At 28.8% G+C, this 44,580-nt stretch carries 33 protein-coding genes and 1 pseudogene; all 34 read left to right on the top strand.

Features of this window, described 5'->3' with window-relative positions; genetic code table 11:
- Window positions 1-12 precede the first annotated feature (12 nt).
- Window positions 13-165, top strand: a complete 153-nt coding sequence (locus EII29_RS09645) for an adhesion protein FadA (RefSeq protein WP_233573307.1) — start codon at window positions 13-15, stop codon at window positions 163-165.
- A 226-nt stretch (window positions 166-391) separates the two neighbouring features.
- Window positions 392-814 (top strand): hypothetical protein, encoded by a 423-nt coding sequence (locus EII29_RS09640; RefSeq protein WP_125237321.1) that lies wholly within the window; start codon window positions 392-394, stop codon window positions 812-814.
- Window positions 815-924: 110 nt separating this feature from the next.
- A complete protein-coding gene (locus EII29_RS09635) occupies window positions 925-1,398 on the top strand; it encodes a hypothetical protein (RefSeq protein ID WP_125237320.1) in 474 nt (157 codons plus the stop codon).
- Between the two features lie 110 nt (window positions 1,399-1,508).
- Window positions 1,509-1,757: a hypothetical protein gene (locus EII29_RS09630; protein ID WP_125237319.1), complete on the top strand. Its 249-nt coding sequence runs from the start codon at window positions 1,509-1,511 to the stop codon at window positions 1,755-1,757.
- On the top strand, window positions 1,727-2,269 hold the full coding sequence (locus EII29_RS09625) for an OmpA family protein (protein ID WP_125237318.1): 543 nt from the start codon (window positions 1,727-1,729) through the stop codon (window positions 2,267-2,269). Before EII29_RS09630 ends, EII29_RS09625 begins: the two co-directional genes overlap by 31 nt.
- Before the next feature lie 23 nt (window positions 2,270-2,292).
- Window positions 2,293-8,682: an autotransporter-associated N-terminal domain-containing protein gene (locus EII29_RS09620; protein WP_125237317.1), complete on the top strand. Its 6,390-nt coding sequence runs from the start codon at window positions 2,293-2,295 to the stop codon at window positions 8,680-8,682.
- A 421-nt stretch (window positions 8,683-9,103) separates the two neighbouring features.
- Window positions 9,104-10,192, top strand: a complete 1,089-nt coding sequence (locus EII29_RS09615) for a sugar diacid recognition domain-containing protein (RefSeq protein ID WP_125237316.1) — start codon at window positions 9,104-9,106, stop codon at window positions 10,190-10,192.
- Between the two features lie 242 nt (window positions 10,193-10,434).
- A complete protein-coding gene (locus EII29_RS09610; RefSeq protein ID WP_125237315.1) occupies window positions 10,435-11,289 on the top strand; it encodes an aldo/keto reductase in 855 nt (284 codons plus the stop codon).
- Window positions 11,290-11,322: 33 nt separating this feature from the next.
- Window positions 11,323-11,661, top strand: coding sequence for a DUF1622 domain-containing protein (locus tag EII29_RS09605; RefSeq protein WP_125237314.1), 339 nt, complete (start codon window positions 11,323-11,325; stop codon window positions 11,659-11,661).
- A gap of 460 nt (window positions 11,662-12,121) precedes the next feature.
- The gene (locus tag EII29_RS09600) at window positions 12,122-13,219 is read left to right on the top strand and encodes a mannose-1-phosphate guanylyltransferase (protein ID WP_125237313.1); all 1,098 of its coding nucleotides are present in this window, start codon (window positions 12,122-12,124) and stop codon (window positions 13,217-13,219) included.
- A 22-nt stretch (window positions 13,220-13,241) separates the two neighbouring features.
- The gene (locus EII29_RS09595; protein WP_125237312.1) at window positions 13,242-14,213 is read left to right on the top strand and encodes an SIS domain-containing protein; all 972 of its coding nucleotides are present in this window, start codon (window positions 13,242-13,244) and stop codon (window positions 14,211-14,213) included.
- A 101-nt stretch (window positions 14,214-14,314) separates the two neighbouring features.
- Complete coding sequence (locus tag EII29_RS09590) at window positions 14,315-15,808, top strand: lipopolysaccharide biosynthesis protein (RefSeq protein ID WP_368665483.1); 1,494 nt, start codon at window positions 14,315-14,317, stop codon at window positions 15,806-15,808.
- An 18-nt stretch (window positions 15,809-15,826) separates the two neighbouring features.
- The gene (locus EII29_RS09585; RefSeq protein ID WP_233573306.1) at window positions 15,827-16,711 is read left to right on the top strand and encodes a glycosyltransferase family 2 protein; all 885 of its coding nucleotides are present in this window, start codon (window positions 15,827-15,829) and stop codon (window positions 16,709-16,711) included.
- A 55-nt stretch (window positions 16,712-16,766) separates the two neighbouring features.
- Complete coding sequence (wzy, locus tag EII29_RS09580; RefSeq protein WP_125237310.1) at window positions 16,767-18,203, top strand: O-antigen polysaccharide polymerase Wzy; 1,437 nt, start codon at window positions 16,767-16,769, stop codon at window positions 18,201-18,203.
- Entirely contained in the window at window positions 18,151-18,906 is a 756-nt protein-coding gene (locus EII29_RS09575) for a glycosyltransferase (protein ID WP_125237309.1), read from the top strand. The genes wzy and EII29_RS09575 overlap by 53 nt, the downstream gene beginning before the upstream one ends.
- Window positions 18,907-18,929: 23 nt before the next feature.
- A complete protein-coding gene (locus EII29_RS09570; protein WP_233573305.1) occupies window positions 18,930-19,703 on the top strand; it encodes an endonuclease/exonuclease/phosphatase family protein in 774 nt (257 codons plus the stop codon).
- A gap of 355 nt (window positions 19,704-20,058) precedes the next feature.
- Window positions 20,059-20,781, top strand: a complete 723-nt coding sequence (locus EII29_RS09565; RefSeq protein ID WP_125237308.1) for a vWA domain-containing protein — start codon at window positions 20,059-20,061, stop codon at window positions 20,779-20,781.
- A 696-nt stretch (window positions 20,782-21,477) separates the two neighbouring features.
- On the top strand, window positions 21,478-22,317 hold the full coding sequence (locus tag EII29_RS09560) for a glycosyltransferase family 2 protein (protein WP_125237307.1): 840 nt from the start codon (window positions 21,478-21,480) through the stop codon (window positions 22,315-22,317).
- A gap of 118 nt (window positions 22,318-22,435) precedes the next feature.
- Window positions 22,436-23,638, top strand: coding sequence for a CDP-glycerol glycerophosphotransferase family protein (locus tag EII29_RS09555; protein WP_125237306.1), 1,203 nt, complete (start codon window positions 22,436-22,438; stop codon window positions 23,636-23,638).
- A complete protein-coding gene (locus EII29_RS09550; protein WP_125237305.1) occupies window positions 23,625-24,374 on the top strand; it encodes a glycosyltransferase family 2 protein in 750 nt (249 codons plus the stop codon). The genes EII29_RS09555 and EII29_RS09550 overlap by 14 nt, the downstream gene beginning before the upstream one ends.
- 33 nt (window positions 24,375-24,407) lie before the next feature.
- Window positions 24,408-25,487: an acyltransferase gene (locus tag EII29_RS09545; protein ID WP_125237304.1), complete on the top strand. Its 1,080-nt coding sequence runs from the start codon at window positions 24,408-24,410 to the stop codon at window positions 25,485-25,487.
- 39 nt (window positions 25,488-25,526) lie between these two features.
- The gene (locus EII29_RS09540; protein WP_125237303.1) at window positions 25,527-26,807 is read left to right on the top strand and encodes an exopolysaccharide biosynthesis polyprenyl glycosylphosphotransferase; all 1,281 of its coding nucleotides are present in this window, start codon (window positions 25,527-25,529) and stop codon (window positions 26,805-26,807) included.
- Between the two features lie 8 nt (window positions 26,808-26,815).
- Window positions 26,816-27,748, top strand: a complete 933-nt coding sequence (locus EII29_RS09535; protein WP_125237302.1) for an SDR family NAD(P)-dependent oxidoreductase — start codon at window positions 26,816-26,818, stop codon at window positions 27,746-27,748.
- 296 nt (window positions 27,749-28,044) lie between these two features.
- Window positions 28,045-31,575, top strand: a complete 3,531-nt coding sequence (smc, locus tag EII29_RS09530; RefSeq protein ID WP_125237301.1) for a chromosome segregation protein SMC — start codon at window positions 28,045-28,047, stop codon at window positions 31,573-31,575.
- A gap of 26 nt (window positions 31,576-31,601) precedes the next feature.
- Window positions 31,602-32,900, top strand: a complete 1,299-nt coding sequence (locus EII29_RS09525) for an alpha/beta hydrolase (protein ID WP_125237300.1) — start codon at window positions 31,602-31,604, stop codon at window positions 32,898-32,900.
- 2 nt (window positions 32,901-32,902) lie between these two features.
- Complete coding sequence (locus tag EII29_RS09520; RefSeq protein ID WP_125237299.1) at window positions 32,903-33,901, top strand: VacJ family lipoprotein; 999 nt, start codon at window positions 32,903-32,905, stop codon at window positions 33,899-33,901.
- A 516-nt stretch (window positions 33,902-34,417) separates the two neighbouring features.
- A complete protein-coding gene (locus EII29_RS09515; protein ID WP_125237298.1) occupies window positions 34,418-34,831 on the top strand; it encodes a nuclear transport factor 2 family protein in 414 nt (137 codons plus the stop codon).
- A 151-nt stretch (window positions 34,832-34,982) separates the two neighbouring features.
- Window positions 34,983-37,808, top strand: a complete 2,826-nt coding sequence (gene uvrA, locus EII29_RS09510) for an excinuclease ABC subunit UvrA (protein WP_125237297.1) — start codon at window positions 34,983-34,985, stop codon at window positions 37,806-37,808.
- Window positions 37,809-37,992: 184 nt separating this feature from the next.
- Window positions 37,993-38,532: a DUF1439 domain-containing protein gene (locus EII29_RS09505; protein ID WP_125237296.1), complete on the top strand. Its 540-nt coding sequence runs from the start codon at window positions 37,993-37,995 to the stop codon at window positions 38,530-38,532.
- 499 nt (window positions 38,533-39,031) lie between these two features.
- On the top strand, window positions 39,032-40,078 hold the full coding sequence (gene adhP / locus EII29_RS09500) for an alcohol dehydrogenase AdhP (protein WP_125237295.1): 1,047 nt from the start codon (window positions 39,032-39,034) through the stop codon (window positions 40,076-40,078).
- 250 nt (window positions 40,079-40,328) lie between these two features.
- Complete coding sequence (locus EII29_RS09495; RefSeq protein WP_125237294.1) at window positions 40,329-41,366, top strand: AraC family transcriptional regulator; 1,038 nt, start codon at window positions 40,329-40,331, stop codon at window positions 41,364-41,366.
- Between the two features lie 184 nt (window positions 41,367-41,550).
- On the top strand, window positions 41,551-42,549 hold the full coding sequence (locus EII29_RS09490; protein ID WP_125237293.1) for an AraC family transcriptional regulator: 999 nt from the start codon (window positions 41,551-41,553) through the stop codon (window positions 42,547-42,549).
- Window positions 42,550-42,623: 74 nt separating this feature from the next.
- A complete protein-coding gene (locus EII29_RS09485) occupies window positions 42,624-43,598 on the top strand; it encodes an AraC family transcriptional regulator (RefSeq protein WP_125237292.1) in 975 nt (324 codons plus the stop codon).
- Between the two features lie 739 nt (window positions 43,599-44,337).
- Window positions 44,338-44,580, top strand: a pseudogene (locus EII29_RS09480) (hypothetical protein); the annotation flags it as partial.

Genomic DNA, 44,580 nt, shown 5'->3' with positions numbered 1-44,580 from the left:
GTATTTGAGAAACTGAAAAAAGATTCGGAAGTAAGATGGCATAGAGATAAATACAAAAAAGTACTTAATAATTATGACACATATTATAAAAATATAGCGAAACTTATAAAAGAAAAAGAGCATAAGATAAATGAGCTTGAAGCAATGCTGTCAGTGATGAATTAGTTTTTATGAGGGCTCATTGCAGCCCTCATACTCAAGTTATCCGTGAACTCCGAAACTTGGTTGACTGTGACAATGTGGAGAAAGGATTTACTTGGATATTAATTTATAAATAAAAATATTAAATATGTCAAAAGAAATAAAAAATATTTAATATCAAATATAATCAAATTGTGAAGAAATTTAAAGAAATTGTATGTTGTAAAATATTTATTTAAAGGAGGAAAAAATGAAAAAAACAGTATTAGCCGGATTGGTTGTATTAAGTATATCTCTTATGGCGGATAGTGCAAAAGAAATACTGAAAAGAGCCAGAGAAGATTATTACAGACAGCAGAAAGAAACGGTCAAACCTGTACAAAGAAAAAAGATGAAAGTAGTTTCATCAGAAATAACTGAAGAAAATGCAATAATAGAAGGCGAAACCGTAAAAGAAATAAAACCTAAGACACCAATGGAAAAATTGGAGTATAATACAATAAAAGCTAAAGATAGAGTGGATTTTTATGAGAGAGTTGTAAGAAGTGTGGAAAGGGAAGAAAAAGAGCTTGGAGGATATAATGAAGTATTAGGAAAAAATAAAAAATCCAAAAAATCTGCAATGAAAAAAACACATAAAGAAACAGTTAAAAAAGGTCAAAAGAAAAAATAAATTTGAGTGAGAGATTTAAAGTATTAAAAAAATAAGTGAAAATAAATCAAGAAGCAGGAGATTTAATGAAGAAATAAGGAAAATATAAATAAATTTTAGGAGGAAAACAGATGAAAATAAAAAATATGATGGGAATATTGGGGTTGGTGTTTTTTTCCATCACTCAGCTAAGTTATTCCGATCCGGCAGTAGAAAGATTACTGAGAGAAGCAAGAAAAAAACAGACTCATGAGGTAAAGGAAATAAAACAGGAAGAAATGATGTCTGAAGAAATTCCTGTAAATGTAAATACACCTACAGGCATACAAAAAAGAGCAAATGAGTTGAAAAAACAGTCTCAAAGAGGAAAAGCAGAGGAACTTAAAATGAAAAAAGAAGCTCAAATGAAGAAAAAATCTGAAATAAAAGCAATGAAAGCAAAACAGAAAAATATGACGGAAAGTGAAAAAATGGATGTGGAAGTACAAAGAATCAAGAGAAGAGTAGAAGAAATAAATGCTAACATAGAAACATTCCACAAAACAAATGAAGCATTGGAAAAAATGGAAGAAAGATTGGAAGGAATTAAAGATAAAATAAAATAAGAAACAGTAAGACAGTATTAAAGTAAAAATTATAAATATAATATCAAAATATCAAAAAATGAAAGGAGAATACGGTAAAAAAATTAAAAGCCGTATTTATAGTGAAAAAAATGAAGAAAATTTTAGTAATATCTGCATTGGGAATATTGATGATATCATGTACAAATACAAAATTGATAAATTATAACACAGACAGACTTGATAATATAGAAGTGTATTTAAAAGAACATAAATTTGTAAAACCGTCCGACAATCTTGAAAAATTAAGAAATGAGGGGCAGATAGAATACAGTTCACAATATAAATCTCTTGAAAGAGAGGCAGAAGCATGGAAAGAAAATCAAGAAATGTCACAATAGTGAAGATACTGTCTTTATTAGTGATCTCTTTATCCATATTTGCTGAAAAAAAACCTTCAGCAAGACAGATAAGAGAAGAAACTTTAAGAATAAATGCATTGGAATTGGAAGAAATAGATATAAATGCAATAAAGGATTCTAAAGGAAATCTTCCCAGGGAGATGACGGTGGTTTTAAGCGATGAGACACTAAAATTCGGATTTAATAAAGATAAGGTTTCTCCAAGATATCACGGTGTTTTGAAAAATCTGATAGATTATGTTACAGTTAATGACTATGATGTAATAGTGGTGGGGCATACAGACTCCAAAGGAAAAGACATTTACAATATGAAGCTTGGATTGAGAAGGGCAGAAAATGCGAAGAAAAAATTACTCGAACTTGGACTGACTCCTGATAGAATAGTGGGAACTGAATCAAAAGGAGAGATGGAGCCGGTTGCATCAAATAACACTGAAGCAGGAAGAGCTTTAAATAGAAGGATAGAATTTAAACTGATAAAGAGAAATTAAAAATTATAAGGGGTTGAATAAAAGTGAATAACAATCTGAAAAATATAGAAAAAAGTTTAAGAGCTTTTGCCAAAAGGACAAAAGATGTAAGATATACAAAAGGTCTGCTTTTTAGTTTTCTTTTAATGGGTATGTTTTCATTTTCAAATATATTGACATCACCTGAAGTAAAAAATACGGAGAATGAGATAAAGTTGACAAGAAAAGAACTGAATACATCGATAAAGGATTTACATATAGCATTTAAACAGGCAAAAAGAGAAAATAACAGACTACTGAAAAATGCAAATCTTGAATTAATACAACTAATGGAGCAGGGAGAGCAGGTAATAAAATCTCCATGGAAATCGTGGCAATTTGGAGCAGGATATTATTATAACGAATGGAGAGGAACATATAAGGGAAAAGGAGATAAAAAAGAAAAGTATCCTTTTGAAGGGGTTTTAGAAAGAGATACTAATGAAATAAACAGATATGTTCCATTGGATAGTGAGAATTATAATTTATTAGGAACAGGTACAAACTTAAGATCCTCCTCTACAAATTATAGAAGAGGATTGACATCGGGATATGGATTGGCCAGTGTAAAACTGGTTACCGAACCTCCCATATCAATAAAAGTGAATGCAGGGATAACTCCAAGATTTGTAAGTAAAAATTCTCCTGTTACTGTACCAAGTGCTCCTGCAATAATATTGCCTGCATTTGAACCTAAACTTGTAGCTCCTCCTAAAGCACCCGATCTTCCTCCTAAGCCGGCAATAGAATTATTTGATCCCGTAAATATTACATTCAACGGAGCGGGATTTGGACAACCTGGGGGAGCAAGTTTACCAAGAACCAATATAATTGCTCAAAACTGGAGTACTTACAGTACTACAGCAGATTTAAATATACAGATAAATAATAATAACACTTCGTGGACAGGAGGAGAACTGAATGTAAGTTATAGCGGAGGAAATAGTGTTCTTTCACCGGGAGCTTCAGGTGTAGCTTTAAATGCTTTTATAAATCATGTTGATGATAGGGATGTAGATGTGCAGGGAGTGTACAACGTAGTTTCAAGTAAAAGTAATTTTCCGCTATTCATAAGTTTAAATCCATATGAATATGGAGCAGTATCAGCCCCTGATAAAACATTTACATTAAGCGGAACTTTAAATATGAGTACAACAGGCGGAGGAACAATTGTAGGAATTGAACATCAACTTCTGGCGGGACATGGAGGAGGAACTTCGGCCGTTCCCAATGTAAATAACGGTATTACTACTTCAATATTAAGAAATACAGGTAGCATAAATATGAACAGTGGAGAAAATATGATTGGAATAATGATAGATACAGAGTATTTTCAAAATGATATAAATTCATATTTTAAAAAGAAACCTGAAACTATAAATGATGGAAGTATTTCAATAGGAAGAAATGCAAGTCTCAGTATCGGAGTAGATTACGGTTATTTTCATTATCATTCAAACAGTGCGGATGTTAATTTAAAAGGTCCGAATACAAATGTGAAACTGGGGAATATAACAATAGACGGTACTAAAAGTTACGGTTATAGACAGAAAGATTATACTACAACATCAGCTTTTGGACATGGAAATTCTCCTGCATATTATGATGCAATGGGAACAGTTTCAGGAGAAAACGGAGTTATTACTCTGAATGGAAGTCAAAATGTCGGATTAGCAATAGCTCAAGGAAGATCTACAGGAGATCCTATTTCAAATCTGGAAAAAATTCAAGTTCTTGTTAATGGGGAAAGTAATATAGGGTTTTTAAGAAGTTCCGATACAGCTACTGTAAATACGGACGCTATTACTCTGGACAGTGTAAAAATAGGAGATACATTTAACTTCGGAGGTGATGCTTCAAAGGGAGTTTTAATAAGAAGTGATAAAAATGAAATAATAGTAGATAAAGATTTTACTTTAACAAGTGCAAAGAAAAACAATACTTTCATGCAAGCGGGAAAAACAGGAACGGTAACTTTTAATACAGGAAAAACAATGACATCCACAATGGATGAATTTTACGGACTTACTGCAGGAAATTTTTTGTCAGTGGGAGCAACTTCAGGAGCAACGGCAGAAAATAAAGGAACATTGATAATTAATGGAAATAAAAGCATCGGAATAGCTATAGATAAAAATAATACCGGAAAAAGCTCAGGAACAATAAACTACAAAGGGAGTCAGGGTGCAGCAATATATAATTTGGGAACTTTTACATTAGAAGGAGCTTTATCTTTAGACGGAAAAAGTAATACGGGAATATATAATAATGAAGGAACTTTGAGTATTAATGGAGGTGCAGATACAACAATAAATGCCAAAAACGGCTCTACGGGAATATACAGTAACGGAGGAACCGTTAAAATAGATCCTGTTCTTGGAGCCGGGAAGGCAATGAAGATAACAATTGATGATACTGCAAGTACTGATAAAGGAACAGGCGTATATATCGAAGGAGGAGCTACGGCTAATCTTAACGGAGCTGAAATAGAAGTCAAAAAAGGGGCTTCAGGTGTTGTTTCTACAGGACAGAACGGTTTAGGAACAGGAAGTATTCTTAATCTTGAAAATGCCAAATTAAAATATGACGGTAGCGGTTATGCTGTATTTACAAGTGGAGGAGGTTCAGTTAATATAAAAGGAGCTGAAATAGAACTTAGAGGTGACGGAGTAGGATTTGAACAGGGAACAGCAGGTTCACTTGTTACTGACAGTAATACAAAAGCCCATATTTATTCAAATGATGTAACAGTATTTAATCTAAGAGATGTAACAGGAGGATTAAGTGCAACAAATCTGTTTAACAACGTAAAAGGTAAAGTCGCAAATATGCAGATAATAGATACTTACGGATTTACAGATTACAGGTTAGCTGCAATAAATGGTTTAGATGATTACAGAATAGATAAAAATATTGATAAAAGCATAGCTGCAGATCCGACACAGAATCGTACTGATGACTATGTATTTACAAAGTATCTGGCAGTACAAAAAGCAAAAGTAAACCTTATTAGTGGAAATAAAGTAACGGCTCATCTGAATGGAACACAGTTAAATTCTATAGGCATATTTACTCCTGTAGGTATTGATATGAACTCAAGTGCCACTGCGACAAATAAAAATCAAACAGGAATAACTTTACAAAATAATACTGAAGTAAGTGTAGACAGAACGGATGCAGGATCAGGAGCAGTAGGATTATTTATAAACTATGGGCAAGTAGATATAAATAACGGTGCAGTTGTAAATGTTGAAAGATCAGGAATTAATGCTGCAAATGACGGAGCAGTCGGAGTTTATGCCGTAAATGATTCTGATGTTGTAAATGGAGGAACAATTAATGTAGGAGGAAAAAATTCTATAGGAATTTTGGGATTATCCTACAGAAGTGATACTTTAGGACTTAAAATAAATGAATTTAACCAGACAACGGGAACAGACGGAAATATAAATGCAACAAATAATAATCTCATAAATCTTGATGGTGAAAGTGCCGTAGGAATTTATGTAGAAAATAATGACAGTAGAGGAAATATTCATAATATAGCAGCACAAAATACAGGAACAATAACAATGTCAGGACAGAAAGCTGTAGGAATGGCAGGTAAAAAGTTTACCTCTTTAACAAATAGTGGAATAATCAAATTAGAAGCAGATTTATCAGCAGGAATGTTTGGTTCTGAAATGGGGACACTTATAAATACAGGAAAAATAGATATAGGAGATTCTTCAAATGAAAGTGTATTAAGAATAGGAATGTTTACAAAAGATCAAAATGTAAAAATTGTAAATAACGGAATAATAGAAGCAGGAAAAAATTCATACGGAATATACGGAAAAGACGTAGAAACAGGAGGGGCTTCAGTATTCAATGTTGGAGAAAACGGAGTAGGAATATTCAGTGTAGCAGAGCAGAATTTACCGGTAGCAACTGACAATATTAAAATAAATGCAGGAACTACATTTAATATAGGAGATAACAATGCTGTAGGAGTATTTACGGAAAATTCTTCTAACGGAATTCAGATAACCGATAACGGAAGTAAAATGAATATAGGTAATAATTCTTATGGATATGTATTTAAAGGACGAAATACGAAATTTACAAATGTAATAGGTTCAAATGTATCTTTAAAAGAAAAATCGGTATACCTTTATTCAAATGACAGCACGGCAAGTATTATAAATAATGCTAAATTGGTATCTACTGCTGGAGAAACATATGGACTATACTCAGCCGGAACAGTAGTGAATAATGCAGATATGGATTTTGTAACAGGTATAGGGAATGTCGGGATGTACAGCATAAATGGAGGAACGGCTACAAATAATGCTACAATAAGTGTAGGTAGTTCAAATCCCGGAACAAGTAAATTCGGGATAGGAATGGCAGCAGGGTACAAAAATCTCGATTATGCAAAAGTTGTAAACGGTCCTACAGGAGTTATAAATGTAAACGGCATATCAAGTATAGGAATGTATGCAACCGGAAGTACAGGTTCTAATAAATCAATAGCTGAAAATCATGGAAAGATATATCTGTCAGCGGAAGGAACTATAGGAATGTATCTTGATGAAGGTGCTGAAGGACATAACTATGGAGAAATAAGAACAACAGGGACAGTTAATGGAGCAGTTGGAATAGTGTTAAGCAATAATTCCAAGTTTGTAAATCATGCCGGTGCTAAAGTTCATATAGATTCTCCGGGGGGATTCGGAATTTACAGAGTAAATTCTCCTTTAAGTAATGTTACAATAGTAAACTACGGTGACATAACAGTAGGAAGTGGAGCGAAAGAAGATGGAGAATATGATCCGACGGGAGGAAAACCTCTTGATAAAAGTGCAGGAGGAGTAAGAATATTTGCTCCGGCGGGTTCAACTACTGCTGAAATTACTTTAAACGGAATACTTGTACCTAATATTGATTCAGTAAATAAAACATATGGAACAATTGAAAAACCGCTTATCAGTAAAATTGGAATGTATGTAGATACACTGAGAGGAACCAATCCTATAAACGGATTATCTGCACTGGGGGTAGAAAAAGCTGAATTACTTATAGGGCCTGAAGCTGCAGAAAAAGTGAACGGTAAATATATAGAAGTAGGAGAAAATATACTGAATCCTTATCGTGCAGTTATGAAAGGAAGAAGAGGGATAGAGTGGTCCATTAATTCCGCTTCGTTAACATGGATGGCATTACCTATAATTGATGGAAACGGAACACCTCAGAAAATATATATGGCAAAAATTCCTTACACTGAATATGCAGGAAATCAAGCAACACCTGTGGAAAAAACAGACACTTATAATTTCCTTGACGGACTTGAAAAAAGATATGGAATTGAAGGGATAGATACAAGAGAAAAAGCGGTATTCAATAAATTGAATAAAATAGGAAATAATGAAGAAGTTCTTTTTTATCAAGCAATAGATCAGATGATGGGACATCAATATGCAAATATACAACAGAGATTAAATTCAACAAGCGTATTACTGAATAAAGAGTTTGATAATATAAGAAAAATGCAGGAAAACACTTCAAAAAAATCTAACAGAATAACTACATTCGGAGTAAAAGGAAAATATAATACAGATACTGCAGGAGTTATAAATTACACTAATAATGCTTATGGTGTGGCTTATGTTAGTGAAAATGAAACAATTAAGTTAGGAAATAGTACAGGTTGGTATGCAGGTGTGATAAATAACAGATTCAAATTTAAAGATATCGGAAAATCTAAAGAAAGTACAACAATGCTGAAACTCGGAGTATTTAGCTCAAAAGCATTTGATAATAACGGAAGCCTTAACTGGACAGTATCAGGAGAGGGATTTGCTGGAAGAAGTGAAATGGAAAGAAGATACTTGATAGTAGATGAAATCTTTAAAGCAAAATCAACTTATAATACATATGGACTTGCATTGAAAAATGAAATAAGCAAGGAATTTAGAACAGGAGAAAAATTCAGCATAAAACCATATGGAAATTTGAAACTGGAGTACGGGAAATTTGGAGCTGTAAAGGAAAAAAATGGAGAAATAAGATTGGAAGTAAAAGGAAATGATTATTTTTCTATAAAACCTGAAGTGGGAACAGAATTTAAGTATAGACAGATAATAGGAGAAAGAGCCACATTTACAGCAGCATTGGGTCTCGGGTATGAAAATGAACTTGGACAGGTTGCAAATGTAAAAAATAAAGCTAAAGTGGCATATACTGATGCAGGATATTTCAATATCAGATCTGAAAAGGATAATAGAAAAGGAAACTTTAAAGCAGATTTGAATGTAGGAATAGATAATCAGAAATTCGGAATAACATTCAATGCAGGTTATGATACAAAAGGAAAGAATGTAAGAGGAGGAATAGGCTTCAGAGCTATATACTAATATTTCAATAATTGTATTGAACATATAACACATTTAAATAATTTCGTGAAATAATAAATTGTCGGAGAGATTTTCTTTATAATTCAGAATCTCTCTGACAGAAACTTTTTAAAGCCGATAAAAATTGTAAAAGTATTGCAATTTATTTTTCGGTAAATTGTAATACTCTTATAATTTTATAGTTATATAATTATATGAATTATAAGATAAGGCTGTTAAAAATTCCTTAACAGCAAATTTAACTCTTTTTCATTCTTATTAAGTTATGTAAGGTGTATTTCGGAGTTTGCTCTGAAATATACCTTATTAAAAACATTTGAAATTTAAATTTTTAAAAATTATAATTAATATAGAATTATGAAAAACAGATAAAGCCCTTTAAAAGTGGAAAACTGAAAAGGGAAATGAGAGGAAGAAGAAAATGTTGACTTACGATGAAGTTGCTCAGGAAATAGTAAAGGAATTAAAAGATATTATAGGAAGAAATCTAAATTATATTAATGTGAAAGGTGAAATAATAGCAAGTACGAATCCTGAAAGGGTAGGTTCATTTCACGAAGGAGCATATCTTGCAGTAAAAACTAAAGAAAGAATAGTTGTTAATGTTGACGGAGAATATATAGGAGCAAAAAAGGGAATTAATTTTCCTGTAGTTTTCAGAAATGAAGTAGTAGGAGTTATAGGAATTTCAGGAGAGTATGAAGAAATAAAAAAATACGGCAATATTATAAAAAAAATGACTGAAATTCTTATAAAAGAAGCATATATAAATGAAAAATTGATTAATGAGGATGAATATCAGAAAATAATTGTAAATGATTTGATAGAAAACAGAGCTATAAAAAGTTCAGTGACAATGACTTCAAAAGAGTATTTTTTAATAAAAAAGTCTGAAAACGTAGTAGTTATTATAATTGAGTATAAAGATGAAAAAATAAAATTTCTGGAATTGAAAAGAAAGGTTTTTAAAGTTATAAAAAACAATATAAATGAAGGAGAAATATTTGTAAATACCGAGTTTCTATTTATAGGAATTCTTATAAACAGAAATTTCAGGGAGGTAAATGAATTTTTAAAAGAAGTCGAAAATTCAAGTCAAGTAAAACTTGTTTTTGGAGTAGGAAGTTTCAAGAAAGATTTTGAAAAATTGCATGAATCATATAATGAAGCTTTGAAAGCTTTATCATGGGCAAAAACGGTAAAAATAAATAGGAAATTTTATAATTGTATGAGTTATGGAAAACTTTTATATGATATTTCAGTGGAGAAAAAAATGGAATTTTTAAATGGGATATTTAAAAATGTGACAGATGAAGAAATAGAAGAATTTAAAAAAATATTTTATGCTTATGAAAAATATAACGGAAGCATAAAAAAGATATCAAAAGTTTTATTTTTACATGAAAATACACTTCAATATCAAATAAAGAAATTTAATGAGAAAACAAGACTGGATTTAAGGAATTATGCTGATTTTTCATTGTTAAAATTAGCATTGTTGTTATATTAATTTTTTTATATATTTTTTAGGTTATAAAATTTAAATGTTGAAGATAAAAAGCAGAATTACATAAATAGTAAATAATATAGTAGCAGGCTTTCAAAGAAAAGACGGTATACAACTTATTTTAAAAGTAGTATACTGTTTTTTATTTAATTTAATTTTAAAGAAATCATTAAAGAATAAAATTTTTATAATAATATATTTTAAAAAATGATATAATTAAAATAATAAAGGATAAGGAGAAAAAAATGAAAAAATATATAAAAACATTAAATGGAAAAAAGATTTATAATTTAGGAATAGGAACATGGAATATGGGAGATTCCGTGAAAGAAAGAAAAGAGGAAATAGACAGTATAAAGTACGCTATTGATAACGGGATTACATTAATAGACACTGCGGAAATGTATGGAAACGGAAATAGTGAACGGCTTATTGGAGAAGCTATAAAAGGATATAAAAGAGAAAATCTATTTATAGTTTCAAAAGTTTTACCTGAAAATGCGGGAAAGATCAATATTTTTAATTCATGTGAAAATTCATTAAAAAAATTAGGTACAGATTATTTGGACTTATATCTTCTACATTGGAGAGGAACAGTGCCGTTGTCTGAAACTGTGGAATGTATGGAAAAATTGAAAAAAATCCAAAAAATAAGAGAATGGGGAGTGTCTAATTTGGATATTGATGATATAAAAAAATTGATGAGTATCCCTGATGGAAAAAAATGTGCCGTCAATCAGGTTTTATATCATCTTGGTTCAAGAGGAATAGAATATTCATTAAAACCGTATACTGATTTAAAAAATATAATAACAATGGCATACTGCCCTCTTGCGCAGGCAGGAAGACTAAAAAAAAAATTGCTAACTTCTCATAGTGTACTTAAAGTAAGTAATAAGTACGATATATCTCCGATTCAAGTTTTGCTTTGTTATATGTTAAACAAGGAAAATACTCTTTCCATACCTAAAGCTTCAAAAATCGAACATATGAAGGAATTAGTAAACTGTCTGAAAATAAATCTGGAACAAGAAGATATAAAATTGTTGGAAGATGAATTTCCGTCACCTAACAAAAAAATGCCGTTGGATATGGAATAATTTATTTAAAAATAATATTATAAGGAGAAAAATATGATTATAGGACATATAATGGAAAAAGTTATTCCGTATATAACAGGTACACTTGAAATGACAGGAGTTATGATTATAGCTATAGCGACGATAAAGGCTGTGTACTATCTTATAAAATCAAAGTTTGATATTAATAATTCTATTATAAGGATAGAATTTGCAAAAGCACTGACATTTAGTCTAGAATTTAAACTGGGATCGGAAATACTGAAAACGGTGATAATAAGAACATGGAATGAAGTTATGATACTTTCAGCAATAGTTATTTTAAGAGTTATTATGACAGTGATTATACATTGGGAAATAAAAAACGAAGAAAAACTTAGCAGTAAAGAATAGAAATGATTTTATTAAAAGATTGAGCAGTAAGATAAAAGAATTTGAAAATTTTAAAAATAAATATAAAGATATGAAAAATTGAATTTTGAAATAAGTTCTGTAATATCAGATATAAAAATGACATAGTAATAAAAAAGGAAAAAGAATTTCCGGAACAAACTGAAGAATCGGTTTTAAAAGGACTTATTGTCATTTTTATACACTCGATAATGATTATAAAATTTTTAAACTCCTAAACAATATTTATTATGCTTGAAAAACAGTAAATTTATTATACTCAGATAGATATTTTCTAAACAATGTAATTTCATATTTTTCCGGAAAAATTTTAAATATCAGGAGGATTGGGAATAATATGAAATAATTTTAGTTGAAAAAATAAATTAATAGTATAAATAACCGTAAAATGATATAATAACATTATTAAAAAAAGATACTTTGAAATTAATAGGAGAAGAAAATGGATAAAGTTGTATTAATAATGGCAGGAGGAAGCGGAACCAGATTTTGGCCTTTATCGACAAATGAAAGACCGAAACAGTTTCTTGATCTTGTATCTGAAAAGACAATGATAAGGGAAACGGTAGATAGAGTTGCAAAATTAATTCCTATGGAAAAAATATTTATTTCTACAAATATTGCTTATTTGGATATTATAAAAAAAGAACTGCCTGAAATACCTGAAAAAAATATAATTTTTGAGCCAATGGCAAGAGATACGGCGGCATGTATAGGATATGCTGCATTAATAATACAAAAAATGTATAAAAACAGTGTGATGTCAGTATTACCGTCAGATCACCTCATCAAAAGTGAAAATGAATTTCTTGAAAGCTTGAAGTTTGCTTTTGAAAAGGCTGAAAGTGATATTATAGTCACTCTTGGAATAAAGCCGTCTTATCCTGAAACGGGGTACGGATATATTGAATATATGAAAAACACAAATAAATCTGACAGGAAATTTAAAATTTATAAAGTAAAAAGTTTTAGGGAAAAACCTAACAGAGAAACTGCTGAAAAATATATAGAAAAAGGAAACTATCTGTGGAATAGCGGAATGTTTATTTGGAAAACGGAATTTATACTGAATGAAATTAAAAAATATATGGAAACTCATAGAAATGTTATTAATAAAATAAAGAAAAAAATAGATGAAATTAATATAGATGAAGTTTATGGAGAAAAACTCAGTAAATATATATATAATGAATTTTTCGAATTTGAAAAAATATCTATAGATTTTGGAGTTATGGAACACACAAAATTGGTATCTGTAATTCCGGTGGATATTGGATGGAATGATGTAGGAAGCTTTAAATCTCTGGAAGATGTATTTTCGAAAGATGAAAATGGAAATATTGTTAAATCTGAAAAATATGAAGATATAGAATCTGAAGGAAATATAATAATAAATAAGGAAAAACATAAAATTGTAGCGACAATAGGTCTTGAGGATATTGTCATAGTTAATACGGAAGATGCACTACTTGTATGTAGTAAAGAAAAAAGTCAGGAAATAAAGAAAATACTTGGAAAAATTGAAAAATATAAAAAATAATTTTTGAAGCAGGAGGAAAAAAGTGGATATTTTAAAAGAAGCTCGAAATGTTTTTGATATTGAAATTTCTGAATTGGAAAAGGTTAAAAATAAAATAAATGGTGAACTTGAAAAGCTTGCAGTTATGATAAATAGTATAAGAAATAATAAAGTTGTAATTACGGGAATAGGAAAATCAGGAATTATAGGGAAAAAAATAGCTGCTACAATGGCCTCAACGGGAACAACCGCTATTTTTGTAAATGCAGCCGAAGCATTACATGGAGATTTGGGAATGATAAATAACGGAGATGTGGTCATTGCCATTTCAAATAGCGGTAATTCGGATGAAATATTGAGTATAATGACACCGATAAAAAAAATAGGAGCAGAAATAGTAGCTTTTACGGGGAATAGAAACTCAGCTTTAGCAAGACATGCTAAGCTTGTTATAGATATCGGGGTTGAAAAAGAAGCAAATGAACTGGGAACCGCACCTATGAGCTCAACTACAGCTACTCTTGTAATGGGTGATGCTTTATCAGTAGTACTTATGAAAATGAAAAACTTTACGGAAAATGATTTTGCAAAGTATCATCCGGGAGGAAGTCTGGGAAAACGACTTCTTTTGACTGTATCTGATCTGATGCATACAGGAAATGAACTTCCTATTTTATCTGAAGATACTGAAATAGAAAATGTACTGCTTGTATTGACAGAAAAAAAAATGGGAGCAGTCTGTATCTCGGAAACGGGGAAAGAAAATGGGAAATTAAAGGGAATAATAACTGAGGGAGATATAAGACGGGCTTTGGTTCATAAAGAAAAGTTTTTTTCATATAAAGCAAAGGATATAATGATAAATACACCTATTGCAATTGATAAAGATGCAATGGCAATGGATGCTTTAAATCTTATGGAAAATAGAAAAAGTCAGATAAATGTCCTACCCGTAGTGGAAAATGGAAATGTAGTCGGGATAATAAGGATTCATGATTTGATAGGACTGAGATAAGGCGAATTTTGCTAAACAAAATTTTATAAAATTTTCACAATTATATAATTTAAATAGTATATATTTATAGAAAATATAATTTTCCTGTTTGAAAAAGTATTGTGAAATTCAGAAAAAATTATGAAAGAAAGGGAAGTATGGACAGCAAGAATTTATTAAAAGGAACAATGGTTTATTCTCTTATGAATATTGTGACAAAAATGGGCTCGCTCATATTTCTTCCCATTATAACAAGGTTACTCACACCTGAAGAATTCGGAATAGCGGGAACACTCGATTCTGTTACAACAATGGCTACTATAATTCTGGGACTTGGGATTTATAACGCACAAATGAAAAAATATGTAGACCTTAAAGAAAATGAAAATGAAATGGGAAGTTATATGTTCTCGTCATTTCTGGTTATAATGCTTTTTAATGGAGCATTATTTATATTTATGCTTACGCCTGCTGCTAAAAAGCTATTTTCATATATTGTCAATCTTGATAAAATAACATACAGTCCTTTAATTACAACTGCCATATTAATAGCTTCGATAAATGCTATAAATACTTTAGGAATTACACTTTTTAGAATGAAGAGAATGTATATGAAAGTAGCGCTTGGGAGTACATTAAGCCTGTTTTCCAATTATATACTTGCTATATATTTTATAAAATATTTAAAAATGGGTATTTTTGGAAATCAAGTTGCAAATCTCGGGTCTTCTTTGCTTATATTGGTATATTATTTCAGAGGATATTTCAGGAAATTTAAACTGAAATTAAAAGCTGAACATATGAAATATTCTTTAAAAAATGGGATTCCTCTTATTTTTATAGAGTTGACGGACCAAATTGTAAATTTAAGTGACAGGCTTGTATTAGTAAATTATGTTTCTCTTGCAGCTGTTGGAGGATATACTCTTGCAGCTTCAGGAGGGCGTGCATTTTCTGTGATTAAAGGTTCTTTTGTAGATAGTTGGACACCTGAATTTTATGAAGCTATGAAAAAAGATAAAAATAATCCTAAAATTACAGGAAGTGTAGAAAATTTTATAGCTATTATTTCATTTGTATGTGTACTGGCACAGCTTTTTGCTCCTGAAGGGATAAGCCTTATATTTCCAAAAAGTTATTTGAAAGCTATAAATTATATGCCTCTTATACTTGCAGGAATTGTAATACAGGCATTGTATTGTCTTGATTATTTTTTTCATTTTTATGAGGACAGTATATATATTTTTTATTTTACATTATTTGCCATGATTTTTAATTTGGCAGGAAATCTTATATTTATTCCGAAATTTCCTGAAACAGGTCCGATAATTGCAGCATGGACTACATTACTGGCATTTTTGTTCAGAGCAATGATGGAAATGGCGGTTATAAGGAAAAAATATAAAATATCCTTTAATTACAGGAAATTTCTTATGTATCTTCTTATAATAGTAAATCCTGTAATATTTTACCTTTCAAGTGATGAAATTACTTGGACAAAATTTGTTATGAAAATAGTATATCTGGTGATTGTGGCAAAATTAATAATAAACAAAGAAGTGTATGTTAAAATAATCAATATTATCTTAAAAATAAAAGGGAAAATTGTTAAATAAAAAGAGAAAGAGTGGAAAATGAAAATAAAATTTACTGTATTTACTCCGGCATATAATAGAAAAGAATTATTGAGGAAATTGTATATGTCTCTTCAGAATCAGACATATAAAAATTTTGAATGGTTGATAGTGGATGACGGTTCTACAGACGGAACTGATGAAATTGTGAAAAAGTTTATGCAGGAAAATAAGTTGGATATAAAATATTATTATGAAAAAAATGGTGGAAAACAGAGAGCATATAACTTTGCTTTGGATAAAGCTATAGGAGAATTGTTTATATGCCTTGATTCCGATGATAAATATATAAATAATGGTCTTGAAATTATATTGGAGTACTGGAAAGAATATGAGAAAAATGATGAAATTGCAGGGATGGGTTATTTGTCAATATATCCTGACGGAAAAATCATCGGGACAGAATTTCCCTATAATAAAATGATTGAAACACAGTTTGATATTTATAATAAATATAGTGTAAAAGGTGATAAAGGATTAATGTTCAGGACAGAAATAATAAAAAAATATAAATTTCCTGTTTTTGAAGGAGAAAAATTTATTACCGAAGCATCAGTTTATAACAGAATAGCCGAAAAATATAAAATGATTTATATAAATGAAAAAATAGAAATAAAGCAATATCATGAAGACGGACTTACTGCAAAATATAACAATTTACTGCTTGGAAATCCTAAAGGGCAGGCACTTTATCATAATGAGAGAAACAAACATAAAATGTCTTTAAAAGATAGAATTTTAAATAATGCCGTTTATTATAAATTTGCTAAAATAGCGAGTTATCCCTTTGAGAAAATTTACAGAGAATGTTATTCAAAGTTATCATTATTATTGGGATTACCTATAGGGATATATATGTGGAGAAAGGTACGGAACAGAAAATAAGTAAGCAACGGAAAATTCAGAAAAGGAGATATGACTATATAGTCGTAAGAGAAAAATGAAAAAAGATAAATTATTATTTTTAATTTTACATATTTTTGTTATATTTTTAATCTTTTTTATAAAGTCGGTCATAGTTTTTCCGAATGATGCTTTTGAAATGAAGTTTTTGGAATATATGCTGATGGGGGTCTATATTTACATGTTTTTCACTGCAAAGATTTATCTGGATTGGCTTAATTCGTATATGATTTTTCTTTATACACTGTTTCTGTTTAATTTTACGAGAATATTTCTTGATATAGTCGGATATAGGGAATTCGGATGGGCTACGAAGTTTGCAAATTTTTATTTTTTTTATGATGTTAGAAATGAAATAATAAATATATTTTTGTTGGTACTCCTGTTTACTCATCTCGGCTTTTTCATAGGAATAACAGGTGAAAAGGAAAATACTGTGAAATCGCGTGTAACATTGGAAAGTAGAAAAATATATACTGATTTTGGAATGTTTCTGTTTATAATGGCACTACCTGCATTGGTTTATAAAATGTTTATTCAGTTGAAAGTAATATTACAGGCAGGTTATGAAGCTTATTATACAGGAATACTTAAAGGCGTAGAATATCCTTTTTTTACTAAAGGTTCGGGAACCGTAATGACAATAGGATTTCTTATATTTCTTATATCTATCCCTCCCAAAAAGAAATTTATGACGGTTTCTTCTTTATATTTGATGGTAAAATTACTGGATTCATTTAAAGGAGCAAGGGCAATATTTCTTACACAGTTACTTTTCATTATGTGGTATTATGCAAAAGTATACGGAATAAAAATAAAAATGAAAACAATGACAAAACTTGTAGGATTTACGGTCATATTTTCTCAGCTGCTCGTATCTGTAAGAAGCAAAAAAATATTTTCCCTTGATTTGATAAATTCTGTGTATAATTTTCTTTTTTCTCAAGGAGTAAGCTATCTTGTACTGGGGTATACGATAAACTTTAAATCGAGAATAGTCGGCTACGGTCCATATCCTTACATATTTCAAGGAATATTCGGATTTAAGCCTCAGTCGCCTGAAACTCTGGTCACTACAAATTCCCTAGCAGACAGGTTGACATATATGTTAAATCCTTCAGCATATTTAAAAGGTGAGGGAATAGGTTCAAATTATATAGCCGAAATGTATGATATGGGATATTTATGGATTATAATTATTTCGATATTGTTGGGAATAACGATAATGAAATATGAAAAATATGTCGTGAAAAAGAGATTTCTCCTTCTTGTAAGCTATTATTTTATACCGAATTTGTTTTATATTCCGAGGGGTTCGTTTTTCGGAGAAGCTCTTATAAAAAATATGATTATGTTAATAAGTGTTTATACACTGATATGCAGTTTTGACTATATGTATCGAAAAATAGAGGGAAAATATAATGATAGAAAAAAAGATTTATTATGTATGGATAGGGAATGCCCCGAAGCCTGATATATTTTATAAATGTCTGAAATCATGGCAGAAAAATCTTCCTGATTTTGAAATAATTGAAATAAATGAAAAGAATTTCGATATGGATTTTCATTTGAAAAAAAACAGTTTTTTCAGAGAATGCAGTGAAAGAAAATTGTGGGCATATATGTCCGACTATATAAGAGTTCATTATATGTATGAGCACTCGGGAGTATATGTAGATACCGACATGGAAATAATACAGGATATAACTTCGCTAATAGAAAATGAAAAAATGAAATTTTTTATAGGGTATGAAGATGAAAAACATATAAGTGTGGGAATATTCGGTACTGAAAAACATAGTGAAATTTTAAAAGATATGATAGAATTTTATGAAAAAGATATATGGGAAAAACCTTTATGGACAATTCCCAAAATATTTACTTATATATTTGAGAAAAAGTATAATTTAACTGAAAAAAGAGAAAATTTGTTGAAGGAAGGAGAAATAACAATATATCCTAAAAAATATTTTTATCCTTACGGTTTTAAGGAAAAATTCTCAAAAGAATGTATAACTTCGAATACATACGGGATACATTGGTGGAATGAAAGCTGGACAAGTCTGAAAGCAAGACTGTTTTTAGAAACTAAACATCTTAAAGGAATTTCAAAAATAATAAAAAAAATTAGAATAACGGCAAGATATTTTATAAAAGAAAGAAGGACTAAATTTTAAAAAACAGTTTTAAGAGGTAAAAAATGGATATGAGAAAAAGCTTAAAAAGGATATTGTTATTTATAGTTATAACATTGACGATAAGTGCAAAAGAGTTTAGAATAATGACTTACAATATTTATGGTGGAAGGCTTGCAAACGGTACTAAAATAGGGCAAAGTATAAAAAGATACAAGCCTGATTTTATAGCATTGCAGGAAGTGGATAAATTTACGAAAAGGAGTAATATAAAGGATATAACTAAAGATATTGCTGATGAACTGGGATATAATTATTATTATTTCCAGAAATCAAGAGATTTTGATTCAGGAGAATTTGGAATTTCATTTGTTTCAAAATATCCTATAGAAACAATACAGACTTACGAATTACCTTCTATAGGTATTGAAAAAAGACAAGTAATTGCAGCAAAAATAGAAAAAACAGTTTTTGGAAAATCTGTATTAATAATAAACACTCATCTTGATTATAAACAGGAAGCCAAAAATGAGGAATTGAATTCACTTTTAATTATGTCCGAAATTGTGGAAGGAGACATAAAGTTTTTAAGCGGTGATTTGAATATACTTCCGACAACGGAATATTACAAGCAGATTACTCAAAACTGGAAAGATATGTATCTGGATGGAGATAAGGCAGGAATAAGGAACAATGATGATCCGAGGATTGATTATATTTTAGGTGATTTGTCAGGCAATTGGAAAATAAAGGAAAGCTTTTTTATAAATGATGATACTCAGGAATGGACAAAATTAAGTGATCATTTGCCTTATATGAGTATAGTGGATATAAAATAACAGTTTTTTCTGTGATAGTTTATTGCTGATTTTACGTTTCACTATTGACTGCAAAATTTTCTTAGGCCACAAAAATATTTGTTATATTTGAAAAATGTTAAATTTACTTTGTTTAGAAGGCCTTTTTCTTTTATATTTGCTTTAAAAATTTTGAATATCAGGGGAAAAAATTTAAAATGACGAAAATAACTTTAAGATAAGAATATAATTAAACTGTAACCATGATATAAACATAAAATTAAAATAAAAGTTGAATTTTAATATTCGAGTTATTTCAATAAAAAATTTATTTTCAGTTTTCTTTAATTTTTATAATGTATACTTAGAATACAATAAAATATTGGAGGTAATTTCAATGAAAAAAATTTTAATAATAATGTTTATTATTTTGGGAATATTAGGATTTTCTAAAAGTGTTCATAAAACAGGAAAAAAAAATGATGTTACAGAATTAGTATTTATACTCGACAGAAGCGGTTCCATGTCCGGACTTGAAACAGATACTATAGGTGGGTATAACTCAATGGTTGATAAGCAGAAAAAAGAAACGAATGGACAGATATTTGTTACAACTGTATTGTTTGACGATAAATATGAGCTTCTTCATAACAGGATAGCTATTTCAGAAATGAAACATATAACAGATAAAGATTATTATGTAAGAGGCGGCACAGCTCTTCTTGATGCTATAGGAAAAACAATTTCTCAAGTAAAATCCAATCAGAATAAACTCCGTAATAAAGAAAAAGCTAAAAAAATATTATTTATTATAGTTACTGACGGAATGGAAAATGCAAGTAAGGAATATTCAGCTGAAGTTGTAAAAAAATTAATTGAAACTCAGAAAAGTAAAGATAAATGGGAATTTTTATTTTTAGGAGCAAATATAGATGCAATCGGAACCGCCGGAAATTTTGGTATTGAGCCTTCAAGGGCAGTAAATTATAAATCTGACAGTCACGGTACAAAAAAGAATTATGAAGTTTTAAATGAAGCAATTATGGAAATACGTTCAGGTAAAGAATTGAAAGATACTTGGAAAAAAGAAATAGAAGATGATTATAATAAGAGAAAATAAAAATTATTTTTTCTATGAGGATTCATTGCCGCTCTCACACACCTGTTATCGGCTTAAAATTTTTTAACTTTCAAAAATATTTATTATGTTTGGAAAATTAGAAACTTCTTCTATTCAGACAGCAGTTTTTCTATTTATTATAGTTTTATATTTTTTCGGAAAGTTTTGAATATCAAGGAATTTTAAAAGATTAAAATATATATTTAAAATAATCTATAAAATGAAAATCTTATAAACAAAGTATAAGGTTTTCTTTTTTTTAGTAGAGAAGAGTTTTATTTTTTATGTTTTGGATTCTATAAAAATTTTGATGTTAGAAAAGATGTGAATTGGTATAGAGAAATAAAAACTGTTTTTATTTGTGAAGGATTATTGTCATCTTTATATTTTCTCTACCAAAAAATTTTTAATTCTCACTGTAGAATATTCATTATGCTTGAAAAATTAGGAACTTCTTCTATTTAGACAGCAGTTTTTCCATTTATTATGGTTTTATATTTTTTCGGAAAGTTTTGAATACTGGAAGAAAATATGGAATAAAAATCCAACATTCAAATCATATGGAAAATAACAACATTTTATGTTATAATGTCAAATAAAACTTAATTTGGAAAATTGAAATTTATATAATGCCGAAATATAACATAAATAGCTGAAAAAGAAAAAGTATGAATAAATTAGAAGGAGTGGTTTTAAGTGAAAGTTTCATTGATAATGCCTACAATAAATGTTACTGAAGAACTGGATTTATTTTTGAAAAGTTTGGAAAATCAGACATATAAAAATTTTGAACTCATAATAATTGATCAGAATCAAGGTTCGGAAGCTTTCGAAATTATAAAAAAATACGAGAATTTCTTTGAAATAAAATATATGAAAAGTGAACAGAAAGGACTGAGCTTAAATAGAAATAAAGGATTAATCATGATGGAGGGGGACATTGTGGGATTTCCTGATGATGACTGTGAATATAAAGAAGAGACTCTTGAAAAAGTTGTTTCATTTTTTAAAGGAAATGCAGATAAAAGGATTTATTCATGCAGAACGCTTGAAAGAGATAAGGATTATGGAACAGGGATAATGTTTGAAAATGATATGGAGCTTACAGTAAATAATATAGAACATACAGTAAAATCTATTACTTTTTTTGTAAATTATACATTAGAGGATATTATCCTATTTGATGAAAATTTAGGAACAGGGGCGTATTTCGGGAGTGGAGAGGAGACTGATTATGTACTTACTTTACTTCATAAAGGATTTAAAGGGAATTATTTTGCTCAAGATATAATTTATCATCCTGCTAAAAAAGGAAATTATGGTGATTTGGAAAAAGCATATAAGTATGCTCTCGGATATGGGGCATTAGTAAAAAAAGAAGTAAAGTGCAGAAAAAATTTCCTATATATTTTTAAATTATGGAAAAGACTGTTCAGAAATGTAGGGGGAATGCTGATTACTAAAAACAGAAGATATCACAGAATAGTATTTAAGGGAAGAATAAGGGGATATAGCCGGTATAAATGTCAAGGTTAGATATTGATATAATATTTTTGAATATAATAGATGCAAAAGATAGTTTATATTTAATGTAACATAATATTTTTACATGTATGGAAAGGAGAAAATAGCGATAGTTTCAGCTATGTGAAAAATGGATAAAATAAAATGTCTTATAAATATGATGATAGCTTTTCTGGTTTATCCTTTTACAAAAAATAAATTTAAAAACAGGAAGATATGGCTTGTAGGTGGAAATGCGGGAGAGTTGTATGCAGATAACGGAAGAGCAATGTATGAATATTTGAGAAGCAAAAATGAAATAGAAACATTTTGGATAGCAAATATAAAGTCTCCGGTATTTAATTTCATACCCGGAAAAAAACTTGTTAAAGGGAGTGTAAAAGCATATCTGTATTTTATGAATGCGGAAGTCGTACTTTTTTCCCATTCGATTTCAGCAGATATAGTGCCTTACCTGTTTGTTATTCCCATAATAAACAGATTTCATTATAAACCTTTGAAGGTGTTTCTTAATCATGGAACAGTAGGCTTTAAAGTAAGAATGGCAATGAACAGGAAAACTGAAAAAATAGCTGAAGAACTTGTTCGTTCTTATGATATTAACATATGCGATTCGGAATATGAAAAAATTATAAAGAGAGACAGTTGGTGGAATATTGATGAAGAAAAAATATTTGTTACAGGTTATCCGAGATATGATAAGCTTTATAATACGGAAATTGAAAAAAAAGAAATACTGTTTATGCCTACATGGCGGAACTGGATTAAAGCTGAAAAGGATAAAATAGAAGACACGAAATATTTTAAAAACATAATAGGACTTATTACAGATGAAAAACTAAATGATTTTCTTGAAAAAAAGGAAATAACCCTTAATCTATATATTCATCAGCTGATGCATAATTATTTAGGGAATTTCGGGAGTATAAAATTAAGGGAAAATGTAAATCTTCTTCCTAAAGAGGCTGAAATTACAAAGGAATTAATGAAATCTGAAATTTTGATTACTGACTATTCAAGTGTGGCTTATGATTTTTATTATTTGAATAAACCTGTGGTATTTTTTCAGTTTGATAAAAAAGAATATACTGAAAAAGTGGGCTCTTATGTGGATTTGGATAAAGATTTATTCGGATTGGGAGTTTATACTATAGAGAAGTGTGTTCAAAAAATAATAGAAATTTCTGAAAATGATTTTAGATATGATAAAGAAACATTGAAAAAATCTGAAGAGCTGAAAGAAAAATTTTTAAAATATACGGATAAGGAAAATTGTAAAAGAGTATTTGAATTAATTTTATCAAAAATCGGAGAAAAAAATGATCAGAGATAAAGTGTCAATAATTACACCTATGTACAATGCAGAAAAATTTATAAAACAGACTGTGGAATCAGTAATATCCCAAACATATGAAAACTGGGAAATGCTTATAATAAATGATAATTCAAGTGACGGCAGTTATGAAGCCGTAAAAGTATATTCAGAAAAAGATAAAAGGATAAAAATAATAAATTCTGAAATTAATGTAGGTGTAGTAAAAGGAAGAAATACACTTATTGATATTGCTGACGGTCAATACATAGCTTTTCTTGATGCGGATGATTACTGGACATCAGATAAACTTCAAAAACAGATTGTATTTATGAAAGAAAAAAATATAGGAATAAGTTGTACAGGATATACAAGAATAAGTGAGAGTGGAAAACATATAAATGAAATAAAGATAAAAAAAGAAATAAGTTATAATGATTTGCTCAAAAATAATTATTTAGGTTGTCTGACAGTGATGGTGGATACTGAAAAATTAGGAAAAAGATATTTTAAGGAAAGAGATAAAAATGAAGATTATGTTCTTTGGCTTGAAATTGTAAAAGAGACAGGGAAAATACATGGTCTTGAAGAAAATCTGGGGTTTTACAGAGTATTGGATAATTCAAGATCAAGTAATAAAATAGAAGCTGCCAAAGTGCGATGGAAAATATATAGAGAAGTGGAAAAACTTTCACTTTTGAAGTCTTGTTATTATTTTATAAATTATGCAGTTACTGCACTTAAGAAAACTAAATAAACTTTTAGTAAAACCGTTAAAAGGAGTATATCAATGGAACATAAAATCAATAATTATGAAAAATTTTATAATTTGGATATTTTAAAAAGTATTGCAGTGGTCGGAGTAATTTTAATTCATATTGTTGCAGGAGAGCTGTTTATGTATGGAAAAGGAGTATCGATGAAGGATTGGATGCTGTCAAATGTTATAAATTCGGTCAGCAGAGTATGTGTTCCTGTATTTGTGATGGTCAGCGGTTATTTACTTTTAAGAAAAGATGAGCCTGTGGGGATATTTTTTAAAAAGAGATTTGTAAAAATAATACCGAAATTTCTAATATATAGTATGATTTATTATGTATTTAAAGTTTCTTTCCTGAACAGGCCCTATTCCGGAAATGAAAATTTTTTAATGCTCCTTTTTAAAGGAGGAATCTTCTATCATTTATGGTATATTTACATGATTTTAGGAATTTATATCATGACTCCTTTTTTCAGAAAGGTAGTAAGTAATATTCATAAAAGCTATATAAAATATTTTGTATGTGTATGGGCATTTTTTATGATCGTTATTCCGTTTTTGGAATTTGTTTTTAAAACTAAATTTATGGTTTATAGTCCTGTGGGACAATATGTCGGATATTTTTTTATCGGTTATTTGATAGGAGAAAAACCTTTAAAACTGAATAAAATATTTTTATTTTTGGGATATTTGTTTTTTTTAAGTTTAAGCATATGGCTTTCGTATTTTTTTACAGTAAAAAATGGAGCATTTATAGATTTTTTCTATAATTATCATTCAATAGGAGTATTTTTTCAGTCTGTATTTCTTTATGGATTAATAATGAAATTTTCTCATAACGATGATAATGATAAAGGTAAAAAATCTGAAATTATATATGGCATAAGGAGATTTGTATCTACATTATCACTTATAACATTGGATGTATATTTAATACATCCGATGATTATATCCTATTTTCAGGAAAAAACAAATATAAGAAACAGATTGGACTATCCTTTTTATATAATAATTGTATTTTTTGTAACTGCAGCTATTTCATATATAATCGGATTTATGATATTAAAGCTTTCAAAATTAAGATTTAGCCTGGCAGAACGTAAACTTTGAGTAAACTGATAATAAAATAATTAAAGAAGGAAGATAAAAATGGCAGTGAGTGGAGTAAGGAGAAATTTTTCATATTTATTCGGTTTTTTAACCGTGGCAGTGTATTTCATAGGACTGTTTTTAATAAACAGAGGTCTTGGTTTTAGAAATGCAATAATAATTGTTACGGCACTGATAGCTTATTATATTGCTAATGTATACAATGTTACTGCAAGTAGATACAGACTTCGTGATATGGCAACAGTAATTGTAATAAATTTTATGCTTATGTTCATAACGACATTTGCCAAAATATTCAGCTTAAATGAAGGAATTATACTTTTTGGAACGATTTCCATATTTCAGATTGTATTTAGATATGTAGTAATAATGGGAATAGTGGAAAAACAGAAAATTGTATTTATAGGTGAAAATGACTATACTGACGACTTGAAAAAAAGTATAGAAAATGACGGACAATACAAACTTATAGGATTTTTAAAAGGAAATACGGAAGATCTTGAAAAAGCTATTTTAAAAATATGTGAAGTCAAAAAACCTAATATAATAGTGGATTTTACTGAAAATCTTCTTGTAGATCCTAAACTTGTTGACAGACTTCTCCAATATAAATTAGGAGGTTTGCAGTATTATAATTATCTCGAATTTTATGAAACATATGAAAATAAACTGCCAATTTCTCATTTAAGTCCGAAATGGTTTTTGGAAAATGCAGGATTTGAAATATATCATAATAATTTTAACTTAAAAGCAAAAAGACTTCTTGATTTATTTTTTGCTTTACTTATAGGAATATGTGTTGCTCCGATAATGTTAACAGCTGCAATAATAGTAAAGCTAGAATCAAGAGGTCCAATATTCTTTATTCAAGAAAGAATAGGAGAAGGGAATAAAAAATTTAATATAGTGAAATTCCGTTCAATGACTACAGATGCTGAAAAAGACGGACCTAAATGGGCCACTAAAAATGACAACAGAGTTACAAGGTTCGGGAAAATAATGAGAAAAACAAGGATAGATGAACTGCCCCAGTTATGGAATGTTCTTAGAGGAGAAATGAGTTTTGTAGGTCCGAGACCCGAAAGAGAATTTTTTATACAGCAGCTGGAAAAGGAAATTCCTTATTATAATTTAAGACATACTGTAAAACCCGGACTTACAGGATGGGCACAAGTACTCTATCCTTATGGAGCAAGCGTGGAAGATGCATATAGAAAGCTTCAGTATGATTTATATTATATAAAACACCATGACATATTATTTGATATGAAAGTGTTGTTGAAAACTATTACAATAGTGATTTTTGGAAAAGGAAGGTAAAAAGAAACATGGAAAAGAAAATACTGATAACAGGGGGAGCAGGTTTTATAGGTTCTCACATTGCTGAAAGATTTGACAGGGAGAATTATGAAATAATAATAGTCGATAATTTAATCGGAGGAAAAAAGGAAAATATTTTTCATTTAAAAAATGTAAAATTTTATGAAGCTGATATTCGAGATAGAGAAAAACTTGACAAAGTTTTTGAGGAAAATAAAGGGATAAGTTATGTATTTCATGAAGCAGCACAAGTAAGTGTATCCGTATCAGTGGAAAATGTCTATTATGATGCTGATGAAAATGTACTGGGACTTATTAATGTCCTTGATATGTGTAAAAAGTACAATGTAGAAAAAATATTATTTGCAGGAACTGCGGCAGCATATGGAATACCTGAATCAAGTGTTTCATCAGAAAATTCAAAAATAGCCCCTCTTGCTCCTTACGGACTTACAAAAGTTTTCGGAGAACATTATATAAGAATGTATAATGAACTTTTTGGACTGGATTATGTCATATTCAGGTATTCCAATGTTTACGGACCTAGACAAAGTGCACATGGAGAGGCCGGAGTAGTATCTATATTCAATGACAGGATAAGAGCCGATCAAGATGTATTTATAGATGGTGACGGTGAACAAACAAGGGATTTCATATATGTAAAAGACGTAGCTGAAGCAAATTATTTATGTGCTGTGGAAAATGTAAAAAACATTACTCTTAATGTCTCAACAAATGAAAAGACATCAGTGAACGAACTTTTCGGTTATATGAAAAAATATCTTGGATATGAAAAGGAAGCAAATTATAGAGAGCCAAGAAAAGGGGACATTAGAGATTCAAGACTTGACAATACTCTTTTGAAAGCAAATACTTCATGGAATTATAGATATTCTCTGGATAAAGGCTTAAAAGAATATGCAGAATACGATCCTAAATAATCTAAAAATATAATTTTAAAAATACAATAAATCGGGACTTTATTATAAATTGAATTTTATAAAAATCTTTTTCATAAATTAAAACAGTTCTTTAACTGTAAGCAGTATATGTTTTTATAAAAAAATTAAATCAGTGTATTTTATAACTTTTGAGTAATTTTTTAAAATAAGATATTTACTGTTTAAAAAATTTATTTTAAAGATAAAAGAATGGAATAAAATTAATAAGTTATATATTTCTTAATTTATAATTTGTCCCGATATATAGGAACAAAAGAAATAAAATTGGAGGAAAAATGCATTTAAAGGCGTTAGAGCTTTCAGGGTTTAAATCATTTGCAGATAAGACTGTTGTAGAATTTAATAGAGGGATAACATCTATAGTCGGACCTAACGGAAGCGGAAAAAGTAATATTTTAGACGCTATTTTATGGGTGTTGGGAGAACAGAGCTATAAAAACATAAGAGCAAAGGAAAGTTCTGATGTTATTTTCTCCGGAGGCAAGAATAAAAAGGCAAAATCCATGGCTGAAGTAAGTCTTATTATTGAAAATGAGGATAAATATCTGGATATTGATTTTTCGGAAGTAAAAATTACGAGAAGAATATATAAAAACGGAGAAAACGAATATTTCATAAATAATAGAAAAGCAAGGTTGAAAGATATAAATAATCTTTTTATGGATACAGGAATCGGAAAGCAGGCATATTCCATAATCGGACAGGGGCGTGTGGAAAGGATAATAAGTTCCAATCCTAAGGAACTGAAAGAAATTATAGAAGAAGCGGCAGGAGTTAAAAGGGCAAAAATTGAAAAAGAGGATTCCGAAAAAAAACTGAAAGAAGTAAAAAATGAAATAGAAAAAATAACTTATGTAGAAAAAGATTTGGAAACAAGAGTAAAGTATCTGAAAGATGAAGGAATGAAAGCCAGACTTTTCAAGACGTATACTGAAAAAATTGAACTTCATAAACTCATGATTTTGGAATACAATATAAATGAGAAAAAAAATGCAATGGAAAAATATTCATTGGAAAGAGAAGAGTTAAAAAATATTATAGAGGAAGTTCAGAAAAAATTTAATGTAAAACAGAAAGAACTTCAAGATATAAATGAACAACGAGAAAAATTTTATGAAAAACTTGAAGATGAGAAAAATAAAAATTTTGATATTTACAAGGAAATAGAAAATATTAAAAATGAGTATGCAGAATTGAAAAATAAATATTCCAACTTGGAAACCGAAGCTAATGAAAAGCGGAAAAGAAAAGATGTTATAGAAAAGGATATTGTAGAAAAAATTGAAATATTAAATGAATCTAAGAAAGAAATGGATAAAATAACAGATGCTCTTTTGAAAAAGGAAAAAGAAAAAAATGAAGCTGATGAAAAAGTGACACAGCTTAAAAATAAAACAGATTCCATTTTAATCGAATTAAAGGAAAAAACTCAAAAAAACAGAGATTTGGAAGTAGACAGAATAAAAGCAGCCGGAGAAAATGAAGACTTAAAAAAAAGAATATTTACTGCTGAAAATACTAATAAACGTCTGGAAGATGAAAAAAATAAAGTTGAAACTGAATTTAATACTATCAATGAAAAAAAAGGTGAGTTTGAAAAAAAGAAAATTGAAAAAGAAAATAAAAGAAATGCAGTAGAAAATGAAATACGGGATATAAATACTGTAATTGAAGTTTTACATAAAAAATATAACGGATTGAATAAAGAAAAAAATGAACTGAGCTATAAATATGAAAATCTAAATGCAAAAAAACGAGCAAATATTAATATAATTGAAAAAAATGAGACATTTGTCAAAAGTACAAAATATATATTAAATAAAAAAATAGACGGAGTAATAGGGGCCTTTGTAAATCTGATAAATATTCCGTCAGGATATGAAGATGCGATTCAGACGCTGTCAGGAGGATATTTTCAGGATATAGTAGTTACAAATATTGAAATTGGTAAAAAATGTATTGAAGAGCTGAAAATCAGAAAAATAGGAAGAGCATCTTTTTTACCTGTAGAAGGAATAAAAACTTTTAAAGTGAATGATAATCTTCCTAAAAAAGAGGGAGTTATAGATTTTGCGAGAAATATTGTAACATATGATAAAAGTATAGAAAAAATAATACATTTTGTTTATGGAAATTCATTGGTTGTAAAAAATCTTGAAACAGGAACAAAACTTTTGCGTGAAGGATACAATGATAGAATTGTAACTCTTGAAGGAGATATAATAACTTCGAGAGGAAGAATGACAGGAGGACATTCCGTAAAAGGAAAAGACGAACTGTTGGAAAGAAAAAAAGAACTGAATTTAATTACTGAAAGTATGGAGATTATCAGAAAAGAGCAGCAAAGGATAGAAAATGAAGCGGCAAAGACAGATGAAAGGCTGAAACAGGGAGAAGCAAAGAGAAAGGAAAAAGAAGCCGAATACAGGCTTTTTGATAATGAATATAAAGAATTTTTTGAAGAGTATGACAGTTTTACATCAAATTTTAACAGGAAAAAAAGAGAAATAGACACACTTACTTATGAAATAACTGAAAATGAAGATTTTATAAAATTGAAGAATAAAAAAATAATTGAAAATGAAAACATTATGGAAAAAATCCGGCAAGAGATTACAGAAAATAATTTAAAAATAGAAGGATTAAATAATAAACTTGAAAAATCTGAAAATCTGACAATATATATGAAAGAGCTAAGTGAACTGGATAAAGAATATGAAATACTTAAAGTTCGTACGGATAATAACAAGTTAAGATATAAGGAAATAGAGAAAGATTACACTAAACTTATAAATGAACAGACAGATTTAAGTGAATTTGAGACAAAAAGGGAAATTCTGAAAATAGATTTTGAAAAGAAAATTGCCGAAAGAGAAGAAGAAATCAGAAAAAAAAATGATGAAAATGAAAAACTGAATGAAAGAATAAGAGATTTTGAAAAAAACATCAAAGAATATGAAACGATAGAAAGAAATTTCATAAAAGAAATTAAAGATATTGAAGTAAAAATGATCGCTAAAAAAAGTGAATATGAAAAATTATCGGAAAATTTCACAAAAACGGAAAAGGATCTGGAATATTTAAATACTGAATTTGAAAATATTGAAAATCCTCATATTTTCCAGAATGTTGAATATAAAAAAATTGAAAATGAAGTTGAAATGCAGGCAATAAAAAGAAAACTTTCCATGAATGAAAAAAGCAGAATGGAAATAGGAAGTGTAAATCTCGGAGCAATTGACGAATATGAAAGGGAAAGTAAGAGATATAATGAATTGTCGGATCAGAAAAGGGATTTGATCGAAAGCAGAGAATCTCTTCTTACATTAATAAAAGATATTGAAAATGAAATAATTGAAAAATTTTCTACAGCATTTCAAGAAATTAATAAAAATTTTGAATATATGTGTAAGACAATATTAAATGGAGCTAAAGGGGCTATAAGGTTGCTGAATGATGAAAATATGCTCGAAACAGGATTGGAATTAAGTGTAAAGTATAAAAACAAACCCGAGCAGACTCTCCTCTTATTGTCGGGAGGAGAAAAGTCGATGTTGGCGGTATCTTTTATAATGGCGATATTTATGTTTAAACCGAGTCCGTTCACATTTTTTGATGAAATAGAAGCTGCATTGGATGAAGAAAATACGAAAAAAATTGTAAAACTTTTAAACAAATTTATAGAAAAATCTCAATTTATACTTATAACCCATAATAAGGAAACTATGAAAGGTTCTCACAGATTATACGGAGTTACAATGAATAAGGAAATAGGAGAATCAAGAATAATTTCAGTAGATGTATAAGTATGTAAAAATCGAAAGGAGAAAAAATGTTAAGAAAAATATTATTAATTGTAACAGTTGCCATTTTTTCAGTTATGGGAAAGGCTGATGAAACTGATGTATCTAAAATTGCTGAAGATTATCCTTATAAAGGCAATGCAATAATGTCTACAGTTTTAGGTACACCGAGTGAGCAATGGCATAAACTTAAGAATCCGAAAGGTCCTCAAGTTAAAAAATTTAAGTCAAATAAGAGAATTCCTTCTATATTGAGACAATGGGGCGATTATGAATACGGTATATGGAAACAGAAGAAAGAGGCTCCTTTAATGCTCCTCATTTCAGGAACAGGATCATTGTATAACAGTGGATTGTCCATGTATATAGCTAACGTTTTTTATGAAAGAGGGTATAATGTCATAGCATTCAGCTCTACAAGTACAATGCCTTATATAGTAAGTCAAAGTAAAAATAACTATGCAGGCTATGTAAAAGATGAAGTTCCTCATTTGTATGAATTGATGGTAAAAGCCATAGCAGAAGAAAAAAAATCAGGAATGAAAATAAGTAAAATAAATATCGGAGGCTATAGTTTGGGTGGGTTTCAGTCACTGTTAATTCAGGAGTTAGATGTAGAAAAAGGTAAAATAAAAATAAATAAATCTCTTTTGCTTAACACCCCGGTGAGTATTCTTACCGCAACGAAACAGTTGGATAGTTATTTAATCAAAAACGGTATATATGATGCTAAGGGATTGGAAAAGTTTTTTGATAGAATATTCAGTAGAATAATATACGATAAGACAGTAGAACTGAAAGATGTTGATTTTACAAATCTGACTGCAAGTTTGGGAAAACTGAAACTTACCGATAGCGATTTTGAAGCGTTGACAGGGCTTCTGTTCAGATTTTATTCAGCAAATATGACATTTGCAGGAGAAGTATTCAGTGGAAATAAATCAACGGGAAGACTGTCAGATAAAAAAACATATAAAAGATTTGATTCAGTAACAAAGGAATTTCATGAAGGATTATCAGTATCTTTTGATGAGTATTCCAGAGAAATTTTATATCCATATTTGAAAAAATACAAATATCCTGATTTGACAATGGAGCAGTTTGTAAAAGACTTCAGTTTGGATAACAGCCATGATTTTATAGTGAATAATAGTGAAAAAATAATATTTATAACATCAAAAGATGATATACTGATGAATGAAGGAGAATTGGGATACATTGATAAACATTTTAAAAACAAAGTGATAATACCTCACGGAGGACATACAGGAGTATTGTGGCATAGAGATGTTGCTAAATTAATGGTAGATAAATTGGAGGAAAATTAAATATGAAAAATAAAAAGAACAAGTTATTTATGTTAGCTCTTTTGATTACAGCAGCGGGAATTTGTGAAGCCGCAAAACCTGAAGCTCTCATTCCTTATACTGAAAAAAATAATGCATTAATGCAGATGATTGAAAATGAATTAAGTGATGATACATTTGTTAAGTTTACAGACGGAAATATTATTGAGAAGCCGGGAAAAAGTATAGATAAGGTGAAAAAGAATAATATAAAATACAATAAAAAGAATAAAGATAAAGAGCATAACAGTTATATACTTATTGATAAAGATGAATACGGAATTATTGCCAGTAATATAGATATGCTTAATGAAGAATATATTATTTCTGATAAAGTGTTTGATTTAATGACAATAAACGATTCTTTTGAACCTTTTAATAGAAGAATGTATGCTTTTAATACACAGTTTGATAAAAAAGTGGCATATCCCGTTTCGAGGGTATATCAGGCGGTAATTCCGAAACCGGTTAGAAAAGGGATAGCAAATTTTTATAATAATTTTAAGGAAATTCCTACAGTTGTAAATTCACTGCTACAGTTGAGACCGAAAAAAGCATTTAACGCACTTGGAAGATTTGTAGTAAATTCTACAGTAGGGATATTGGGAACAGCCGATGTTGCTTCAAAAATAGGTATAAAAAAAGATTGGGAAACGATGGGAGATACATTAGGATATTACGGGGTTCCGACAGGGTCTTATGTTGTATTGCCTGTAATTGGTCCAAGTACAGTCAGAGATGTTGTAGGAAGTGTACCTGATACTTTAATGGAAGGAGCTGCAAGAAAAGCTGCTGAAAAAGAACTGTTTTTTGATACAGGTGTATTTGATAAAAATGTATATGGATTTACAAGACCTGTAGTAACAGGACTTAATGCACGATCTTTGGTAGATTTCAGATATGGGGATTTAAATTCTCCTTTTGAATATGATTTAGTGAAAGCAGTATTTTATAATTACAGAAAATTGCAGGTAGTAAAATAACTTCTTATTTATTTTTGTTTTAAAAAACTAGATTAGAAAATAAATTTATATTAAAATATTGCCGAAAATAAACTGAAATCTGAAAAATATGAAATTAAAAAATAGATTTTAATGGAATATTACTTTAGCTAATAAAGATTTTAAAATAATTATAATAAAAGAAAATCAAAAAAGTAGAGAAAATAGAATAGCCAGAAAGTTATAAAAATCCAGGAGAAACTGAATATTTTTAATTTCTCTGAATATTATCGGAAAAGAAACACTGACGGGATTAGTTATTTTTTAGTTTTTTTAATTTGTAGTATTTATATATAAATATTACAAATTATAAATTGAAAATAAAGGATGTTATAATTTATGCAATATATTTTATCAGTAATATAATAAGTGAGTGTTCAGACAAAGGAAATATTTCTATATATAATTTTGAAACCTTAGTTATTGCACTGTTAATATTTAGACATATATTCAATATTATGAAAAAGGAGTCATTATTAGTATAAATGAAGTGAAATTATGGAAGAAAAAGAAAGAATTATAAAACTGTGGTTTGATATGTGGCTTCATAAGAAAGATACAGGAATAGATAAAATTTTTTCAGATGATGTTATTTATACTGAAAGCTGGGGACCTGAATATAAAGGAAAAGAAAAAATAAAACTTTGGTTTTATGAATGGAATACACGTGCAGATGTGCTTAAATGGGAAATAAAACAGTTTTTCCATAAAGGAAGTCAAACTGTCATAGAATGGTATTTTAAATGTATAATGAAAAATGACGGAAAATGTGAAGAATTTTCAGGAATGTCTTTAATTCAGTGGAATAGCGAAAATAAAATTTCTTTTTTAAAGGAATTTATGTGCAAACTGAATAATTATGATCCTTATAAAAATGCTGTAAAACCTGAATTTCAAGATAAAGGGAAATAGGAATGTGTCTGATATATGAAAGAATAAAAATGAGGAAAAATAATGAAAATCTATATTTTTTGAAAAAATAAACAAGTTACCGAAAGATAAATAAAATAAATTAATAATATCCGTATTGAATAAATAAATTATAAAAAGGAAATAAAATCATATGAACGATAAAATTAAAATAACGGGAGCAAGAGAACACAATTTAAAAAATGTTGATATTGAAATACCTAAAAATCAGTTTGTAGTAATAACAGGGGTATCAGGAAGCGGTAAATCTTCCCTTGCTTTTGATACTATATATTCGGAAGGACAGAGAAGATATGTTGAAAGTCTGTCGGCTTATGCAAGACAGTTTATAGGGCAGATGCAGAAGCCTGAACTTGATAGTATAGAAGGACTTTCTCCCGCTATTTCCATAGAACAGAAAAGTGTATCTAAAAATCCGAGATCCACAGTAGGTACAATGACAGAAATATATGATTATATGAGACTTTTGTGGGCACACATAGGTGAAGCACATTGCCCTGTTTGCGGTCAGAAAGTAGAAAAGCAGTCATTACAGGAAATTGTGGACAATGTACTTGCCACTACTGAAGAGAAAGATAAATTAATAGTAATGGCACCTGTTGTGACGGAAAAAAAAGGAACACATAAAAATTTATTTTTAAACCTTCAGAAAAAGGGGTTTCAGAGAGTAAGAGTAAATGGAGACATACTTGATTTAAATGACAATATTGATTTGGATAAAAATAAAAGACATAACATTGAAGTAGTTGTAGACAGACTTGTAATTAAAAAGGAAGATAGAGACTTTCTGAGCAGATTGACCGAAGCTGTGGAAACTGCCGGAGGACTTTCAGACGGAAAAATTATAACGAATATAAATGGAAAAGACAGTAAATACAGTGAAAATTTTGCCTGTTCCGAGCATCCTGAAGTAATATTTCCTGATGTTGTGCCTAGGCTCTTTTCATTTAATGCTCCTTATGGTGCATGTGATTCCTGTAATGGATTAGGTTCTAACCTTGAAGTTGATGAAAATAAACTTATAGTTGATGAAAATCTTTCTCTTAGAGAGGGGGGGATATTATTTCCCGGTTCTTCTAATCAGAAAGGTTGGAATTGGGAACTTTTTGAGGCAATGGCAAAAGCACATAAAATAAATCTGGATAAAAAAGTATCTGAACTTACAGATGAAGAAAGAAATATTATATTTTACGGAAGTGATAAACAATTTAAATTTTCATGGTCAGGAGACAGTTTCAGTTATAACGGTAAAAAAGAGTTTGACGGTATTATAAGGAATATTGAAAGACGTTATAGGGAAACAGCTTCAGAATCTACAAAAGAAGAAATAGAAGCAAAATATATGACTGAAAAAACATGTAAAAAATGTAGCGGAAAAAGATTGAAAGATGTTGTGCTTGCAATTACGATAAATGACAAAAACATAATCGACCTGACTGAAGTAAGTGTGACGGAAGCTCTTGAATTTTATGAAAATATACAGCTTACGGAAAAACAGAAACAAATAGCTACAGAAATATTAAAAGAAATAAAAGAAAGACTTTCATTTATGATAAATGTCGGACTTGATTATTTGACATTGGCAAGAATGACAAAAACATTATCAGGAGGAGAATCCCAGAGAATAAGATTGGCAACCCAGATAGGAAGCCGTCTAACAGGAGTAATATATGTTTTGGATGAGCCAAGTATCGGGCTTCATCAGAGGGATAATGAAAAACTTCTCGATGCTTTAAAAGACCTTAAAGATATAGGAAATACACTTATTGTAGTAGAACATGATGAAGATACTATGAGAGAAGCGGATTACCTTATAGATATGGGTCCCGGAGCAGGAATATACGGAGGAGAAATAGTAGCAGCAGGAACTCCGAATCAAGTTCTAAAAAATAAGAAGTCACTTACGGCGAAATATTTGAATGGAAAAGAAGGGATAAAAGTACCTGAAAAACGGAGAAAAGCATCCAAGGAAATAAAGCTGAAAAATGCCAAAGGGAATAATTTAAAAAATGTAACAATTAATATTCCACTTGAAGTGTTTACTGTGGTAACGGGAGTATCAGGAAGTGGGAAATCTACATTAATAAATCAGACACTTTTTCCTGAGCTTCATAACAGATTGAATAAAGGGAAACTTTATCCTCTTGAAAATGGAGGAATAGAAGGTTTGGAAAATCTGGAAAAAGTCATAGATATCGATCAATCTCCTATCGGAAGAACTCCAAGGTCAAATACTGCAACATATACAAAAATATTTGATGATATAAGGGATTTATTTGCACAAACGAAAGATGCACAAGTGCGTGGATACAGTAAGGGAAGATTCTCGTTTAATGTAAAAGGAGGAAGGTGTGAAGCATGCGGAGGAGCAGGGATAAATAAAATAGAAATGAATTTTCTCCCTGACGTATATGTAGAATGTGAAGTGTGTAAAGGTAAAAGATACAATAGAGAAACGTTGGAAGTGCATTATAAAGGAAAAAGTATATCAGAAATCCTCGATATGTCAGTAGAAGAAGCTTATGAGTTTTTTAAAGCTGTTCCAAGTCTGGAAAGAAAGCTTCAAACATTGATAGATGTGGGAATGAATTACATTAAACTTGGGCAGCCTGCTACCACTTTATCAGGAGGAGAAGCTCAAAGGATAAAATTGGCAACTGAATTATCAAAAATATCAAGAGGAAATACTATTTATATTCTTGATGAGCCTACAACGGGACTTCATTTTGAGGATATAAGGAAATTACTTATTGTATTGGATCGATTGGTAGAAAAAGGGAATACGGTATTAGTAATAGAACATAACCTCGATGTAATAAAATTTGCCGATTATATAATAGATGTGGGCCCTGAAGGGGGATACAGAGGAGGTCAAATTATAGCCAAAGGAACTCCGGAGCAAATAGTAAAATCCAAAAAATCTCACACAGGAAAATTTTTAAAAAAATATTTGAAATAAAAAATTGTAATGAACTTTATAAATTGAAGAATATTCAGATAAAATTATAAAAATAAACTAAGAAAAATGAGGTAAAATAAATTATCATTTTCTGAAAAGTTCCCGCTGAACTGTATTTTCAATTAGATGGAATATACGGCAAAGCGGGATTTTAAAAATAGAATATCATACTAAGGAGGAAAAAATGAAGACAAGTTTGATAAAAAGAGTAGTAATTATAATAGTGATTTTATTTGGAATAATATCATGTGATCTTCTTGAAAATAAAATTTTACATATACCGAAAGCAATTATACAAAAGAGAGCAGAACAAAAATTTCCCATAATAAAAAATTTTTTAATTGCACGATTGACAATGAAAAATCCTAAAATAAATTTTGAAAGTGAAAAAATATTTATAGAAACTGATTATGATATTATTGTGCTTGACGGAAAGAGTAAAGGGAAAATATATCTGAGTAGCGGAATCCGTTATGATAAGGAAAAAGAAGAATTGTACCTGACAAATTTATCTGTAGATAAAATTCTTGATGAAAAAGGAAATCAAAGGGCTGATTCCAAAGCGGAAAACATATTAAAATCAATTATAACAGGTTACGTGGAAATGTCTCCTGTTTATAGATACAAGGAAGAAATTATGGAAAAAGAAAAAAATGGTAAAAAAAATAAAGTTAGAATTAAAAATATGTATATAAAAAATGGGAAATTTTATGTAGAAACATAGAAGGATTTCCCCTTTTTTATAGGAATATATTGCCATTTTTTAATTTTTTTAGAAGCAGAAAAAATAATTTGACAGTTTTTTATATTTTTTATAAAGAAGTTTAAAAAATATTTAAACTTCAATTTTACAAATGCTTAAAATGTTCGTTTGATATTAAAAATAAAAAAATTTTTACGATGTTTGGAATAGATAGGATAACTCATCTTTTTCAAAGAAATTAGAAATAACGTAAAATGCAAAATATAAATAAAATTTGATGTTTAAATTAAGTAAAAAAATTATATAATGAAAAAAATAACTTGACCTTTTTTAAAAAAAGGGGTAAAATTATAATATATGAATATATATTCAAACGAATGATTTGAAATCACAAAAAACCTCTGTTTATAGCAATTATTTTATATAAAAAGGATAATTAAGAATAACTGAAGTAGGTAAATAATAAGTTAACATATATTATTTAATTAAATTAAATTATATTTATTGAGGAGGAACAGATATGAAAGCCGTAGTTGTAAATGAAAAAGGTACAGGGGAAGTTCAGATAGTTGAAAGAGAAATACCGAAGGTGGGACCGGGAGAAGCATTGGTTGAAGTGGAATACTGTGGAGTATGTCATACTGATTTACATGTGGCGAATGGAGATTTCGGAAAAGTTCCCGGAAGAATTTTAGGACATGAAGGAATAGGAATAGTAAAAGAGGTATCTCCGGATGTAACGACATTAAAAATTGGTGACAGAGTAAGTATTGCATGGTTTTTTGAAGGATGCGGAGTATGTGAATATTGTACTACGGGTAGAGAAACTCTTTGTAGAACAGTGAAAAATGCGGGATATTCAGTTGATGGAGGAATGGCGGAGTATTGTCTTGTAACGGCCGATTATGCGGTAAAAGTACCTGAAGGATTAGACCCGGCTCAAGCAAGCAGTATAACTTGTGCAGGAGTGACATGTTATAAAGCGATAAAAGTTTCGGATGTAAAGCCGGGACAATGGATTGCTATTTATGGATGCGGAGGATTGGGAAATCTTGCTATCCAATATGCAAAACATGTATTTAATGCTCATGTTATAGCTATAGATATTAATGATGACAAACTGAAATTGGCAAAAGAAGTAGGAGCTGATTATATTATTAATGGTAAAAATGTTGCGGACCCTGCAGCTGAAATCAAGAAAATGTCAAATGGAGGAGCACATGCGGCAGTAGTCACAGCAGTATCCAAAGTTGCATTCAATCAGGCAATTGATTCAGTTCGTGCAGCAGGAAAAGTTGTTGCAGTAGGATTGCCGTCAGAAACAATGGATTTACCGATTGTAAAAACAGTTCTTGATGGAATAGAAGTTATCGGCTCATTAGTAGGAACGAGAAAAGATTTGGAAGAAGCATTCCAATTCGGTGCTGAAGGAAAAGTTGTTCCTGTGGTTCAAAAAAGAGCACTGGAAGAAGCTCCTGAAGTATTTAAGGAAATGGAAGAAGGAAAAATACAGGGACGTATGGTACTTGATATGAAAAAAACATGTGGATGTGGTCATCAACATTAATGAAAATATTTTTAATATGAGGGCATTTGTATTTGCCCTCATATTTTATTGTACAAATAATAATGTTTTTTATTTTATAATAATAAAAAATTAAAAAAATGAAAAATTAATTTTTAAGATAATAAAAATAACATATTGACTATTTTTTTAATTTGGATTATTTTATGTTTTAAGAGTAGAAAAACCTAAAAAAATGGAGTATAATTTTAAACAATAATTAGAATTTTGTATAAAGGAAAAAGAATAAGGAATGAAAAAAAAGAATGAGAAAATAAAGCACGGAAGAGTAATGGATAAATTTTTTAATAACCAGATTAACAAAATTTTTGATGTTCAAAAAGTTGAAAAGTCACTTGGCGAAAAATATCTGATTAACGGACAAAAAATAAAAGATCATAAAAAAGAAATATTAAATGGAACTTTGGAGAGATACTGTATAGATGAAGAATGCGAAATAATAATATTAAAGACAATGGGGAAATTAAAACAGACACTTATTAACCCAAAAGGTACTTACAAAAATATAAGGCTGCTGTATTGTTTTGGTGGAGAGGCTACTTTCTTATCTTTAACTCATGAAGGTATACAAAGAGATTTTTATTTAAAAAAAGGGGAACTTCTTATTCAAAGGGCAAGTAGTGAAATTAATAAATACGAGATTTCGGGAAATAATTTTGAATTTATAACAATAGAGTTTTATCTTGATAAATTAATTTCAAATCTTCTTAAAATAACAGGGTGGGAAAAAATCAAGCAATGGAAAGAGAAAAATTTGAACATATTTGAACCCGGGAATTTTTATTATGGAAAACTGAATATGGAAATAGAAGTTTTAATGAAAGAAATTCAAAATATTACAATAATTAGAAGCATAAACAAATACTTAAATTTAAAAGCAAAAATTTTTCAGCTTTTACCTATGATATTAGATATGCAGACAAATTTAGTAGAAATAATGCCTGTGAGCAGTCTTGAAATTGTAAATAAAACAAAGGAAATTATAAAAAGATATTCAATATCTGAAATGCCCATGATAAAAGATTTATGTAAGATGATGAATATAAGCAGATATCAGCTGCATACATCATTTAAGAAAATAGAGGGAATAAGTATCTCGGACTATATACAAAAGAAAAAAATGGAACATGGGAAATTTCTTTTAAGTTCAACAGACAAAACTATACTTGATATTGCAAATGAAATAGGCTATGAAAATCCGAGTAAATTTTCAGAAGCTTTTAAAAAATATTTCGGAATTTTGCCTAATAAATTTAGAAAAAATATTTAAAAAAAGTTTTAGTATTTTGGATTTTTTTAAAATTAAGATTGTTTTTTGATTATTAGAGGAGAAGAAATAAAAAAATTCAGTATAATAAAAATATATATATAGTCAAAACTAATAAATCTTTATGACAAAAAATACAATTTTGTGAACAGGAAGGAGAAATTAATAAATACTATTGAAATATCTAATGAAAAATATCAAAAAAACAAATGAGTTTTATGAAGAACAGTTAAGTAAATTATTTAAAATAGAAAAAATAGAAAAAGGATTCAGCCAAAAATATTATATTAAAGGAATTAAATCCAAAAATATGACCGGCACATTTGAAAGATATCGTTTAGATAATGAATATGAGCTTTCTATTTTTAAATTGGATGGAAAAATGAAAGAAACTCTTAATAATCCTCCTATTTCTACAAATTTTGTTGAAATTATGTATTGCTTAAATGGTAAATATACATTTACATCAAATTTTGTGAAAGAGAAGAAAACATACAGTTTCAAAAAAGGAGATATTATAATTCATAGAGCGGTAAACGGAATAAAAAAATACGAAATTGAAACGGAAGATCTTTATATGATATCTATTGATGTTTATTTAGATGAAATGATTTCCAATTTTTCAAAAATGAAGAATAGGAAAAAAGCCGATGAGTGGAAAGAAAAGATATTAAATATTCTGAAACGTGATGAAGTTTATTTTATAAAAACAAATGAAGAAATAGAAAATATTTCAAGAGAAATAGAGAATATTTCAATAAACGGCATAAATGAATATTTAAGTTTCAAGTCAAAAGTGTTTCAATTTATTATTTTAATTTTGAATTTGCAGTTTAATTCTATTGAAACTGAAGAAATTATTTCAGAAAATGCAAAAAAGATTTTGGAAAAATATCAGATATCGGAATTACCTAATATAAAAGATTTATGTAAAATAATGAAAATAAGCAGATATCAGTTACAAAGAGCCTTTAAAAATGCTGAAGGAGTAGAAATAGTAAAATATTTAAGAAAAAAGAAAATGGAATATGCAAAAACAATGTTACTGACTACGACTAAAAGTATACTCGAAATTTCAAATGAAGTGGGATATGATAATCCAAGCAAATTTTCGGAAACCTTTAAAAATTATTTTGGAATGTTGCCGAATAAATATAGAAAAATGCATTACATAGATCTGTTATAAATTATAAAAATTTAAAGAAAGGTAATTAATTATTGTATAATTCTATATATAATAATTTAAAATAACATATTGGAATGAAAAAAAGAAAAGATGAATTTTATGGTAAAATATTAGGGAAAATTTTTGAAATAAGAAAAGAAGAAAAAGAATTTAGTGAAAAATATCATATTGCAGATAAAAAATCTAAAGAATTAAAAGGAATACTTGAAAGATATTATTTTGAAGGCAAATATGAAATGTCCATTATAAATTTTAAGGGAAAGGTAAAAGAAGTTTTTGAAACTACGAAAGATTTGGTTAATTATTTTGAAATTATGTATTGTTTAGGTGGAGAATGTACTTTCTATTCTGAATACGATGAATACGAAAAAAAATATCATGTAAAAAAAGGTGATGTAGTAGTACACAGGATAGATGACAAAGTGAAAAAATACAGGATAGATAGTCAAGACTTTGAATATCTGTCTATTGATATTTATGTAGATAAAGTGGCTTCAAACTTTACAGAAATGAATAAAAAGTCTGTAAAATGGAAAGAAGATATAAATGATATATTCAAAATTAATGAATTTCGTTTCGGAAAAACAAGTGAAGAAACTGATTTGTTGTCAGAAGAAATAAAAAATATATCTGTAAAAAATATGAGTGATTATTTGTTTTTAAAATCAAAAGTATTTCAGTTGATTACAGCAATTTTTATTTTACAGTATAAAAATCCTGAAAAAACAAATAAAATTATAATTGACAGAACAAAAGCCGTTCTGGAAAATTATAAAATAGCAGAATTACCTTCCGTAAAAGAATTATGTGAAACTTTGAATATTAGCAGGTATCAGTTGAAAATGGCATTTTTAAAAGCAGAGAAGATAGAAATAACAAAATATTTAAGAAAGAAAAAAATGGATTATGCGAGATTATTACTGTTAAATACAGATAAGAGCATATCCGAAATAGCAACTGAGACAGGATATGAAAATCCAAGTAAATTTTCAAAATCATTTAAAAATTATTTTGGAGTATTACCTAACAAATATAGAAAAATTAATTGAAAATATTATAAATAAGACTGTTTCATTAAGATATGAAAATAAAATTAGATTATAAATTTTATGTATTTTGATAAAAACTAATGAAATACTGAAGTTTGGTTTTTAGTATGTACTATTTGTAATTATAGAATTATTTTTGATTTATGATACAGTCATTTTTTATTAATAAAAATCCAAAATTTAAAAATAAAATTTTTTATTTTGGATTATTTTTTTAAAAATAAAGGAGAAAAATAATAAAAAACTAATTATAATAAAAGCAATGTAAAAATTTTTTATTATAGATTAAAATTCTTTGAGTACTTTTGAAATATTTTCATGATAAAAACAAATGATAATTTACTATATTTAAAATAAAATTTTATAAATTATTTTAAGAAAATTTTTGAAATAATAAAGAATTAAAAAATATATGAATTTTTAATAAAAAAATATAAAAATAGATTATTTTTACTAACAAATATGCCGATATTATCATTAGTAAATTGTTTGACATTTCAAAGAAAGTCTAATTTAAGAGAGTGGCAGCAAAATTTAATGTTTTTCTTAAAAAGGAAGCGCAGGAGATGAGTGAACTTGAAATGATATTATAGGTAATGAATTAAGTCTTGTGAATGTTGATTATCTCTCTCATACTTCCAATAACCGGATTCTAAACAAATTTATAAATTTTGCTAGTGCTAGGAAGATTGATTTAAGATGAGATATAGACAAAATAAAAAATATTTAAGGAGGAAAAATGAAAAAGACGGTAATAGCGGGAATACTTGCAATAAGTGCATTGATTATAGCGGATAGTGCAAAAGATGTATTAAGAAAAGCAAGAGAAGATTATTATAAGCAACAGAGAGAAATGACAAGACCTGTAAAAGAGAAGAAGGTTTCTGAAAAGAAGATGAAAAAAGAGCAGAGCACATCGGGAGAAATGTTGGAAGAAAGTGTGATATTGGAAGAAGAAAGAGTAGAAGAAGTAAAACCTAAG

This window comes from Leptotrichia sp. OH3620_COT-345 (genome assembly GCF_003932895.1).
Taxonomy (GTDB): Bacteria; Fusobacteriota; Fusobacteriia; order Fusobacteriales; family Leptotrichiaceae; genus Pseudoleptotrichia.
This window is presented reverse-complemented; position numbering and strand designations above follow the sequence as displayed.

What these genes read in the sequence shown, in the direction of transcription:
- EII29_RS09565 (WP_125237308.1), top strand. Translation starts at nt 20,059, where the DNA reads ATGAAAAAAATTTTAATAATAATGTTTATTATTTTGGGAATATTAGGA.
- EII29_RS09535 (WP_125237302.1), top strand. Translation starts at nt 26,816, where the DNA reads ATGGAAAAGAAAATACTGATAACAGGGGGAGCAGGTTTTATAGGTTCT.
- EII29_RS09490 (WP_125237293.1), top strand. Translation starts at nt 41,551, where the DNA reads ATGAAAAATATCAAAAAAACAAATGAGTTTTATGAAGAACAGTTAAGT.
- adhP (WP_125237295.1), top strand. Translation starts at nt 39,032, where the DNA reads ATGAAAGCCGTAGTTGTAAATGAAAAAGGTACAGGGGAAGTTCAGATA.
- EII29_RS09520 (WP_125237299.1), top strand. Translation starts at nt 32,903, where the DNA reads ATGAAAAATAAAAAGAACAAGTTATTTATGTTAGCTCTTTTGATTACA.
- EII29_RS09630 (WP_125237319.1), top strand. Translation starts at nt 1,509, where the DNA reads ATGAAGAAAATTTTAGTAATATCTGCATTGGGAATATTGATGATATCA.
- EII29_RS09540 (WP_125237303.1), top strand. Translation starts at nt 25,527, where the DNA reads ATGGCAGTGAGTGGAGTAAGGAGAAATTTTTCATATTTATTCGGTTTT.
- EII29_RS09495 (WP_125237294.1), top strand. Translation starts at nt 40,329, where the DNA reads ATGAAAAAAAAGAATGAGAAAATAAAGCACGGAAGAGTAATGGATAAA.
- EII29_RS09610 (WP_125237315.1), top strand. Translation starts at nt 10,435, where the DNA reads ATGAAAAAATATATAAAAACATTAAATGGAAAAAAGATTTATAATTTA.
- EII29_RS09605 (WP_125237314.1), top strand. Translation starts at nt 11,323, where the DNA reads ATGATTATAGGACATATAATGGAAAAAGTTATTCCGTATATAACAGGT.
- EII29_RS09625 (WP_125237318.1), top strand. Translation starts at nt 1,727, where the DNA reads ATGGAAAGAAAATCAAGAAATGTCACAATAGTGAAGATACTGTCTTTA.
- EII29_RS09585 (WP_233573306.1), top strand. Translation starts at nt 15,827, where the DNA reads ATGAAAATAAAATTTACTGTATTTACTCCGGCATATAATAGAAAAGAA.
- EII29_RS09570 (WP_233573305.1), top strand. Translation starts at nt 18,930, where the DNA reads ATGGATATGAGAAAAAGCTTAAAAAGGATATTGTTATTTATAGTTATA.
- EII29_RS09615 (WP_125237316.1), top strand. Translation starts at nt 9,104, where the DNA reads ATGTTGACTTACGATGAAGTTGCTCAGGAAATAGTAAAGGAATTAAAA.
- EII29_RS09515 (WP_125237298.1), top strand. Translation starts at nt 34,418, where the DNA reads ATGGAAGAAAAAGAAAGAATTATAAAACTGTGGTTTGATATGTGGCTT.
- smc (WP_125237301.1), top strand. Translation starts at nt 28,045, where the DNA reads ATGCATTTAAAGGCGTTAGAGCTTTCAGGGTTTAAATCATTTGCAGAT.
- EII29_RS09505 (WP_125237296.1), top strand. Translation starts at nt 37,993, where the DNA reads ATGAAGACAAGTTTGATAAAAAGAGTAGTAATTATAATAGTGATTTTA.
- EII29_RS09575 (WP_125237309.1), top strand. Translation starts at nt 18,151, where the DNA reads ATGATAGAAAAAAAGATTTATTATGTATGGATAGGGAATGCCCCGAAG.
- EII29_RS09525 (WP_125237300.1), top strand. Translation starts at nt 31,602, where the DNA reads ATGTTAAGAAAAATATTATTAATTGTAACAGTTGCCATTTTTTCAGTT.
- EII29_RS09555 (WP_125237306.1), top strand. Translation starts at nt 22,436, where the DNA reads ATGGATAAAATAAAATGTCTTATAAATATGATGATAGCTTTTCTGGTT.
- EII29_RS09600 (WP_125237313.1), top strand. Translation starts at nt 12,122, where the DNA reads ATGGATAAAGTTGTATTAATAATGGCAGGAGGAAGCGGAACCAGATTT.
- EII29_RS09635 (WP_125237320.1), top strand. Translation starts at nt 925, where the DNA reads ATGAAAATAAAAAATATGATGGGAATATTGGGGTTGGTGTTTTTTTCC.
- wzy (WP_125237310.1), top strand. Translation starts at nt 16,767, where the DNA reads ATGAAAAAAGATAAATTATTATTTTTAATTTTACATATTTTTGTTATA.
- EII29_RS09485 (WP_125237292.1), top strand. Translation starts at nt 42,624, where the DNA reads ATGAAAAAAAGAAAAGATGAATTTTATGGTAAAATATTAGGGAAAATT.
- EII29_RS09545 (WP_125237304.1), top strand. Translation starts at nt 24,408, where the DNA reads ATGGAACATAAAATCAATAATTATGAAAAATTTTATAATTTGGATATT.
- EII29_RS09640 (WP_125237321.1), top strand. Translation starts at nt 392, where the DNA reads ATGAAAAAAACAGTATTAGCCGGATTGGTTGTATTAAGTATATCTCTT.
- EII29_RS09550 (WP_125237305.1), top strand. Translation starts at nt 23,625, where the DNA reads ATGATCAGAGATAAAGTGTCAATAATTACACCTATGTACAATGCAGAA.
- uvrA (WP_125237297.1), top strand. Translation starts at nt 34,983, where the DNA reads ATGAACGATAAAATTAAAATAACGGGAGCAAGAGAACACAATTTAAAA.